Origin of the sequence: Paenibacillus sp. VTT E-133280 (assembly GCF_002264385.1) — a bacterium.
GTDB classification, from domain to species: Bacteria; Bacillota; Bacilli; order Paenibacillales; family Paenibacillaceae; genus Paenibacillus_AQ; species Paenibacillus_AQ nitricinens.
The window spans coordinates 1-57503 of the sequence record NZ_NFUX01000042.1 but is presented as its reverse complement, the minus strand read 5'-3'; the positions used below and the strand labels follow the sequence as shown (position 1 = coordinate 57503).

70 protein-coding genes and 1 other annotated feature (1 of these 71 running past the window's edge) are annotated in these 57503 nt (G+C 44.8%); all 70 genes read right to left on the bottom strand.

All coding sequences use genetic code 11. From position 1 onward, the window contains the following. Window positions 1–755, bottom strand: the 5' portion of a protein-coding gene (gene sat, locus CA600_RS18320; protein WP_094871879.1) for a sulfate adenylyltransferase. Its footprint begins 415 nt before the window's first position; only the first 755 of its 1170 coding nucleotides appear in the window; it begins with the start codon at window positions 753–755; its stop codon lies beyond the left edge, outside the window. A gap of 37 nt (window positions 756–792) precedes the next feature. Continuing rightward, window positions 793–1485: a phosphoadenylyl-sulfate reductase gene (locus CA600_RS18315; protein WP_094871877.1), complete on the bottom strand. Its 693-nt coding sequence runs from the start codon at window positions 1483–1485 to the stop codon at window positions 793–795. Window positions 1486–1719: 234 nt separating this feature from the next. Next, window positions 1720–2112, bottom strand: a complete 393-nt coding sequence (gene rpsI, locus CA600_RS18310) for a 30S ribosomal protein S9 (RefSeq protein ID WP_025706574.1) — start codon at window positions 2110–2112, stop codon at window positions 1720–1722. Window positions 2113–2132: 20 nt separating this feature from the next. Further along, complete coding sequence (gene rplM, locus CA600_RS18305; protein WP_036680589.1) at window positions 2133–2570, bottom strand: 50S ribosomal protein L13; 438 nt, start codon at window positions 2568–2570, stop codon at window positions 2133–2135. A 216-nt stretch (window positions 2571–2786) separates the two neighbouring features. Next, on the bottom strand, window positions 2787–3581 hold the full coding sequence (truA, locus tag CA600_RS18300) for a tRNA pseudouridine(38-40) synthase TruA (protein ID WP_094871876.1): 795 nt from the start codon (window positions 3579–3581) through the stop codon (window positions 2787–2789). A 299-nt stretch (window positions 3582–3880) separates the two neighbouring features. Beyond that, window positions 3881–4246, bottom strand: coding sequence for a 50S ribosomal protein L17 (rplQ, locus tag CA600_RS18295; RefSeq protein WP_019908254.1), 366 nt, complete (start codon window positions 4244–4246; stop codon window positions 3881–3883). A 34-nt stretch (window positions 4247–4280) separates the two neighbouring features. Continuing rightward, window positions 4281–5225 carry a DNA-directed RNA polymerase subunit alpha gene (locus CA600_RS18290; protein ID WP_036680585.1) on the bottom strand — a complete coding sequence of 315 codons (945 nt, stop codon included), beginning with the start codon at window positions 5223–5225 and terminating at the stop codon, window positions 4281–4283. Between the two features lie 130 nt (window positions 5226–5355). After that, window positions 5356–5751 carry a 30S ribosomal protein S11 gene (gene rpsK, locus CA600_RS18285; protein ID WP_019908251.1) on the bottom strand — a complete coding sequence of 132 codons (396 nt, stop codon included), beginning with the start codon at window positions 5749–5751 and terminating at the stop codon, window positions 5356–5358. Window positions 5752–5770: 19 nt separating this feature from the next. Next, a complete protein-coding gene (gene rpsM / locus CA600_RS18280; RefSeq protein ID WP_036680583.1) occupies window positions 5771–6139 on the bottom strand; it encodes a 30S ribosomal protein S13 in 369 nt (122 codons plus the stop codon). A 19-nt stretch (window positions 6140–6158) separates the two neighbouring features. Beyond that, on the bottom strand, window positions 6159–6272 hold the full coding sequence (rpmJ, locus tag CA600_RS18275; protein WP_003322638.1) for a 50S ribosomal protein L36: 114 nt from the start codon (window positions 6270–6272) through the stop codon (window positions 6159–6161). 53 nt (window positions 6273–6325) lie between these two features. Continuing rightward, complete coding sequence (gene infA, locus CA600_RS18270) at window positions 6326–6541, bottom strand: translation initiation factor IF-1 (RefSeq protein ID WP_036652996.1); 216 nt, start codon at window positions 6539–6541, stop codon at window positions 6326–6328. Between the two features lie 2 nt (window positions 6542–6543). Beyond that, window positions 6544–6852 carry a KOW domain-containing RNA-binding protein gene (locus CA600_RS18265; protein ID WP_042131215.1) on the bottom strand — a complete coding sequence of 103 codons (309 nt, stop codon included), beginning with the start codon at window positions 6850–6852 and terminating at the stop codon, window positions 6544–6546. An 11-nt stretch (window positions 6853–6863) separates the two neighbouring features. Beyond that, complete coding sequence (gene map, locus CA600_RS18260) at window positions 6864–7616, bottom strand: type I methionyl aminopeptidase (RefSeq protein WP_042192159.1); 753 nt, start codon at window positions 7614–7616, stop codon at window positions 6864–6866. A gap of 4 nt (window positions 7617–7620) precedes the next feature. Beyond that, a complete protein-coding gene (locus CA600_RS18255) occupies window positions 7621–8265 on the bottom strand; it encodes an adenylate kinase (protein WP_094871874.1) in 645 nt (214 codons plus the stop codon). A 96-nt stretch (window positions 8266–8361) separates the two neighbouring features. After that, on the bottom strand, window positions 8362–9660 hold the full coding sequence (gene secY / locus CA600_RS18250) for a preprotein translocase subunit SecY (protein ID WP_042131218.1): 1299 nt from the start codon (window positions 9658–9660) through the stop codon (window positions 8362–8364). Next, entirely contained in the window at window positions 9660–10100 is a 441-nt protein-coding gene (rplO, locus tag CA600_RS18245; protein ID WP_036680569.1) for a 50S ribosomal protein L15, read from the bottom strand. Before rplO ends, secY begins: the two co-directional genes overlap by 1 nt. A 40-nt stretch (window positions 10101–10140) precedes the next feature. After that, a complete protein-coding gene (rpmD, locus tag CA600_RS18240; RefSeq protein WP_036680567.1) occupies window positions 10141–10326 on the bottom strand; it encodes a 50S ribosomal protein L30 in 186 nt (61 codons plus the stop codon). Between the two features lie 14 nt (window positions 10327–10340). After that, a complete protein-coding gene (rpsE, locus tag CA600_RS18235) occupies window positions 10341–10838 on the bottom strand; it encodes a 30S ribosomal protein S5 (protein WP_036652980.1) in 498 nt (165 codons plus the stop codon). 27 nt (window positions 10839–10865) lie between these two features. Further along, the gene (rplR, locus tag CA600_RS18230) at window positions 10866–11234 is read right to left on the bottom strand and encodes a 50S ribosomal protein L18 (RefSeq protein WP_094871873.1); all 369 of its coding nucleotides are present in this window, start codon (window positions 11232–11234) and stop codon (window positions 10866–10868) included. A gap of 84 nt (window positions 11235–11318) precedes the next feature. Continuing rightward, complete coding sequence (gene rplF / locus CA600_RS18225) at window positions 11319–11861, bottom strand: 50S ribosomal protein L6 (protein WP_036680562.1); 543 nt, start codon at window positions 11859–11861, stop codon at window positions 11319–11321. A gap of 30 nt (window positions 11862–11891) precedes the next feature. Then, a complete protein-coding gene (gene rpsH / locus CA600_RS18220; protein WP_036680560.1) occupies window positions 11892–12290 on the bottom strand; it encodes a 30S ribosomal protein S8 in 399 nt (132 codons plus the stop codon). 32 nt (window positions 12291–12322) lie between these two features. Then, the gene (locus CA600_RS18215) at window positions 12323–12508 is read right to left on the bottom strand and encodes a type Z 30S ribosomal protein S14 (protein WP_013312154.1); all 186 of its coding nucleotides are present in this window, start codon (window positions 12506–12508) and stop codon (window positions 12323–12325) included. A 49-nt stretch (window positions 12509–12557) separates the two neighbouring features. Continuing rightward, complete coding sequence (gene rplE, locus CA600_RS18210) at window positions 12558–13100, bottom strand: 50S ribosomal protein L5 (RefSeq protein ID WP_042131222.1); 543 nt, start codon at window positions 13098–13100, stop codon at window positions 12558–12560. A 31-nt stretch (window positions 13101–13131) separates the two neighbouring features. After that, window positions 13132–13485 (bottom strand): 50S ribosomal protein L24, encoded by a 354-nt coding sequence (gene rplX, locus CA600_RS18205; RefSeq protein WP_076286851.1) that lies wholly within the window; start codon window positions 13483–13485, stop codon window positions 13132–13134. A gap of 49 nt (window positions 13486–13534) precedes the next feature. Next, window positions 13535–13903, bottom strand: coding sequence for a 50S ribosomal protein L14 (gene rplN / locus CA600_RS18200; RefSeq protein WP_036680556.1), 369 nt, complete (start codon window positions 13901–13903; stop codon window positions 13535–13537). Between the two features lie 38 nt (window positions 13904–13941). Continuing rightward, window positions 13942–14208, bottom strand: a complete 267-nt coding sequence (gene rpsQ / locus CA600_RS18195) for a 30S ribosomal protein S17 (RefSeq protein WP_042131223.1) — start codon at window positions 14206–14208, stop codon at window positions 13942–13944. Window positions 14209–14251: 43 nt separating this feature from the next. Beyond that, complete coding sequence (gene rpmC, locus CA600_RS18190) at window positions 14252–14449, bottom strand: 50S ribosomal protein L29 (protein ID WP_019908232.1); 198 nt, start codon at window positions 14447–14449, stop codon at window positions 14252–14254. Further along, window positions 14439–14873 (bottom strand): 50S ribosomal protein L16, encoded by a 435-nt coding sequence (gene rplP, locus CA600_RS18185; protein ID WP_042131224.1) that lies wholly within the window; start codon window positions 14871–14873, stop codon window positions 14439–14441. The genes rpmC and rplP overlap by 11 nt, the downstream gene beginning before the upstream one ends. A gap of 2 nt (window positions 14874–14875) precedes the next feature. Further along, window positions 14876–15541: a 30S ribosomal protein S3 gene (gene rpsC, locus CA600_RS18180; RefSeq protein ID WP_042192169.1), complete on the bottom strand. Its 666-nt coding sequence runs from the start codon at window positions 15539–15541 to the stop codon at window positions 14876–14878. A gap of 13 nt (window positions 15542–15554) precedes the next feature. Beyond that, window positions 15555–15887, bottom strand: coding sequence for a 50S ribosomal protein L22 (rplV, locus tag CA600_RS18175; RefSeq protein ID WP_036680546.1), 333 nt, complete (start codon window positions 15885–15887; stop codon window positions 15555–15557). Between the two features lie 33 nt (window positions 15888–15920). Then, the gene (gene rpsS / locus CA600_RS18170) at window positions 15921–16199 is read right to left on the bottom strand and encodes a 30S ribosomal protein S19 (protein ID WP_036652940.1); all 279 of its coding nucleotides are present in this window, start codon (window positions 16197–16199) and stop codon (window positions 15921–15923) included. 72 nt (window positions 16200–16271) lie between these two features. Then, window positions 16272–17102 (bottom strand): 50S ribosomal protein L2, encoded by an 831-nt coding sequence (gene rplB, locus CA600_RS18165; RefSeq protein ID WP_042192171.1) that lies wholly within the window; start codon window positions 17100–17102, stop codon window positions 16272–16274. 27 nt (window positions 17103–17129) lie between these two features. Next, on the bottom strand, window positions 17130–17423 hold the full coding sequence (rplW, locus tag CA600_RS18160; RefSeq protein ID WP_036680537.1) for a 50S ribosomal protein L23: 294 nt from the start codon (window positions 17421–17423) through the stop codon (window positions 17130–17132). Further along, on the bottom strand, window positions 17423–18046 hold the full coding sequence (gene rplD, locus CA600_RS18155) for a 50S ribosomal protein L4 (protein WP_042192174.1): 624 nt from the start codon (window positions 18044–18046) through the stop codon (window positions 17423–17425). The genes rplW and rplD overlap by 1 nt, the downstream gene beginning before the upstream one ends. 25 nt (window positions 18047–18071) lie before the next feature. Continuing rightward, window positions 18072–18695, bottom strand: a complete 624-nt coding sequence (rplC, locus tag CA600_RS18150; protein WP_094871872.1) for a 50S ribosomal protein L3 — start codon at window positions 18693–18695, stop codon at window positions 18072–18074. Between the two features lie 41 nt (window positions 18696–18736). Continuing rightward, on the bottom strand, window positions 18737–19045 hold the full coding sequence (gene rpsJ, locus CA600_RS18145) for a 30S ribosomal protein S10 (protein WP_017692074.1): 309 nt from the start codon (window positions 19043–19045) through the stop codon (window positions 18737–18739). A 226-nt stretch (window positions 19046–19271) separates the two neighbouring features. After that, on the bottom strand, window positions 19272–20618 hold the full coding sequence (locus tag CA600_RS31570; RefSeq protein ID WP_094871871.1) for a globin-coupled sensor protein: 1347 nt from the start codon (window positions 20616–20618) through the stop codon (window positions 19272–19274). A 314-nt stretch (window positions 20619–20932) separates the two neighbouring features. Beyond that, window positions 20933–22123 carry an elongation factor Tu gene (gene tuf, locus CA600_RS18135; protein ID WP_042192178.1) on the bottom strand — a complete coding sequence of 397 codons (1191 nt, stop codon included), beginning with the start codon at window positions 22121–22123 and terminating at the stop codon, window positions 20933–20935. A gap of 109 nt (window positions 22124–22232) precedes the next feature. Continuing rightward, window positions 22233–24311, bottom strand: a complete 2079-nt coding sequence (gene fusA, locus CA600_RS18130) for an elongation factor G (RefSeq protein ID WP_094871870.1) — start codon at window positions 24309–24311, stop codon at window positions 22233–22235. Window positions 24312–24358: 47 nt separating this feature from the next. Further along, the gene (gene rpsG / locus CA600_RS18125; protein WP_036680520.1) at window positions 24359–24829 is read right to left on the bottom strand and encodes a 30S ribosomal protein S7; all 471 of its coding nucleotides are present in this window, start codon (window positions 24827–24829) and stop codon (window positions 24359–24361) included. Window positions 24830–24873: 44 nt separating this feature from the next. Beyond that, window positions 24874–25293, bottom strand: coding sequence for a 30S ribosomal protein S12 (gene rpsL / locus CA600_RS18120; protein WP_036680518.1), 420 nt, complete (start codon window positions 25291–25293; stop codon window positions 24874–24876). A 133-nt stretch (window positions 25294–25426) separates the two neighbouring features. Beyond that, window positions 25427–25678 (bottom strand): ribosomal L7Ae/L30e/S12e/Gadd45 family protein, encoded by a 252-nt coding sequence (locus CA600_RS18115; RefSeq protein WP_042131229.1) that lies wholly within the window; start codon window positions 25676–25678, stop codon window positions 25427–25429. A 179-nt stretch (window positions 25679–25857) separates the two neighbouring features. Further along, window positions 25858–29469, bottom strand: coding sequence for a DNA-directed RNA polymerase subunit beta' (rpoC, locus tag CA600_RS18110; RefSeq protein ID WP_094871869.1), 3612 nt, complete (start codon window positions 29467–29469; stop codon window positions 25858–25860). A 115-nt stretch (window positions 29470–29584) separates the two neighbouring features. Beyond that, the gene (gene rpoB, locus CA600_RS18105) at window positions 29585–33130 is read right to left on the bottom strand and encodes a DNA-directed RNA polymerase subunit beta (protein WP_094871867.1); all 3546 of its coding nucleotides are present in this window, start codon (window positions 33128–33130) and stop codon (window positions 29585–29587) included. 423 nt (window positions 33131–33553) lie between these two features. Beyond that, on the bottom strand, window positions 33554–34153 hold the full coding sequence (locus tag CA600_RS18100; RefSeq protein WP_094871866.1) for a class I SAM-dependent methyltransferase: 600 nt from the start codon (window positions 34151–34153) through the stop codon (window positions 33554–33556). 209 nt (window positions 34154–34362) lie between these two features. Beyond that, window positions 34363–34722 (bottom strand): 50S ribosomal protein L7/L12, encoded by a 360-nt coding sequence (gene rplL, locus CA600_RS18095; protein ID WP_036680508.1) that lies wholly within the window; start codon window positions 34720–34722, stop codon window positions 34363–34365. A gap of 66 nt (window positions 34723–34788) precedes the next feature. Beyond that, a complete protein-coding gene (gene rplJ / locus CA600_RS18090) occupies window positions 34789–35292 on the bottom strand; it encodes a 50S ribosomal protein L10 (protein WP_042192187.1) in 504 nt (167 codons plus the stop codon). A gap of 64 nt (window positions 35293–35356) precedes the next feature. Next, window positions 35357–35509: a sequence feature (ribosomal protein L10 leader region), on the bottom strand. A 67-nt stretch (window positions 35510–35576) separates the two neighbouring features. Beyond that, on the bottom strand, window positions 35577–36269 hold the full coding sequence (rplA, locus tag CA600_RS18085) for a 50S ribosomal protein L1 (RefSeq protein ID WP_036680504.1): 693 nt from the start codon (window positions 36267–36269) through the stop codon (window positions 35577–35579). 82 nt (window positions 36270–36351) lie between these two features. Then, window positions 36352–36777, bottom strand: coding sequence for a 50S ribosomal protein L11 (gene rplK / locus CA600_RS18080; RefSeq protein WP_042131235.1), 426 nt, complete (start codon window positions 36775–36777; stop codon window positions 36352–36354). 75 nt (window positions 36778–36852) lie between these two features. Next, window positions 36853–37386 carry a transcription termination/antitermination protein NusG gene (gene nusG / locus CA600_RS18075; RefSeq protein ID WP_036680499.1) on the bottom strand — a complete coding sequence of 178 codons (534 nt, stop codon included), beginning with the start codon at window positions 37384–37386 and terminating at the stop codon, window positions 36853–36855. A gap of 21 nt (window positions 37387–37407) precedes the next feature. After that, entirely contained in the window at window positions 37408–37599 is a 192-nt protein-coding gene (secE, locus tag CA600_RS18070; RefSeq protein WP_036680497.1) for a preprotein translocase subunit SecE, read from the bottom strand. 20 nt (window positions 37600–37619) lie between these two features. Further along, a complete protein-coding gene (gene rpmG, locus CA600_RS18065; RefSeq protein WP_076099620.1) occupies window positions 37620–37769 on the bottom strand; it encodes a 50S ribosomal protein L33 in 150 nt (49 codons plus the stop codon). 391 nt (window positions 37770–38160) lie between these two features. Next, a complete protein-coding gene (sigH, locus tag CA600_RS18060; RefSeq protein WP_036680496.1) occupies window positions 38161–38805 on the bottom strand; it encodes an RNA polymerase sporulation sigma factor SigH in 645 nt (214 codons plus the stop codon). 158 nt (window positions 38806–38963) lie between these two features. After that, the gene (locus CA600_RS18055) at window positions 38964–39485 is read right to left on the bottom strand and encodes an NYN domain-containing protein (RefSeq protein ID WP_094871865.1); all 522 of its coding nucleotides are present in this window, start codon (window positions 39483–39485) and stop codon (window positions 38964–38966) included. A 2-nt stretch (window positions 39486–39487) separates the two neighbouring features. Then, the gene (gene rlmB, locus CA600_RS18050; protein ID WP_042131237.1) at window positions 39488–40252 is read right to left on the bottom strand and encodes a 23S rRNA (guanosine(2251)-2'-O)-methyltransferase RlmB; all 765 of its coding nucleotides are present in this window, start codon (window positions 40250–40252) and stop codon (window positions 39488–39490) included. Window positions 40253–40289: 37 nt separating this feature from the next. Further along, the gene (locus CA600_RS18045) at window positions 40290–40724 is read right to left on the bottom strand and encodes a Mini-ribonuclease 3 (RefSeq protein WP_094871864.1); all 435 of its coding nucleotides are present in this window, start codon (window positions 40722–40724) and stop codon (window positions 40290–40292) included. After that, entirely contained in the window at window positions 40721–42130 is a 1410-nt protein-coding gene (cysS, locus tag CA600_RS18040) for a cysteine--tRNA ligase (RefSeq protein ID WP_076286855.1), read from the bottom strand. Before cysS ends, CA600_RS18045 begins: the two co-directional genes overlap by 4 nt. Window positions 42131–42179: 49 nt before the next feature. Further along, on the bottom strand, window positions 42180–42872 hold the full coding sequence (cysE, locus tag CA600_RS18035) for a serine O-acetyltransferase (RefSeq protein WP_094871863.1): 693 nt from the start codon (window positions 42870–42872) through the stop codon (window positions 42180–42182). A gap of 511 nt (window positions 42873–43383) precedes the next feature. Continuing rightward, window positions 43384–44847, bottom strand: a complete 1464-nt coding sequence (gene gltX, locus CA600_RS18030) for a glutamate--tRNA ligase (protein ID WP_094871861.1) — start codon at window positions 44845–44847, stop codon at window positions 43384–43386. A 53-nt stretch (window positions 44848–44900) separates the two neighbouring features. Next, complete coding sequence (gene ispF / locus CA600_RS18025; protein ID WP_042192203.1) at window positions 44901–45389, bottom strand: 2-C-methyl-D-erythritol 2,4-cyclodiphosphate synthase; 489 nt, start codon at window positions 45387–45389, stop codon at window positions 44901–44903. Continuing rightward, complete coding sequence (gene ispD / locus CA600_RS18020) at window positions 45386–46084, bottom strand: 2-C-methyl-D-erythritol 4-phosphate cytidylyltransferase (protein WP_094871860.1); 699 nt, start codon at window positions 46082–46084, stop codon at window positions 45386–45388. The genes ispF and ispD overlap by 4 nt, the downstream gene beginning before the upstream one ends. A gap of 95 nt (window positions 46085–46179) precedes the next feature. Next, window positions 46180–47268 carry a PIN/TRAM domain-containing protein gene (locus tag CA600_RS18015; protein ID WP_042131244.1) on the bottom strand — a complete coding sequence of 363 codons (1089 nt, stop codon included), beginning with the start codon at window positions 47266–47268 and terminating at the stop codon, window positions 46180–46182. Window positions 47269–47447: 179 nt separating this feature from the next. Further along, window positions 47448–48185 carry a CDP-diacylglycerol--serine O-phosphatidyltransferase gene (pssA, locus tag CA600_RS18010; protein ID WP_042192208.1) on the bottom strand — a complete coding sequence of 246 codons (738 nt, stop codon included), beginning with the start codon at window positions 48183–48185 and terminating at the stop codon, window positions 47448–47450. Window positions 48186–48249: 64 nt separating this feature from the next. Then, window positions 48250–49326 (bottom strand): DNA integrity scanning diadenylate cyclase DisA, encoded by a 1077-nt coding sequence (gene disA / locus CA600_RS18005; protein ID WP_042131246.1) that lies wholly within the window; start codon window positions 49324–49326, stop codon window positions 48250–48252. Between the two features lie 14 nt (window positions 49327–49340). Next, window positions 49341–50708, bottom strand: a complete 1368-nt coding sequence (gene radA / locus CA600_RS18000) for a DNA repair protein RadA (protein WP_060625849.1) — start codon at window positions 50706–50708, stop codon at window positions 49341–49343. A gap of 193 nt (window positions 50709–50901) precedes the next feature. Further along, window positions 50902–53370, bottom strand: a complete 2469-nt coding sequence (gene clpC, locus CA600_RS17995; RefSeq protein ID WP_042131248.1) for an ATP-dependent protease ATP-binding subunit ClpC — start codon at window positions 53368–53370, stop codon at window positions 50902–50904. 35 nt (window positions 53371–53405) lie between these two features. Further along, window positions 53406–54470, bottom strand: a complete 1065-nt coding sequence (locus tag CA600_RS17990; RefSeq protein ID WP_042131249.1) for a protein arginine kinase — start codon at window positions 54468–54470, stop codon at window positions 53406–53408. Window positions 54471–54498: 28 nt separating this feature from the next. After that, window positions 54499–55023, bottom strand: a complete 525-nt coding sequence (locus tag CA600_RS17985; RefSeq protein WP_042192214.1) for a UvrB/UvrC motif-containing protein — start codon at window positions 55021–55023, stop codon at window positions 54499–54501. A gap of 30 nt (window positions 55024–55053) precedes the next feature. After that, entirely contained in the window at window positions 55054–55515 is a 462-nt protein-coding gene (locus CA600_RS17980; protein ID WP_042131251.1) for a CtsR family transcriptional regulator, read from the bottom strand. A 386-nt stretch (window positions 55516–55901) separates the two neighbouring features. Beyond that, window positions 55902–57074 carry a GNAT family N-acetyltransferase gene (locus CA600_RS17975; protein WP_094871858.1) on the bottom strand — a complete coding sequence of 391 codons (1173 nt, stop codon included), beginning with the start codon at window positions 57072–57074 and terminating at the stop codon, window positions 55902–55904. Window positions 57075–57503 lie beyond the last annotated feature (429 nt).

Here is a 57503-nt window from a genome sequence, read left to right as displayed (position 1 = left end):
TCCTCAGGATAATAGTTCTCCAAAAGCGCCAGATAGCTCTTCATCCGCACATTTGCCGGTACATCATCTGACTTCGTCTCACCAACAAGTGGATTTAGGAATAGAGCGTCTACAACCTCCATAGCGCACTTTTGAATGTACTCGTGAGCTCGGTGGACTGGATTACGTGTTTGGAAGCCTACAACCGTTCTCCAGCCCTTTTCAGCAAATATCTTCCTCGTATCCGCAGGATCAAAATAAAATTCACCGAACTTCTCTGGCTGTGGGCGGTTCAAGACTGTAATCGGTCCTCCAACATAAGTTACAGGACGCGCCAACAGCTTACTCACACCTGGATGTTCAGGGTCTGTTGTTTTGAAGACATTTTGTGCTTCAATCGTTTGATCTACAGTATAAATACTCTCAATATCCAATAAACCGTAAATCTCACCATCATCCTCACCGATTAGAGAAACTTTATCCCCAATGGATAAACCGGCAGCCACAACATCTTCTACAGCCAGTGTTATTGGAATGCTCCACACTGTGCCATCCGCTAATCGCATGTTTGTTACTACTGAATGATAGTCTTGCTCATTTAAAAAGCCAGTGAGGGGCGAAAATGCACCAACAGCTATAAGATCCAAATCAGATAAGGTCCAGGTATTCAAGGCAATTGTCTTGCTGTCACGTGCGAGATTCAGCAATTCTTCTCTTTCAGTACCCTCTGCTACACGGTTAACCAAAGTTCCGCCATGCGGACGTATTGAAGTCATCTTAGTCTCTCCTTCTATGTTCCCTCAGGGATATGTCTTACTTGTGCAATCCGCACTCTGTCTTCTCTGATCCAGACCAACGTCCAGCACGCGGATCTTCACCTGGCATAACCTGACGTGTACATTGCTCACAGCCGATACTTGGATAGTTACGGTCATGTAGAGGATTATAGATTACGTCATTTTCACGAATATAGTTCCATACATCTTCTGTCGTCCAATCCGCAATCGGATTAAACTTCACTAACCCAAATTTATAATCATACTCGACCTTTTTAGCATTAGCACGGGTAGGCGCTTGATCACGGCGAATTCCAGTAATCCAAGCCTCGTATTGAGATAATATACGAGTCAGTGGTTCAACTTTACGAATTCCACAACATTGGTTAGGGTCAACTGTCCATAACGCATCACCGTATTGAAGTGCTTGCTCCTGCGTTGTGAGCTGTGGAGACACACGTACAAACTCTAATCCGTATTTGTCTGCCATCAAATCTCTGGTTTCGTAGGTTTCCTTAAAATGATAATCTGTATCGAGATAAAAGACATCAGTAGATGGACTAACTTTGTGAAGCATATCAACAAGCACTACATCTTCGGCACCAAAGCTGCAGGCAAAAGTAATATTAGGAAAGGTTTCTACAGCCCAGCGGATAATTTCTTCGGGTGAAGCACTCTCTAATTCTTCGGCCTTTATTCTGATCAAATCTTCCTTCTCGAGCAAGTTCATTAAGGTATTCCTCCATCCAAAATATTAATCGTATGAATAAATGAGGTAAAAGAAGTAATAAAACCAACTATTTCTATATGAAATAGTATATAACTTTTACTGAGGAAGTCAATGAATTTCAACCTTCAAAATCAGTAAATAGATGCTAAAAAAGCCCATTTCTTGTTTGAAAGGGGCTGGAAAGAAAATAAAACCCTCGACCATATAGGCCAAGGGTTGAATTCTTGATAAATATTAACGTTTCGAGAACTGAGGCGCACGACGTGCAGCCTTCAAGCCGTATTTCTTACGTTCCTTCATACGAGGATCACGAGTTAGGAAGCCGGCTTTCTTAAGTGCACCGCGATATTCAGGGTCAACTTTAAGCAATGCACGGGAGATACCGTGACGAATTGCTCCAGCTTGACCGGAAATGCCGCCACCATGTGCAAGAACGATTACATCGTAGTTGCCTAGTGTTTCAGTCAGGTTCAAAGGTTGTTTTACGATCATTTTCAGTGTTTCCACACCAAAATATTCGTCCATCTCACGTTTGTTAATGACAATGCGTCCTTCACCCGGTACAAGGCGAACACGTGCTACCGAATGTTTACGACGACCTGTCCCATAGTATTGTACTTGTGCCATGAAACTGTCCTCCTCTATTCTTATCCGCGAAGTTCGTAAACTTCAGGTTTTTGTGCTGCATGTGGATGCTCGGCGCCTGCATATACTTTCAATCTCAGCTTCATGTGGTCCCCTTGACGAGTCTTAGGAATCATACCATGAACAGCGAATTCAATTACGCGTTCTGGTTTAGTGTTAAGCAGAGTTTCAGCATTAGTAACTTTCAAGCCACCTGGGTGCATCGAGTGACGGTAGTATTTCTTGTTTTGCAATTTCTTACCGGTCAAGTGAATTTTCTCAGCGTTGATTACGATAACGAAATCTCCTGTATCAACGTGTGGAGTGAATTGCGGTTTGTGTTTGCCACGGATCAAAGCAGCGGCTTCGCTGGCCAAACGACCAAGTGTTTTGCCTTCGGCATCAATAATGTGCCAATTGCGTTCAACTTCGTTCGGCTTCGCCATATAGGTGGTACGCATGAATGTTTCCTCCTTGTTCTCGTACGAAAATCTTCTGTTTCGTATATCTTGTTTCTCATTGAATTACAATTATGTGAGTTAAGCAAAGCATTTTTTGGCATTTCCTTGATCGGGGCTGTGGGATAGCCATCAAGAAAACACAACTTTTATATTACAGTATAAACATAACAAGTGCAAGTGATTTTTAGACATTCAGCCTATTATTTAGGAAGAAATTTATAGAAAAAAAGATTCACTTTCAGACTCGTCATATTCTACACTCCACAAAGCCAACCCCTTGGCCATAGCTGTCGGTCCAGCAGCAGAACGATCACATGCCGCCAATATCTCAGCAACATGATCAGCATCTATTTTACCTTCCCCCACATGGATCAAAGTCCCCATAATAATACGAACCATATGCTGAAGAAATCCACTACCTGTTATATAAGTTTGGATCACTCCCTGATCTAATGAAGAGGGTCGGCACATACTGCAGTCTACTTCCATATGAGCTTCAAAGACCGTTCGTATATGAGAGGCTTTAGTAGACCTCCGTGAAGCAAACGAGGTGAAGTCATGTGTCCCTACAATATGCGTTAAGCCTTGCTGCATCGCAGGAATGTCCAACCTCACCGGATGGTGAAGCTGCCAGCGCCGCTGAAACGGATCTGGAAACCTGTTGCCGTTAATCGTGTATCGGTAAGTTTTACGCTTAGCTCCTCTACGAGAGTGAAACGACAGCGGTACTTCCCTAGCCTCAGTAACCACGATATCTTGTGGCAGCCGGGCATTAAGCGCCAGACACCAACGTTCAAGTGGGATTCGAGAGGAGGTCGTAAAGTTAAAAGGCTGACCGTAGGCGTGTACTCCGGCATCTGTGCGGCCAGAAGCAGTAATCTTTAGCTCCTCACCTGTCAGATGGAGTATCGCTTGCTCCAGCCGATCTTGAATCGTATTGCCCTGAGGCTGGGTCTGAAAGCCATCATAATTTGTTCCGTCATAATTGACCTTCATCAATAGATTACGCATTCCGTTCTCCTTTTTAAACCGTTCAGCAGAAACGTCGATCGAAGCACTGTCTGATCTTATTCAAGAGGAAGAAATGGCTTTGCCGTCCCTAGAAGGACGGCATCCATTACACTTCACTCCATTACTTCAAAAAAAAGAGCCCCTGCGGGAGCTCCTTCAATTGAACCAAGGTGATTCCCACGGTTATTGGTACAGCAGAGTCTTGCGCCTCTGCAGCACAATAACGCTGATATTTCCCCCATCTTTACTCCAAAGAGGGCCGGATGAAAGGGAATCATCGGAAATCATTACTTGTGATACTACGCGCGGTCTACCAATTCAAGATAGACCATAGGCGCAGCGTCGCCACGGCGAGGTCCGAGTTTCAGGATACGAGTGTATCCACCTGGACGCTCAGTGTAACGAGGAGCGATGTCAGAGAACAATTTTTGAATTGCATCTTGTTCACCATCAACAGTCTCGCGGCGAACAAATGCAGCTACTTGACGACGAGCATGAAGATCACCTTTTTTAGCTTTAGTGATCAACTTTTCAGCGATGGAACGAACTTCCTTCGCCTTAGCTTCCGTTGTTTGGATGCGCTCGTATAAAAACAGATCCGTTACCATGTCGCGAAATAACGCTTTACGCGCACTGGAATCACGGCCCAATTTTTGGTATGCCATTGTGTTTTCCCTCCTTTACTGTAACAATCTGTAGCTATTCTTCTGTACGGAGTCCCAAACCAAGTTCCTCAAGCTTCTCCTGAACTTCTTCCAAAGATTTACGACCAAGGTTACGCACCTTCATCATATCTTCTTCAGTCTTCGTGGTAAGCTCTTGTACGGTATTAATACCAGCACGTTTGAGGCAGTTGTAGGAGCGGACAGAAAGATCAAGCTCTTCGATTGTCATCTCTAGCACTTTTTCTTTTTTGTCTTCTTCTTTTTCAACCATAATTTCGGCGTCTTTCGCTTCGTCCGTAAGACCTACGAACAGTACGAGGTGCTCGTTCAAAATTTTGGCTCCGAGGCTTACAGCCTCTTCCGGTCTAATACTGCCATCTGTCCAAATTTCAAGCGTCAATTTGTCGTAGTTGGTCACTTGACCAACACGTGTATTGTCTATGCCGTAGTTAACGCGTGAAATAGGAGTGTAGATGGAGTCAACCGGGATAACGCCAATTGGCTGATCGTCGCGTTTGTTCCGGTCCGCTTGGACGTAGCCGCGACCACGGCCTGCAAAAATACGCATGTGAAGTCTCGCACCAGGTCCCAGCGTTGCAATGTGAAGATCCGGGTTGAGGATCTCAACATCGCTGTCCGCACGGATATCACCTGCGGTAACGATGCCTTCCCCTTCGGCATCAATCTCAAACACTTTTTCCTCGTCTGAATGAATCTTCAGGGACAAGGCTTTAAGGTTAAGAATGATCTCCGTCACATCTTCCATTACGCCTGGAACGGTCGAGAACTCATGCAGAACGCCGTCAATTTGGACCGAAGTCACTGCGGCTCCTGGAAGCGAAGAAAGCAATATCCGGCGAAGTGAATTCCCCAGAGTCGTGCCATACCCACGTTCCAACGGTTCAACTACGAATTTCCCATAGGTACCTTCATCATTAGCTTCTACGGTCTCAATCTTCGGCTTTTCGATTTCTATCACGAGTTTACCCCTCCTTCAACGTCGCTCCTATATGAAACTGTCACCCCATCAGGTGCATCATGTAGTATGCCTAAACACCTATTATTAGCAGATGCGTCAGAATTATACCACATTTACAATACTGATTTCACTATACGCGACGACGTTTCGGCGGACGGCATCCATTGTGAGGAACCGGAGTTACGTCTTTAATAAGGTTAACTTCAAGCCCTGCAGCTTGAAGGGAACGGATGGCTGCTTCGCGGCCCGCGCCCGGTCCTTTAACCATAACCTCAACCGATTTCATGCCGTGCTCCATAGCTGCTTTAGCTGCTGATTCAGCTGCCATTTGCGCTGCGAATGGAGTCGACTTACGGGAACCTTTAAATCCTTGGCCGCCGGAGCTTGCCCAGGAAATTGCATTTCCGTGAGGATCTGTGATGGTAACGATGGTGTTATTGAACGTGGAACGAATATGTGCCACGCCGGATTCGATATTTTTACGGTCGCGACGTTTGGTACGTACGACTTTTTTCGGTTTAGCCATTGTCTCTTATCCCCCCTTATTATTTCTTCTTGTTTGCTACCGTACGACGCGGGCCTTTCCGGGTACGGGCATTGGTTTTAGTACGTTGACCGCGAACAGGCAATCCACGACGGTGACGAACACCGCGGTAACAGCCGATCTCAGTAAGACGTTTAATATTCAAGGAAATTTCACGACGCAGGTCACCTTCAACCTTAACCGTTTTGTCGATCGTTTCACGCAGTTTGCTGACTTCATCTTCCGTCAAATCACGGACACGTGTATTAGCGCTAATGCCTGTTTCATTAAGAATTTTCTGAGAAGTCGTTTTACCGATTCCGAAAATATAAGTCAAGGCGATCTCAACGCGTTTGTCACGTGGTAAGTCCACTCCAGCTATACGAGCCATTTTACGCTACACCCCCTTCTTAACCTTGTTTTTGTTTGTGTTTCGGATTTTCGCAAATCACCATAACAGTCCCTTTGCGGCGGATTACTTTACATTTCTCGCAAATGGGCTTTACAGAAGGTCTTACCTTCATGTTAATTACCTCCTCAAAGTTTTGCGAAGCAAAACTTTTTTCGTAGTTCCCATCTATTTACGGTAAGTTATACGACCTTTTGATAAATCATAAGGCGATAACTGCACGACCACTTTGTCTCCGGTCAAAATACGGATAAAGTGCATCCGCAATTTACCGGATACATGGGCAAGTATTTGATGACCGTTCTCAAGCTCAACCTTAAACGTTGCATTTGGCAACGGTTCAAGGACAGTACCTTCTACTTCAATGACATCTTCCTTAGCCACAGTTAGTCTCCTTTCTCATCAGCACTTATTCCGGTGGGTCCAGCATACTTCATGACTGCGTAACGCAGCTTTCCGTTTGTTACCCGCCCAGTTTCTTCCAAACTGTTCACAACCTCACTGCTGATGAAGGGTATGAGCTCAAGATGAAGAATATTCTTCTTCTTTGGCCCATCAAACTTACGTTTGTCTCCATCTGCAATGTATACAAATCTGCTATCAACAACTGCGATAACAACGGCTGCCTCTCCGGCATCTTTACCTTTGAGAATTCTCACTAATTGACCAACCTGCGGGCTGCTCACAGTATTCAAGTGGAGATCACCTACGCATTCAGTTTTGTGAAAATTTCCATGCCGTCCGGAGTAACTGCTACTGTATGCTCAAAGTGAGCACATAGTGAGCCATCCACCGTAACGACAGTCCAGTTATCTTCCAGCGTTCTGACATGTCTCTTTCCTACGTTTACCATCGGCTCAATCGCGAGTACCATACCCGGTTTCAGACGTGGTCCGCGGTCCGCTATGCCATAATTCGGAATTTGCGGTTCTTCATGCAGTTTTGCCCCAATACCATGACCAACATACTCACGTACGACTGAGAAACCAGCCTCTTCGATGTATTGCTGGATAGCATGGGAGATTGTAAACAAGCGCACATCCGGCTTAACTAACGCCAGTCCCGCGTACAAGGAGCCTTCCGTAACGTCCAGCAAACGCTGAGCCTCTTCGGAAATGCTGCCCACACCGTAGGTCCAGGCGGAATCACCGTGATAACCGCGGTACTCTGCACCGATATCCAGCGTTACAATATCGCCTTCGATCAGTTTGCGTTTACCTGGAAATCCATGCACTAATTGTTCGTTGACTGAAGCGCAAATGCTGGCAGGAAAACCGTTGTAGCCTTTGAAAGACGGCACAGCACCTTGACTGCGAATGTATTGATCGGCGATTCTGTCGAGATCGCCCGTTGTAATGCCAGGCTCAATGGCCTCAGCAATAAGACGGTGACTCTCGGCAACAATTCGACCAGCTTCCCTCATAAAGGCAAGTTCCTGTTCGGATTTACAAATGATCATTACATTAACCCCGCAATAAAGATACGATTTCAGAAGAAACGACATTGATTTCGTTTTCCCCATTTACCTGACGCAAAAGACCTTTATTATCATAAAACGCAAGCAGCGGCGCTGTCTTATTATCATACTCATCCAGACGCTTGCCTACACTATCTTCATTGTCATCCGGACGTTGATACAATTCACCGCCATCAATGTCGCAAATGCCATCTTGCTTCGGCGGGTTGAAGATTAAATGGTAGGATGCTCCGCAAACTGTGCAGATACGACGTCCAGTAAGACGCGCCATCAACAGTCCACGGTCAACATTCAAGTTGATGACATGATCCAAAGAAGTATTCAAACGGCTTAGAATTTCATCCAGCGCTTCCGCTTGCGAAAGAGTTCTTGGAAAACCATCCAATAGAAAACCTTTTTCGCAATCGGACTGCTGCAGCCGTTCTTCAACTATACCAATGGTCACATCATCTGGTACAAGCAAACCTTGATCAATAAATGATTTAGCCTTCAATCCTACTGGAGTCTCTTGTTTGATTGCCAAACGGAAAGCATCTCCTGTCGAAATATGCGGAATGCCAAATTCTTTAATGATCTCTGCCGCTTGTGTTCCCTTGCCTGCCCCAGGAGGGCCCATGAATAAAATGTTCACGATTTCTCTCTCCCCCCAAAAGTTCGCCACCAAGCAAGAAACAGCACAATAGGTGCCGGGAAGAATAAAAACTTACGCTTCACCGGAACCTATCGCCTATTTATTGATGAAGCCTTTGTAATGGCGTTTGATCAATTGGCTCTCGATCTGCTTCATAGTATCCAATGCCACACCGATTACGATCAGCAGTGATGTACCGCCAATTCGAACTTCTTTAGGCAATCCGGATAAAGCACCGAAGAACATCGGCAATACAGAGATCAAAGCCAGGAACAATGCGCCAGACATAGTCAGACGAGACATTACTCTAGTCAAATATTTCTCAGTAGCTTTACCAGGACGGATACCTGGAATGTAACCACCATTCTTCTTCATGTTATCAGCCATCTGCTGAGGATTCATCTGCACGAACGTATAGAAGAACGTGAAACCGATGATCATCACTACATACAGAAGCATACCAAGTGGTGCATCAGTTGCCAAGTACTTGGCAATCCATTGAGCCCAGGCATGTGTTGACCAGAAACTGGAGAGAACAACTGGGAACTGAAGCAGTGATACGGCGAAGATAACCGGAATTACACCTGCCGCATTAATTTTCAGCGGAATGTGCGTATTCTGTCCACCGTACATTTTGTTGCCGACTACGCGTTTAGCGTATTGAACAGGAATCTTCCGAATACCTTGCTGTACGAAGATAACTGCTGTAATAATCGCTACAATCACAATCAGCACAATAACGACTTTAAGAATATTCAGGAACACTTGATCCGGCTGAATAAAGCTTGAGTTAGCCGTACTCGTGATATATCCCGGGATAGCGGCGACGATTCCCGCAAAAATCAGGATCGAAATCCCGTTCCCGATTCCCTTTTCGGTAATCTGTTCACCAAGCCACATCAGGAAAGAAGTACCAGCCGTCAAGATAATGGCAACCAGTAAGTAGTCAGCAAATGTCGCATTCGGCATCATTTGAGTTCCATAAATCCGGTTAAACCCTATCGACGTAGCAAAACCTTGGATCAGGGCCAAAATCACAGTACCATAACGAGTGATTTGCGCTAGTTGTTTTTTACCGTGCTCCCCTTGTTTAGCCCATTCAGCAAACTTAGGAACAACATCCATCGACAGCAATTGCACGATGATGGATGCTGTAATGTACGGATAAATACTGATCGCAAATATCGAGAAGTTTTTGAGCGCTCCGCCCGAGAAGGTGTTCAAAAGTCCCATCAAAGCGTCACCGCTTTGATTTGCTGTTTCCAGTACATCTTTGTTCACACCAGGAACCGGTACAAACGAACCGATACGGTAGATAATCAGAATGAACAAGGTAAACAGGATCTTTTTGCGCAAATCTTCCACATGCCAGATATTCTTAAGCGTCTTGAACATTAGATCACCTCGGTTTTACCGCCGGCAGCCTCGATTTTCTCTACCGCAGATTGAGAGAACTTATTTGCTTGTACAGTCAATTTAACGGTTAACTCACCATTGCCGAGAATCTTAATGCCGCTTTTGGAATTCTTGACAACACCAGTTTCAAGCAACAACTGCGGAGTCACTTCTGTTCCTTCTGCAAAGCTATTCAGATCTTCAAGGTTCACAATCGCATACTCTTTACGGGTAGGATTGACGAAACCACGTTTAGGCAGACGACGATAGAGCGGATTTTGTCCACCCTCGAAGCCCGGACGAACACCACCGCCAGAACGTGAGTTTTGACCTTTGTGACCGCGACCGGAAGTTTTACCATTTCCGCTACTTGGTCCACGACCAACGCGATTGCGTTCTTTTCGGGAACCAGGAGCTGGAGCAAGTTCATGTAACTTCATCGTTTGCACCTCCTTATGTTTGTTAATTTATGCGAGGCGATTAGCCTTCAATTTCAGTTACAGATAGCAAGTGACTCACTTTGTTGATCATTCCGCGAATTGCAGGACTGTCATTGTGAACCACTGTCGTGTTGAGTTTACGCAGGCCGAGCGTCTTAACAGTAACACGTTGTGTTTCTGGACGTCCGATTACACTACGTACGAGGGTAATTTGCAATTTTGCCATTGACGTTCCCCTCCTTAACCGCGCAATTCTTCGACAGATTTGCCGCGAAGTTTCGCGACCTCTTCAATGCGTTTCAGACGGGATAGTCCCTCTAAAGTTGCATTGACCATATTCATGGAATTCGAAGAACCCAGTGATTTTGTCAAAATGTCGCCAACGCCTGCCAATTCCAATACTGCACGAACTGGACCGCCAGCGATAACGCCAGTACCCTCTGATGCTGGTTTCAGCAACACACGTCCTGCGCCGAAGTGGCCAGTAACGAGATGGGGAATCGAAGTTCCTACGATTGGAATGTGAATCAGGTTTTTCTTGGCGTCTTCAATGCCTTTACGGATGGCATCCGGAACTTCGCCGGCTTTACCGATACCAGCACCGACGTAGCCATTGCCATCGCCCACAACAACGAGTGCACTAAAGCTGAAACGGCGTCCGCCTTTTACAACTTTTGCTACACGGTTAATGTGTACAACTCTTTCTGTCAGTTCTAAACTGTTCGGATCTACACGCAAGTCGTTAACCTCCTTTTAAGAATTATTCTAGAATTCAAGACCAGCTTCACGAGCTGCGTCAGCCAAAGCTTGAATCCGTCCATGGTACAAGTAACCTCCGCGGTCGAATACGACCACTGCATAACCTTTTTCTTTAGCACGCTCAGCGATCAATTGACCAACTTTTGCTGCAGCTTCAACGCTACCGCCATTACCGATGTTAGCAACTAGATCTTTATCAAGTGTAGAAGCGGATACGATAGTAACCCCTTTAACATCATCGATCAATTGAGCGTAGATGTGTTTCGAAGAACGGAACACGTTCAAACGTGGGCGCTCAGTAGTTCCCTGAATCTTCTTACGAACACGCAGGTGTCTTTTGAGACGAGCCTTGTTTTTATCTTCTTTTGTAATCATGACTTCCCTTTCACTCCCTTCAGTTTGCCGTAAACAGCTTCACTTTAAGATGCACGGGGTATCTTACAATTAAGTTCGAACTGGTTATTTCTTCTTACCAGCTTTACCTTCTTTGCGGATGATACGCTCGCCTTCATATTTGATACCTTTACCTTTATACGGTTCTGGCTCACGAACGGAACGAATTTTAGCAGCGTATGCGCCAACGCGTTCTTTATCGATACCTTTAACGATGATCTTCGTGTTCGCAGGAACTTCGAACTCGATACCAGCTTCCGGTGTAATTTCAACCGGGTGGGAATAACCAACGTTCAGAACGATTTTATCTCCGGATTTGCTTGCACGATATCCGACCCCAACCAGCTCCAGAGATTTCGAGAAACCTTCAGTCACACCAGCTACCATGTTGTTGACAACGGAGCGGGTTGTGCCGTGAAGTGAACGATGCAATTTGTTATCCGACGGACGAACAACGGTAATTTCGTTATTTTCAACTGTAACCTTCATGTCTTTATGAAGCTCACGAGTCAAAGAACCTTTTGGACCTTTTACTGTAATAACGGCGTTGTCCAAAGTGACATCTACACCGCTAGGTACTGCGATTGGTTTACGACCAATACGAGACATGTGTTGCACCTCCTTATCTTGTGACGTTTATTACCAAATGTAGCAGACAACTTCTCCGCCAGATTTTGATTGACGAGCTTCTTTGTCGGTCATAACTCCCTTAGATGTGGAGATAATCGCGATTCCTAAACCACCAAGTACACGAGGCACTTCATTGCTCTTCGTGTATACGCGAAGGCCTGGTTTACTGATTCTTTTCAAACCAGAAATAACACGCTCTTGGTTAGGGCCGTATTTCAAGAAGATACGGATAATCCCTTGTTTGCTATCTTCAACGAATTCCGCATCGCGGATGAAACCTTCACGCTTCAAAATGTCAGCGATTTGTTTCTTCATAGTAGAAGCAGGCATTTCTACCGTTTCGTGACGCACAATGTTAGCGTTACGAATACGAGTAAGCATATCTGCAATAGGATCAGACATAGTCATGTGTGTAAACCTCCTTCCCGTTTATAAACTTCTTACCAACTTGCTTTTTTCACGCCAGGGATCTGGCCTTTATAAGCTAATTCACGGAAACAAATTCTGCAAATTTTGAACTTTTGCAATACCGAATGTGGACGACCACAACGTTCGCAACGTGTATATGCACGTACTTTAAACTTGGGCGTACGTTGTTGTTTAACTTTCATCGAAGTTTTTGCCACTTAGCCTGACACCTCCTAAACATTTTCGGAGAAAATGGATTAACCGACTTTATTTTGCGAAAGGCATTCCCAGCTGACCCAGCAGCTCGCGGGATTCCTCGTCCGTCTTAGCAGTCGTTACAATAACGATGTCCATACCGCGGACTTTATCCACTTTGTCATATTCGATCTCGGGGAAGATCAATTGTTCTTTAAGACCAAGTGTGTAGTTACCACGGCCGTCAAAGGCTTTAGTGGAAACACCACGGAAGTCACGTACGCGTGGAAGCGTTACGTTGAACAATTTGTCCAAGAAGTAATACATACGCTCGCCGCGCAGTGTTACTTTAACCCCAATCGGCATATTTTCGCGTAGTTTAAAACCAGCGATGGATTTTTTAGCTTTAGTGATTACTGGTTTTTGACCAGCGATCAACTGCATGTCATTAACTGCAGCATCAAGTACTTTGGAGTTTTGAACAGCGTCACCCACACCCATGTTGATGACAACCTTCTCGATCTTAGGCACTTGCATAACAGTTGTATAGTTAAACTTCTGCATCAAAGCAGGTGTTATTTCGTTGAGATAACGTTCTTTCATTCTTGCTGCCATGAAGATTTAACCTCCTTTCTTAAGGGCTAGATTAGTCGATAATCTCTCCGGATCTTTTAGCAATCCGAACTTTTTTACCGTTGTCCAATACTTTGTAACCGATACGTGTTACTTTGCCGGACTTCGGATCGATGTGCATTACGTTGGACACATGAATCGAAGCTTCCTGCTCAATAATTCCACCCTGTGGATTCAGCTGGTTCGGCTTTTGGTGTTTTTTCACCATATTGACGCCTTCTACCAGAACGCGGTTTTCACGAGGATAAGCAGCGATGACACGGCCTTTTTTGCCTTTGTCTTTACCACTAATCACAAGCACCACATCATCTTTCTTCACGTGCAGTTTATTGTTATGGGATTCCAGAACTTTTTTCACTCTAGGCATTTATTACACCTCCTATAACTAACCTTCAACTTATTGGTGCTCGTGTTTATTAGATTACTTCCGGTGCCAAGGAAACGATCTTCATGTAGTCTTTATCGCGAAGTTCGCGAGCAACTGGTCCAAAGATACGTGTTCCACGAGGGCTTCTGTCGTCTTTAACAACAACAGCTGCATTTTCGTCGAATGCGATGTAAGATCCATCTTTACGACGAACGGAACGTTTCGTACGAACAACTACCGCTCTAACAACATCACCTTTTTTGACAACGCCGCCTGGTGTTGCTTGTTTAACGGAACAAACGATCAAATCACCGATTGCTGCTGTACGGCGTCCAGTACCACCCAGTACGCGGATACACATCAGTTCCTTCGCACCAGAGTTGTCAGCCACATGCAAGCGTGTAAATGGTTGAATCATTATAATTTCCTCCTTCCGGAAAAACTCTTTTGATTATCTTAGATGATAACCGCTTTTTCAACCACTTCAACTAGTCTCCAACGTTTGTCCTTGGACAACGGACGAGTTTCCATGACTTTTACGGTATCGCCAATTTTCGCAACGTTTTCCTCATCATGTGCTTTGAATTTCTTCGTAGACTTGATGCGTTTGTGGTACAAGTTATGTTTCTTATAGGTTTCAACAGCGACTACGATGGTTTTATCCATTTTATCACTGACCACTTTACCGATTAGCACTTTACGTGCATTACGTTCTTCGCTCATTAGTTAGCCTCCTTCCTGAATACGGATCTGAGATCCGTCTCACTTAACTAATCCCAAGCACTCTTTGATGGATTACGGTTTTAGCACGAGCTATTTCCTTGCGCACGTCACGAATCCGAGTCGGGTTGTCCAGTTGGCCAGTTGCCAATTGGAAACGGAGATTAAAAAGTTCCTCTTTGAATCCAGCGATCTTTTGTTCAATCTCAGCAGTGGTTAAGTTGCGAAGTTCATTAGCTTTCATTTGCTTCACCACCCAATTCTTCACGTTTCACAAACTTAGTCTTAACAGGCAGCTTGTGAGCGGCAAGACGCATCGCTTCACGAGCGATTTCTTCCGACACGCCTCCGAGTTCGAACATAATCTTGCCCGGTTTAACTACGGCTACCCATTTCTCAACGTTACCTTTACCACTACCCATACGAACCTCGAGAGGCTTTTGAGTAATAGGCTTATCTGGGAAAATCTTGATCCAAACTTGACCGCCACGTTTGATATAACGTGTCATTGCGATACGAGCAGCTTCGATCTGACGGTTAGTGATCCAAGATGGTTCCATTGCAACCAGGCCGAATTCGCCGAAGTTCAATTCAGTACCACCTTTTGCCATACCCTTCATGTGTCCGCGTTGTTGCTTGCGGTGTTTTACGCGTTTTGGTACCAACATGATTAGTTGCCTCCTTCCTGAGCAGCTTGTTTCTTAGCTGGGGGAAGAACTTCTCCACGGTAGATCCATACTTTTACGCCGATAAGACCGTAAGTTGTATGTGCTTCAGCCGTTCCGTAATCGATATCGGCACGAAGCGTATGAAGTGGAACTGTTCCTTCGCTATAACCTTCTGAACGAGCAATCTCAGCTCCGCCAAGACGTCCGCCTACTTGAGTTTTAATCCCTTTTGCGCCAGAACGCATAGTTCTTTGAATCGCTTGTTTGAGTGCACGACGGAACGATACACGGCGTTCCAATTGTTGAGCAATGCTCTCAGCTACAAGAATTGCATCCAATTCAGGGTGCTTGATTTCATTGATGTTGATGTGTACTTTTTTGCCACCAGCGATTGCTGTAACTGCGCTGCGAAGTACTTCTACTTCTGCTCCGCCTTTACCAATAACCATACCTGGTTTAGCAGTATGAATTGTAACGTTCACGCGGTTAGCCGCTCTTTCGATCTCGATATGGGAAACAGCGGAATCCTTCAATTTGCCTTTAAGGTATTCCCGGATTTTGACGTCTTCCATCAGAAGAGTACCGAAATCTTTTCCTGCATACCATTTAGATTCCCAATCGCGAATGATCCCGATCCGGAGTCCGATTGGATTTACCTTTTGACCCACGTGTTATCCCTCCTTATTTCTCAGATACCACCAGTGTAATGTGGCTCGTGCGTTTATTGATCCGACTTGCGCGGCCCATGGCGCGCGGACGGAAACGTTTCATAGTAGGTCCTTGGTTAACGAAAACCTCGCTAACGAACAAACTGTTCACGTCCAAAGAATAGTTATGCTCAGCATTCGCAATTGCCGAATTAAGCAACTTCTCAACGACCGGAGAAGCGGATTTCGGAGTGTGGCGAAGAATAGCAATTGCTTCCCCCACTTGCTTACCACGAATCAAGTCAACAACCAGTTTCGCTTTACGAGCGGAAATCCGCACCGATCTTGCATGTGCTTTTGCTTCCATTGTTTAACCTCCTTTCAAACAGAGACCTTATTATTATCTTCTTGTTTTCTTATCGTCACCCGCGTGGCCTTTGTAAGTACGTGTTGGCGCGAACTCGCCCAACTTGTGACCTACCATATCTTCTGTTACGTATACAGGCACGTGTTTACGGCCGTCATATACACCAAACGTATGTCCGATAAACTGAGGGAAAATGGTTGAGCGACGGGACCAAGTTTTAACTACAACCTTTTTTTCAGCCTCGTTCAGTTCCTCAACTTTTTTAAGCAGGTAGCCATCGATAAACGGCCCCTTCTTTAAACTGCGACCCATGTGTGAATCCTCCCTTCATCCGGTTCTTCAAACCGCGAATCGACGCTTCGCGCTTTATTAACTTGAAGCGTCTTATTTCGTGCGGCGGCGAACGATATATTTATCAGATGCCTTGTTTTTCTTACGCGTTTTGTAACCAAGGGTTGGTTTACCCCATGGAGACATAGGCGATTTACGTCCGATTGGAGCGCGGCCTTCACCACCACCGTGTGGGTGATCGTTCGGGTTCATTACTACACCGCGTACTTCAGGGCGACGGCCAAGCCAGCGACTACGTCCAGCTTTACCGATTTTGATCAATTCATGATCTTCGTTACCTACAGATCCGATAGTTGCACGGCATACGCTAAGGATCTTACGAACCTCACCGGATGACAAACGAACGGAACAGTACTTTTCTTCTTTACCAAGCAATTGAGCTTCTGTACCAGCAGCACGAACCAATTGTCCGCCTTTACCTGGCTTCAACTCAATGTTGTGGATAACTGTACCGACTGGGATATTCTCCAGTGCAAGACTGTTACCAATTTTGATGTCGGCTGTTGGGCCAGACTCTACTTTATCCCCAACTTTTAAGCCTTTAGGAGCGATGATATAACGTTTCTCTCCATCAGCATAGTGGATCAAAGCAATATTAGATGTACGGTTCGGGTCATACTCGATTGTAGCAACGCTACCTGGTATGCCGTCTTTAGTCCGTTTGAAGTCGATAATACGGTATTTACGTTTGTGTCCGCCGCCATGGTGACGAACCGTAATTTTACCTTGGTTGTTGCGTCCCGCATGTTTGAACAGCGGAGAAAGCAACGATTTCTCTGGCTGGTTTGTTGTGATTTCTTCAAACGTAGACACAGACATGTGGCGTCTTGCCGGAGAGGTCGGTTTGTACTTTTTGATTGGCACTATAGTTTCCTCCTTACTTTAAGAGTATTATTCTACCGCTTCAAAAAATTCAAGCGGTTTGCTGTCCGGGCTAAGCTTAACGATGGCTTTTTTCCACTCTGGAGTGTAACCAGAATATTTACCATAACGTTTCAGTTTGCCAGGTACGCGCATTGTGTTCACATTAGTTACTTTTACTTTGAAAATAGCCTCGACAGCTTTTTTGATTTCGGTTTTGTTAGCACGGATATCCACTTCAAAAGCGTATTTCATTTCGCTCATGTAGTCGGAAGTACGTTCCGTAATCACCGGACGTTTGATAATATCACGAGGATCTTTCATTACGCGAACACCTCCTCTACCTTCAGAACTGCTTCTTTAGTGATGATCAGTTTGTCGTACGTTAGTACGTCAAGAACATTAATGCCGTCAGCCGCTACGAATTTCACCCCAGGGATGTTACGAGCGGAAAGTGCTACGTTATCATCATAGCTAGTAGCTACGATCAAAGCTTTGCGTTCCACTTTCAGGTTGTTCAAGATTGCTGCGAATTCTTTCGTCTTCGGAGCATTCATTGTTAAGCTATCCAATACGATAATGTCATTCTCGAGTACTTTCGAGGACAAAGCGGATTTGATCGCCAAACGACGAACCTTCTTAGGCAATTTCCAAGAATAGCTGCGTGGTGTTGGTCCGAAGACAACGCCGCCGCCTTTCCATTGTGGAGAACGAATGGATCCTTGACGAGCGCGACCTGTACCTTTTTGTTTCCAAGGCTTACGTCCACCGCCACGAACTTCAGAACGTCCTTTTACTTTGTGTGTACCACGACGAAGGGAAGCTCTTTGCATAAGCGCAGCTTCATGTAGAACGTGCTCATTCGGTTCAATACCGAATACTGTATCACTCAGTTCTACTTCACCAACTTCGTTGCCACTAATATTAAAAAGTGTTACTTTTGGCATTTCATGTTCCTCCTTTCTTAGGTAATTATTTCTTAACGGTTTGTTTAACTTTCACGAAGCTGTTTTTAGGACCTGGGATAGCGCCTTTAACCAGCAATACGTTACGTTCAACGTCAACCTTGATGATTTCAAGCTTTTGAACCGTGATAGTCGTGTGACCCATATGTCCTGGAAGGCGTTTGCCCTTCGGAACACGGTTAGCTTGGATAGAACCCATGGAACCTGGTCTTCTGTGGTAACGCGATCCGTGTGCCATTGGTCCGCGGCTTTGTCCCCAACGTTTGATGTTACCTTGGAAACCTTTACCTTTGGATGTACCAGTTACGTCAACAAATTCGCCCTCAGCAAAGATATCAGCCTTCAGCTCTTGTCCAACCTCGAGAGTCCCGAGATCAACACCGCGAATTTCGCGAACGTAGCGCTTAGGTGTTGCATTTGCCTTTTTGGCGTGACCCTGTTCAGGCTTATTGGAGCGACTTTCTTTTTTATCAGAAAAGCCCAATTGCACTGCTTCATATCCGTCGATATTCAGGTCTTTCTTTTGCAGTACTACACAAGGTCCTGCTTCGATAACAGTAACTGGAATTACGTTACCTTCTGGAGTAAACACTTGAGTCATACCGAGTTTTTTTCCTAAGATACCTTTCAATGTTGACACCTCTTTTCTTTTCCTAAGTTACTAATAAAGAATTACAATTTGATTTCGATATCTACACCGGACGGTAGATCCAAGCGCATCAAGGCATCCACAGTTTGTGGTGTTGGGTTCACAATATCGATCAAACGTTTGTGAGTCCGTTGTTCAAACTGTTCACGGGAATCCTTGTACTTGTGTACCGCACGGAGAATAGTAATGATTTGCTTCTCAGTTGGCAACGGAATCGGTCCAGATACACCAGCACCCGAACGTTTTGCAGTTTCAACGATTTTCTCTGCGGATTGATCAAGAATTCTGTGGTCGTATGCTTTCAAGCGAATACGAATTTTTTGCTTTGCCATTTTAGTCCCTCCTTCTATCGCCCAATTTATTATCGGACATACTCCGTGAAAATTTTCTGACGTCGACCTCATGGCAAAGGGGCCGGGTGTGTCAGTAACCTCTCACATCATCGCAACGTCTCAGAACAACATTTATTATTATATATAATAGGCGGCAGTATTGCAAGCTTAAATAACAAAACAACGCATATTTTTTTCATGCGCTGCTTTATTACTATTATATAGGTTAAAGATTCTCAGTGGCAGACTTAAAAACTTCAGCTGACTCGGCAGTCTGTGCTGTTGCTGACCCAATTCCCTCTATAGTCTGAATCAATGTTCTTATTTCTTCTTCTACTATAACAATTTCTTGTGTGCTACTTCTCATCGCCTCAACAATTTCAGAAAATAAAAGACTTGTCTCAACGGATTGATGTTTCCCGCTTCTGGTTAGCTCTTGTACCTTACGTATCTCCTCAACGACCTGTTGTGTGAGAATTCCTGATTTGTACGTCAGCTCTACGATCTGAATTACAGTATTCTTCGTATCCTCTGCCAATCGACTAACTTCTTGAGCAACTACACTAAACCCTCTACCATGCACTCCGGCTCTAGCCGCTTCTATCGTTGCATTAAGTGAAAGAATTTTAGTTTGATCTGCAATATCTTTTACCGAGTTTACGATTTTTTGAATTTGTTTAGAGGAATTACTTAATTCGTGGACTGAATGTTCCATTTCACTAGTACTTTGATAAATAAGATTAATCTGTTCTGTTAAGCTATCCAAATGCTTATGTCCATCTGTAGCCAACCCCTGCGACTCTACAGCGGATGTAGCTGTATGTTGGAATGTTCTACTCACTTCATTGCTACTGGCTACTAGCTGCTTCACAGCAGCATTTGTGTCGATACTAAAATCTATTAATTCGCTGCTGAATTCAGCAATTTTCTGCTTTAACTCATTTTTAACCAAAAGGTATTGTTGTTCCTTCTCTTTGACGTTTTCCTTCTCATATTCCTCTAGGACAAGTTGTTGTTCAAGGTTAAGCAGCTTAGTTACGGTCTTAACTACATGTAGACGTGAATGGTCATCCTGTGTCTCATTATAAATAACTTGTATAAAAACGTTCTGAAGATTTTGAAAAGCGGATAAGTACCATTTAGGCTCAAGTCCTACTCTTTTGTGAATATTAGCAATCTTCATTCGCTTTGCTATGTATTCTTTATCAACATTGCCATCAAAAATTTCAATGATATGCTCGCGGAGTGTTGTTTTCAACCTCTCAATACTACTATGCTCCAGTATAATGGCTTCGAGTTTATCCACTCCTAATACCGAATTATAAAATTGATCAATGATATAGTCTATATTCTTTTCAACGCTAGGCTTAACCCTACGTAATAATTTCAAATCTGATTCAGTTAGATCAATCATTCTCATTTGCTCATTGAGTTCGTCATAACCCTCAAGAGTATGAAAAAAATCTTCAGTACGCTTAGTCTGGTGTTCATGTTCTAGATTAGGGGTGTGAGAATCCTCATTATTATTACGTGATGTTATAGCATGCATGAATGAAAAAGGACATTTTCCCATGTTATCACTCTCCCCTTAATTACTATTTTTTTACAATATTACCTCCCTTTCATTTTACTCTATGATTATTAAAATTGTAAACAATTTATCGTTGAATTTTGTAGAATTTTGTAGAATCATTCGAAATAATATACTTATTTTAGCTTATATTGTCGAATATTAGATGATTTATCCTCAAATGAAACGAAAAATCAATTAATAGTCTATCGAACAAAATAAGAAATTAAGTAATATTACAACAAAAAGCCCCGGATTCTCCGCAAGAAGAATCCGGGGCACTATGATTCAGAGTCTACCCGCAGATAGAAACGAATTTATTTTTGGATGGAAGCTACGCTACCTGCTCCAACTGTACGTCCACCTTCGCGAATGGAGAATTTAGTACCTTCTTCAATAGCGATAGGGGAGATCAAAGCAACAGTTACAGTGATGTTGTCACCAGGCATAACCATTTCAGTACCTTCTGGCAAGTTGATGATGCCAGTTACGTCAGTTGTACGGAAGTAGAACTGTGGACGGTAACCAGTGAAGAATGGTTTGTGACGTCCGCCTTCTTCTTTAGTCAAAACGTAGATTTGAGCAGTGAACTCAGTGTGTGGTTTAACAGAGTTCGGTTTAGCCAATACTTGGCCACGCTCGATCATAGTACGGTCTACACCACGAAGCAAAGCTCCGATGTTGTCGCCCGCTTGAGCGGAATCCAGCAATTTACGGAACATTTCTACGCCCGTAACTACGGATTTCTTAGTTTCTTCGTGAATACCAACGATTTCGATTTCTTCTCCGACTTTAACTGTTCCGCGTTCTACGCGACCAGTTGCCACAGTACCGCGACCAGTGATGGAGAATACATCTTCGACAGGCATCAAGAATGGTTTGTCAGTTTGACGCTCTGGAAGTGGAATGTACTCGTCGATTGTTTCGAACATTTCAACAATCTTCTTAGCATATTCGCCTTCTGGGTTTTGAAGAGCTTCACGAGCAGAACCACGAATGATTGGAGTATCGTCGCCTGGGAAGTCATACTCGCTAAGCAAGTCACGAACTTCCATTTCAACCAATTCCAACAACTCTTCGTCTTCAACCATGTCGCATTTGTTCAAGAAAACAACGATGTATGGAACACCTACTTGACGGGACAACAGGATGTGCTCGCGAGTTTGTGGCATAGGGCCATCAGCTGCGGATACAACCAGGATAGCTCCGTCCATTTGCGCTGCGCCTGTGATCATGTTTTTAACATAGTCGGCGTGACCAGGGCAGTCTACGTGAGCGTAGTGACGGTTAGGAGTTTCATATTCAACGTGGGAAGTGGAGATTGTGATACCACGTTCGCGCTCTTCAGGAGCTTTGTCGATTTGATCGAATGCGATAGCTGCGCCACCGTAAGTTTTGGACAATACAGTAGTGATTGCAGCAGTCAGAGTCGTTTTACCATGGTCGACGTGACCAATAGTACCGATGTTAACGTGCGGTTTGTTACGTTCAAACTTTGCCTTTGCCATTTGAACAGTTCCTCCTTAATGTGGGGTTCCTTATATTTGAGCCGCCCGTATATATGCTTATCTTAGATGACTGAGTGATTATACTCGGACGGCAAGTTAAAACTAGTAATTATTCTCCGCCTTTGTTCTTAGCAGCGATCTCTTCCGCAATGGATTTCGGAACTTCTTCATAGTGAGAAAGCTCCATTGAGAATACGCCACGTCCTTGAGTACCAGAACGAAGAGTTGTAGAGTATCCGAACATTTCGGAAAGAGGCACCTTAGCACGGATAATTTGCGCTCCACCACGGGAATCCATACCTTCGATACGGCCACGGCGGGAGTTCAGCATACCCATAACATCACCCATATATTCCTCAGGAACAGTTACTTCTACTTTCATGATTGGCTCAAGCAGGACAGGCTTACACTTGTCTTTAGCTGCTTTAAGCGCCATCGAGCCGGCAATTTTAAATGCCATTTCGTTGGAATCGACATCATGGTAAGAACCATCAACGATGGTAGCTTTAACGTCTACAAGCGGGAAGCCTGCAAGTACGCCGTTTTTCATTTGTTCTTCGATACCCGCAAGTGCAGGAGCGATGTACTCTCTAGGAACCGAGCCACCGACAACTTTACTTTCGAATTTGCTACCAGTACCTGGCTCGAGGGGTTCAAATTCAACCCATACGTGACCGTATTGACCACGACCACCAGATTGGCGTACAAATTTACCTTCGACGCGAGCAGGTGCCTTGAACGTTTCGCGGTAAGCAACCTGTGGTTTACCCACATTGGTTTCTACTTTGAACTCACGACGCATACGGTCGATGATGATGTCCAAGTGAAGTTCACCCATACCAGCCAGGATAGTTTGGCCTGTTTCTTCATCAGTATGAGCACGAAGAGTGGGATCCTCTTCAGTCAACTTACCGAGAGCAACGCCCAATTTATCTTGGTCAGCTTTTGTTTTTGGTTCAACAGCGATTTCGATAACTGGATCAGGAAAGTTCATTGATTCCAAAATTACTGGATGCTTCTCATCACACAGTGTATCACCTGTACTGGTGTCTTTCAAACCAACTGCTGCAGCGATGTCACCAGAATACACGATGGAAATCTCTTGACGGCTGTTAGCATGCATTTGAAGGATACGACCAATACGTTCACGCTTGTTCTTAGTAGCATTAACTACGTAAGATCCGGACTCTAGAATACCAGAGTATACACGGAAGAACGTAAGTTTACCTACATAAGGGTCAGTCATGATTTTAAATGCCAAAGCTGCAAACGGTTCTTCATCCGAAGAATGACGAACTGCTTCAGTTCCATCATCAAGATGTCCAGTGATAGCTGGAACGTCAAGAGGAGATGGCAAGTAATCAATAACCGCATCCAGCATAAGCTGAATCCCTTTGTTACGGTAGGAGGATCCAACAATTACAGGGAACAATTTAACTTCAACTACGCCTTTGCGCAGTGCAGCTTTAATTTCCGGAACTGTAATTTCTTCGCCTTCCAGGTACTTCATAGTCAGATCTTCATCAAGTTCAGCAACTTTCTCGATCAACTCGAGACGCAGCTCCTCAACTTTGGCCAAATATTCTTCCGGAATATCCGTTACTTCGATGTTTTGGCCTAGATCATCTCTGAACATGTGTGCTTTTTGCTCAACAAGGTCGATAATACCAGTGAAATCACTTTCTGCGCCAATTGGCAATTGAATAGCAACTGCATTGGCTTGAAGGCGATCACGCATAGTTTCGATTACGTTAAGGAAGTCTGCACCGATAATGTCCATTTTGTTCACATATGCAATACGGGGTACGTTATAACGGTCAGCCTGTCTCCATACGGTTTCAGACTGAGGCTCAACGCCCTCTTTTGCACTAAATACACCTACTGCCCCATCCAATACACGCAGGGAACGTTCAACTTCAACAGTGAAGTCAACGTGTCCTGGGGTATCAATGATATTGATGCGGTGACCTTTCCACGCAGCAGTCGTAGCAGCGGACGTAATCGTGATTCCGCGCTCTTGTTCTTGCTCCATCCAGTCCATTGTAGCAGCACCCTCGTGAACTTCACCGATTTTGTGCGTACGGCCTGTATAGAAAAGAATCCGCTCTGTGGTAGTTGTTTTACCAGCATCAATATGCGCCATGATCCCGATATTACGTGTATTTTTTAAGGAGAACTCTCTAGCCATGAAATGGATCTCCCTTCAAAATATAAGTTATTTGAATGACCTTAATCCTACCAACGGTAGTGAGCGAACGCTTTGTTTGCTTCAGCCATTTTGTGTGTATCTTCGCGTTTCTTAACAGAAGCGCCTGTGTTGTTGGAAGCGTCGATGATCTCAGCCGCCAAACGCTCTTCCATCGTCTTCTCACCGCGGTTGCGAGAGTAGTTTACGAGCCAACGTAATCCCAGAGCAGTACGTCTCTCTGGTTTAACCTCGATAGGTACTTGATAGTTAGCACCACCGACACGACGAGCTTTGACTTCCAAAACCGGCATGATGTTCTTGATGGCAGCTTCGAAAACTTCCATCGGATCTTTACCCGTACGTTCTTCAATCAATTTGAATGAATTGTACAGAATGCTTTGAGCGACACCTCTTTTACCACCCAGCATAATGCGGTTAATCAAACGAGTAACCAACTTGCTATTATACAACGGATCTGGCAATACGTCTCTCTTAGTAACTGGACCTTTGCGTGGCATGGATATCCCCCTTTCTTAAATGTTTATTATTCTAGAATTTTTTCTTATTTCTTAGCTTTAGGACGTTTAGCACCGTATTTAGAACGAGCTTGCATCCGGTTAGCTACACCTGCTGTATCCAATGCACCACGAACGATATGGTAACGAACCCCTGCAAGGTCCTTTACTTTACCTCCGCGAAGTAATACAACACTGTGCTCTTGTAAGTTATGTCCGATACCCGGGATATAAGCTGTTACCTCGAGACGGTTCGTCAAACGAACACGGGCATATTTACGAAGCGCTGAGTTTGGTTTACGTGGAGTCATAGTACCAACACGAGTGCACACACCGCGTTTTTGCGGAGCGCTCAAATTTGTAGCCTCACGCTTGAGGGCGTTATACCCTTTTTGAAGAGCGGGAGATTTAGATTTTTCGATTTTGGCTTGACGGCCTTTACGAACCAATTGGTTAATTGTTGGCATGTTGTTGCCACCCCCTTCCTGAAATGATAGCCGATTTAAGAACTCTAAGCCCACAGACCCAGGCGGTTCATAAAAAGACAAATGAAAAGTTCTTGCCGCTGGAGTTCACCCCAGTACAAAAACATTTCCGTAGCTATTGTTTTAAGACGGCTGCCATCGCAGCGCCAACTTCTATTCCGCAGGCCTTGCCCAAATTTAGCATTGTATCCACGTATGTGATCTTAACACCTTGTTTGTTACAAAGCATAACTATCCTGGAAGTAAGCCTTTGATCTCCGTCCTCTGCCACATAGACTTCTGCGGCTTGGCCCAACTCTACCGCCTTGACGGTTTGTTTGGTACCGATCTTGACCTGAGCATCCTGTAGTCCTCTATCATCAGTCATAATCATTACCTCCAATGAACAAGGATAACATGGCTACTCACGCACCTTAGACATTTTAGCATTATCAATAGATGGTGTCAAGAAATTCAGCAATAATATTTATCATTATTATACACAGCAGATATTCGTGTCACACCTATGAATAGGTATGACACGAGTTCACTACCATGATTGCTAATTTATTCAGCAGGAACCGGCTCTAAAGATTCAAGCGTGCTTTCTGCATTTGGATCACTTAACTTAACATTACGGTAACGATTCATACCAGTACCTGCAGGAATCAACTTACCGATAATAACATTTTCTTTGAGTCCAAGCAACTTATCTACTTTGCCTTTGATAGCAGCATCTGTTAAGACACGAGTTGTTTCTTGGAAAGATGCAGCGGATAAGAAGGAATCTGTCTCAAGAGATGCCTTGGTAATACCGAGCAAGACTGGTTTAGCAACTGCAGGCTCTTTACCAGACAAGATGGCTTCCTTGTTAGCAGCTTCATATTCATGAATATCCGCAAACGCACCTGGTAACAGACTTGTGTCACCTGCATCAATGATACGGATCTTCCGAAGCATTTGTTTGATCATAACTTCAATGTGCTTATCATTGATCTCAACGCCCTGGTTACGATATACACGCTGAACTTCTTGCAGAATGTAGTTTTGTACCCCACGGATCCCTTTGATTCGCAGCATTTCTTTAGGGTCAATCGAACCGTCTGTCAACTCATCGCCGGCTTCAATCTCTTGGCCTTCGCTGACACGTAGACGTGAACCATAAGTTATGGAATAAGTCTTGGATTCTGCTTCACCTTGAACCTCGATTTCACGACGATCCTTAGTTTCACGGATTTCCTTGATTACACCATCGATCTCACTGATTGTAGCCTGACCTTTAGGGTTACGGGCTTCAAACAACTCTTGAATACGCGGCAAACCTTGCGTGATGTCATCACCGGCAACACCGCCGGTATGGAACGTACGCATTGTAAGCTGGGTTCCTGGTTCACCGATAGATTGTGCAGCGATAATACCAACTGCTTCACCGATCTCAACGTGTTTACCAGTTGCCAAGTTACGACCGTAACATTTCTTACAAACACCATGACGAGCACGGCAGCTTAGTACAGAGCGGATTTGTAGCTTAGTTACACCAGCGTCTACGATTGCTTCCGCTTTATCGGAGTCAATCAAATCGTTGCGGTGAACAATGATTTCGCCTGTTTCTGGATGACGGACAGTCTCGAAGCAGTAACGACCTTCGATACGGTCATACAGATCCTCAATAACCTCTTTACCATCCTGAATACGACTAACTGTAAATCCTTTATCCGTTCCACAATCTTCCTCACGGACGATAACGTCCTGAGCTACGTCAACGAGACGACGAGTCAAGTAACCGGAGTCAGCAGTACGAAGTGCGGTATCGGCAAGACCTTTACGCGCTCCGTGAGTGGAAATAAAGTACTCCAAGACCGTAAGACCTTCACGGAAATTCGCTTTAATTGGCAATTCGAAAATCCGACCCGAAGGTGTTGCCATCAGACCACGCATACCACCCAGCTGAGTGATCTGCGATTTGTTACCCCGCGCTTTGGAGTCAACCATGAGCATGATAGAGTTGAAACGGTCCATCGATTTCAGCAGGATGTTCGTAAGATCATCCTTCGTTTTCGACCAGATCTCAATAACACGGTCGTACCGTTCGTCATTAGTGATCAGACCACGGCGATATTGGTTAGCAACCACATCTACCTTAGCTTCGGACTCTTTCAAGATCGTAACTTTCTCCTCAGGCACGATAACATCCGACACGGCAACGGTAACACCGGAACGTGTGGAATAAGTGAAGCCGAGTTGTTTAATTTTATCCAAAATCATAGAGGTTTTGGTTGTATGATAAGTTTCAAAACAACGTGCGATAATCAGACCCAGATATTCTTTACCTACAGCGCTGGCTTCAGGAGCGGATTCAATCAGCTCGCGAATATCTGCACCTTTTTCATAGATAAAGTATTTTTCTGGCGTGCCGTGCAGCAAGTTAGTCTTAGTCGCTTCATTGATATAAGGGAAACTACTTGGGTAAATTTCATTAAAGATAATCTTACCGATTGTAGTAATCAACATTGCGCCTTGTTGTTTTTCCGTAAAGCAAGTCTTACCCAGTGCTTTAACTGGAATAGCTACACGAGCATGAAGTCCTGCAGTTCCGCGTTGGTAAGCTGATACAGCTTCATTTACGGTACGCAGAATCATACCTGATCCTTTTTCTTCCTTGTTGTCCATGGTCAGGTAGAAAGTACCAAGGACCATATCCTGGGAAGGTGTTACAACCGGTTTTCCGTCTTTAGGGTTCAAGATATTACCGGATGCAAGCATGAGAATACGTGCTTCCGCTTGAGCTTCTGCTGACAGAGGAACGTGCACCGCCATTTGGTCACCGTCAAAGTCGGCGTTATAAGCCGTACATACGAGTGGGTGAAGACGAATAGCATGACCTTCCACCAAAATCGGTTCAAAAGCTTGGATACCGAGACGGTGAAGTGTTGGTGCGCGGTTTAGAAGTACTGGGTGCTCTCTGATTACTTCTTCAAGTACATCCCATACTTCAGGACTTACACGCTCAACTTTACGTTTTGCGCTCTTTATGTTGTGGGCTAGGCCCTTATTAACCAATTCCTTCATGACAAAAGGTTTGAACAATTCTAGCGCCATTTTCTTAGGAAGTCCGCACTGGTACATCTTGAGGTACGGTCCTACAACGATAACGGAACGACCAGAGTAGTCAACCCGTTTACCGAGCAAGTTCTGACGGAAACGTCCTTGTTTACCTTTCAGCATGTGGCTGAGAGATTTTAATGGACGGTTACCAGGACCCGTTACCGGACGTCCTCTACGGCCGTTATCGATGAGAGCATCGACAGCTTCCTGTAGCATCCGTTTCTCGTTCTGCACGATAATGTCAGGTGCACCAAGATCCAGCAGTCTCTTCAGACGGTTGTTCCGGTTAATAACACGACGATAGAGATCATTCAAGTCGGACGTAGCAAAACGGCCACCATCCAATTGAACCATCGGACGAAGCTCCGGAGGAATAACCGGAAGAACATCCATGATCATCCAATCAGGCTTGTTGCCGGAGTTACGGAATGCTTCAATGACTTCCAGACGTTTGATCGCCCGGTTACGGCGTTGGCCTTGGGCCGTACGCAGTTCTTCTTTGAGGAATTCCAGCTCTTTATCGATGTCGATATCTTGAAGAAGCTTTTTAACAGCTTCAGCACCCATGCCGGCTTGGAAACCGTAACCGTATTTTTCACGGTAGCTACGATATTCTTTCTCGGACAGAAGTTGTTTCTTTTCCAGTGGTGTTTCACCTGGGTCAGTTACAACATACGAAGCGAAGTAGATAATCTCTTCAAGTGATCTTGGAGACATATCTAGTGCCAAACCCATGCGGCTTGGGATACCTTTGAAGTACCAGATATGAGATACCGGAGCAGCCAATTCAATGTGACCCATACGTTCACGACGAACTTTAGCACGGGTAACTTCAACGCCACAACGGTCGCAGACTACGCCCTTATAACGGACACGTTTGTATTTACCGCAATGACATTCCCAGTCTTTTTGCGGTCCAAAGATACGCTCGCAGAAAAGACCCTCTTTTTCCGGTTTCAATGTACGATAGTTAATGGTTTCCGGTTTCTTAACTTCTCCGCGGGACCATGAACGAATCTTCTCCGGAGAAGCGAGTCCGATTTTCATAAATTCAAAATTGTTAACGTCCAACAAGGAGCAACCCTCCTTAACCTAATCCTGATTTAGTACCGCTTTGCCCTCCTCTGACTGTTACATCAAAAGAGGGCGCGGTCCTTTATAAAATGGAACTTTAAAGCTCCAAGCGTGATTATTCTGCTCCGACTTCTGCGCCTTCTAAATTGAGGCTCAGCTTGTCGCCTGACGTCTCGTCCTCATCGTCCAATTCTCTCATTTCAATTTCCTGCTCGTCACCGCTAAGAATCTTAACATCCATACCCAGGGACTGCAGTTCTTTGATCAATACCTTGAACGATTCAGGAACACCTGGTTCCGGTACATTTTCACCTTTGACAATGGATTCGTACGTCTTCACGCGACCAACCACGTCATCGGATTTTACGGTCAAAATTTCTTGCAATGTATATGCAGCACCGTAAGCTTCAAGCGCCCACACTTCCATCTCCCCGAAACGCTGTCCACCAAACTGAGCTTTACCACCCAGTGGCTGCTGCGTAACTAGTGAGTAAGGTCCTGTTGAACGGGCGTGAATCTTATCATCAACCATGTGCGCCAGTTTGATCATATGCATGACGCCGACAGTAACTTCACGTTCGAAGCGTTCACCTGTCCGACCATCGTACAATATAGTCTTACCATTACGCTGCATGCCAGCTTCTTCCATCGTATCAAATACGTCATACTCACGCGCTCCGTCGAATACCGGCGTTGCAATGTGAATTCCCAGACGCAATGCGGCCATACCAATATGGACCTCAAGCACCTGTCCGATATTCATACGAGAAGGAACGCCTAGAGGGTTAAGAACAACCTGTACTGGCGTACCGTCCGGAAGGAACGGCATATCTTCTTCTGGCAGGATACGAGCAACGACACCCTTGTTACCGTGACGTCCGGCCATTTTGTCACCTTCAGAAATCTTACGTTTCTGAGCGATGTACACACGAACCAATTGATTTACGCCAGGAGGCAGCTCATCGCCGTTCTCACGTGTAAACACTTTAACGTCAACGATAATACCATCACTACCGTGAGGAACGCGTAAAGAGGTATCCCGCACTTCACGAGCCTTCTCACCAAAGATAGCGTGTAGGAGACGCTCTTCTGCAGTCAATTCAGTTACACCCTTTGGAGTAACCTTACCAACTAGAATGTCACCAGCACTGATTTCCGCACCGATGCGGATAATTCCACGCTCATCAAGATTGCGCAGAGCTTCTTCGCCCACGTTTGGAATATCACGTGTGATTTCTTCAGGTCCCAGTTTAGTGTCACGAGCTTCGGATTCGTATTCCTCGATATGAATCGAAGTGTATACATCTTCCTTTACTAGTTTTTCACTTAACAGGATCGCATCCTCGTAGTTGTAACCTTCCCAAGTCATGAACGCAACGACTACGTTACGACCAAGAGCAAGTTCGCCCATTTCTGTAGAAGGACCGTCCGCCAGGATGTCACCCTTCTTAACAATATCCCCTCTTTTAGCTAGAGGACGCTGGTTAATACAGGTACCTTGGTTAGAACGCATAAATTTGTGTAATTTATATTTAACGATATCGCCTTTAACTTCTTTGCCTTCGACAGTCTCAACCCGGCGCAGCCAAATTTCATTAGCTGAAGAACGTTCGATAATACCGTCATACTTAGAAACAACACATACGCCAGAATCCTTAGCGGATTTATGTTCCATCCCTGTTCCGACCAACGGAGCTTTAGGAATTAGAAGCGGAACAGCTTGACGCTGCATGTTAGATCCCATCAGAGCGCGGTTGGAGTCATCGTTCTCAAGGAACGGAATGAGCGCCGTAGCGACGGATACGACCTGTTTAGGCGAAACATCCATGTAATCCACACGATTACTTGGCATTGTTGTAATGTTGTCAGAGTCTTTATTGTAACGAACGATTACCATGTCTTCCTTAAAGGAGCCATCTTCATCGATCAATACGTTAGCCTGAGCAACTACATAATTATCTTCCTCATCCGCAGTCAGATAATCGATTTGTTCAGTTACCTTACCAGTCTTTGGATCTACCCAACGATATGGAGCTTCAATAAAGCCATATTCGTTGATACGAGCAAAGGTGGACAAGGAGTTGATCAATCCAATGTTCGGACCTTCCGGTGTTTCAATTGGACACATCCGGCCGTAGTGACTGTGATGGACGTCACGAACTTCAAAGCCCGCGCGTTCACGTGTCAAACCACCAGGTCCGAGTGCAGACAGACGACGTTTATGCGTAAGTTCCGCAAGTGGGTTCGTCTGGTCCATAAACTGAGACAACTGGGAGCTACCGAAAAACTCTTTAATGGACGCGATAACCGGACGAATATTGATCAGAGCTTGAGGCGTAATAGCATTAGCATCCTGAATCGACATTCTTTCACGCACAACGCGCTCCATACGGGACAAACCGATACGGAACTGATTCTGCAGAAGTTCACCTACAGAACGTAGACGACGGTTACCCAGATGGTCAATATCATCGGTATTACCAATTCCGTGAAGCAAATTAATAAAGTAGCTGATCGAGGATATAATATCAGCTTGAGTAATGTGCTTAACAGACTTGTCGATGTTGCCGTTAGCGATCAGCTTAATAACCCGACCTTCTTCAATTGGCGAGAATACGTCAATTGTTTGAAGAGGAATATCTTCACTGTCCGTAACTCCGCCAGTAACACGGTAGTTTTTAAAGGCAACATTCTTTTCGAAATACGGAATCAATTCATCAAGCAGTCTACGATCGACCATTTGGCCGGATTCTGCCAGAATTTCTCCGGTAGAGTCATCAACCAAAGGTTGAGCAAGACGTTGATTGAAAAGACGGTTCTTAATGTGCAGCTTTTTATTGATTTTGTAACGGCCTACATTAGCTAGGTCGTAGCGTTTTGGATCAAAGAAACGCGCAACCAGCAAACTTCTGGCATTGTCTAGTGTCGGCGGTTCGCCCGGACGGAGTCGCTCATAAATCTCAATAAGCGCCTTCTCCGTGGAGTCCGTGTTGTCTTTATCCAGCGTATTGCGAATATATTCATCATTGCCAAGCAATTCCAGAATTTCGGCATCACTACCGAAACCGAGAGCACGCAAAAGTACGGTAACAGGAATTTTACGAGTCCGATCGATACGAACATACATAATATCCTTAGCGTCGGTCTCAAGTTCCAACCAGGCTCCGCGGTTCGGGATTACTGTGGCGGTGTAGGTTTTTTTGCCGTTCTTATCCACTTTTGTGCTGAAATAGACGCTTGGAGAGCGAACCAACTGGCTGACAATAACCCGTTCTGCACCGTTAATAATAAAAGTGCCGGTCTCCGTCATCAGCGGGAAATCTCCCATGAACACTTCCTGCTCTTTGACCTCACCGGTCTCCTTATTAATGAGCCGCACCTTTACACGCAGAGGAGCCGCATACGTCACGTCCCGCTCTTTAGCGTCGTCAACCGTATATTTCGGTTCACCCAGGCTGTAATCAATGAACTCTAGTACCAAATTACCTGTGAAATCCTGGATCGGCGAGATGTCCTGAAACATTTCCCGCAATCCTTCCTCCAAAAACCAATCATAAGATTTTTGTTGGATCTCGATCAGGTTCGGGACCTCGAGTACCTCGTTAATTCTCGCATAGCTCCGCCGAGTGCGTCGACCATACTGAACAAGATGTCCTGCCAACTTTACTCACCCCTCATGTCTACTCACTTAAAAATTGATTGCGAACCCTTGTTTGGAACCGTATAATGGAACCATACTACAAGGATTCAGTCATAAATAAAAGAAAAGCCCTTATCGAAATCTTCGAAAAAAGAGCGCACTTATCCATGACCAAAATACTCCTTATCCAGTAGATTTGCCCAAAACGTACATATTATACGTCACCAAGCAACAGTTTATGCGCTATTATCTATTACCGCGTAACACTCGCTACGCCAGAGCATAGAGAACCAATTCGCAAAAAACTTGCCGTACGGCTTGCGCTAGCCGGCGACAATATATCGCTTGACATTTTCAGCAAACTAAAGACATGGAGCCTATCTTAATACTGACATTTTATAATAATACCATTATCACTATCACATGTCAATAACCTATTGATTTTTATTTTTGAGCTTTAATAATACGATAACCTTTATCTTTGCCCACTTCTTCTACATTTGAGAACAAGCTTTCAAGTTTAGCTACCGCTGATGGAGCGCCCTGCTTCTTCTGAATAACAATCCACAGAAATCCACTCTCATTTAAATGCTCATAAGCTTCTTCAAAAATCTGATGCACTACAGCTTTTCCTGCACGTATCGGAGGATTGGTAAGAATCACATCGAACTTTTGTTGTTCATTCAATGCGCCGAGCACATCGCTTTCCATTACCGTAACATTCCGGATTCCATTGTGCTGGGCATTTTCACGCGCAAGTTCTACCGCACGACTATTAATATCAATCATCGTAACTTGCCCTTTGGGGGCTAGGTATGCTGCACTTATGCCTATCGGTCCATATCCGCAACCCACATCAAGCACTGCTGAACCGTCCGGAATATCCATAGCTTCAATGAGAACTCGACTACCGTAATCGATGTCTCCTTTAGAGAACACACCCGCATCACTTGTAAAACGAAAGCTTTTGCCTCTTAGAACGGTGTCGATGGTACGTCTGTCATGACGCACTTCCGGTTGCTGCGAATAATAATGTTGCGACATCTCTATCCTCCCTTTCCTTTATGTTAATAGTTTGTATTCACACAACCTACTAACTCTATCAAGCATAAACGCCTCTGATGTCCTTATAAGGACGGTAAGCTTTCAGCGAGAAATATAAAGATAAAGTATAGTATAAAACTTATACTTTCTTATATTTTTATAAAATAAACCCCTTGAACAAGTTCAAGGGGTTTTCAGTATAGAAGGAATTACTTCACTTCTACAGCTGCGCCTGCTTCTTCCAATTTTGCTTTAGTAGCTTCGGCTTCGTCTTTGCTTACTTTTTCTTTGATTGCTTTTGGTGCGTTGTCTACAAGGTCTTTAGCTTCTTTCAAGCCAAGGCCTGTGATTTCGCGAACGATTTTGATAACGTTGATTTTGGAAGCGCCAGCGCCTGTCAAAATTACGTCAAATTCGGATTGCTCTTCAGCTACTGCTGCTACCGCACCGCCAGCTGCTACTGGAGCTGCTGCTGTTACGCCAAATTCTTCTTCAATTGCTTTAACCAGGTCGTTCAGTTCCAATACGCTCATGCCTTTAATTGCTTCCAAGATTGCTTCTTTACTCATGATTGAACCTCCATTTATAATTTAAATTTGTTTGTGGTATTGATTTATGCTGCAAGAGTCAAAGGCTTACGCGCTTTGTTCTTCTTTTTCAGCAACAGCTTTAACTGCAAGCGCGAAGTTGCGCATTGGAGCTTGAAGTACGCTAAGCAGCATGGACAGCAAACCATCGCGGGATGGAAGCTCAGCCAGTGCTTTCAATTGGTCCGCGTCGATGACACGTCCTTCTACTACGCCGCCTTTCAATTTCAAAGCGTCGTTTTTCTTGGCGAAATCGTTCAAAATTTTAGCTGGAGCTACTGCATCAGTTGTGCTGAATGCGATAGCTGTTGGACCAGTCAAAACTTCATCCAACTCAGTCAACTCAGCCGCAGCAGTTGCGCGACGTAGCAATGTGTTCTTCAGGACTTGAAACTCAACGCCAGCTTCACGAAGTTGCTTACGCAGTTCAGTCACTTGGGAAACGTTCAATCCACGGTAGTCCGCTACAACAGTCGAAAGACTGTTTTGCAGTTTCGCAGTAACAACGTCAACCGCATCCTGTTTTGCTTGAATTACTTTTGCATTTGCCAATGTATACACCTCCTGAAAATTTATGTGTCGGCGTCCTTTCCAAGGAAAGCATCACCGCTCCTACGCAGGCATTAGAAAAGCCTCCGCAGAATCACGAAGGCTTGATAAAACGAAAGTTATACGAGCAAGCTCGTTACTTCTTGTTTCTATCACAACACCTCGGTAGGAAATTAAGCACTAAGGCACCTACTGTCTACGGTAAGCATATTCAAGGTTAAGATTGATACCTTAAGTTTCACAACTGTTATAGATTATCAAAATCGACTCAAAGAGTCAACCCTTATTTATCTGAAGACGGTTGTGTTCACACGAGCGCTAGGACCCATTGTGGAAGAAATCGAGATGCCTTTAAGGTATACACCTTTAGCAGCAGCTGGTTTCGCACGGTTCAAAGCGTCGATAAGAGCTTTAAGGTTATCGTTCAATTGTGCAGCATCAAAGGACACTTTGCCGATTGGCGCGTGAATTTGACCTGCTTTGTCAAGACGATATTCGATTTTACCGGCTTTGATTTCTTGCACAGCCTTGGAAACATCGAATGTAACTGTGCCAGCTTTAGGGTTAGGCATAAGACCTTTACCACCAAGCAGACGACCCAGTTTACCGACTTCACTCATCATATCAGGTGTAGCTACGCAGACATCAAATTCAAACCAGCCTTGTTGAATTTTGTTGATCATGTCTTGATCACCAACAAAATCCGCGCCAGCAGCTTCTGCCTCTTTCGCTTTTTCACCTTTTGCAAATACAAGCACGCGTTGTGTTTTACCAGTGCCGTGAGGCAGGACAACAACACCACGAACTGCTTGGTCTTGTTTACGCGGGTCTACACCCAGACGAACTGCTGCTTCAACGGTTTCGTCGAATTTTGCAGTCGCTGCCTTTTTCACAAGCTCTACAGCTTCTGAAGGCTCGTAAGTTGCTTCGCTGTTGATCAGCTTAGCAGCTTCTTGGTATTTCTTACCATGTTTAGCCATGAAAATGTTCCTCCTTTGTGGTGTTAGCGGAAATTCCTCCCACATACTTGCGGGTCACGAATGACCGATCCTTCGAAAACTACTAGTCTTCGATTGTGATGCCCATACTGCGAGCAGTACCTTCAACCATACGCATTGCAGCTTCTACAGATGCAGCGTTAAGGTCAGGCATTTTTGTTTCAGCAATTTCACGAACCGCAGCGCGGCCGATTTTTGCTACTTTTTTCTTGTTTGGTTCGCCGGATCCTTTTTCTACTTTAGCAGCGATGCGAAGCAGAACAGCAGCCGGAGGAGTTTTAGTGATGAACGTAAAGGAACGGTCTTCAAATACTGTAATTTCAACCGGAATGATCAAGCCAGCCTGGTCGGCAGTACGAGCATTAAATTCCTTACAGAATGCCATGATGTTGACACCTGCTTGACCTAACGCCGGACCTACTGGAGGCGCTGGATTCGCTTTCCCTGCAGGAATCTGCAGTTTCACCATTTTAATAACTTTTTTAGCCATGAGTGACACCTCCTTGCAAAAATAGTGGTCTTCGAACGCCATTGGCGCTCTCCCACAAGAAACCCTTAGCTTATGTTATATTTTCTCCACTTGAGTGAAATCCAACTCTAGCGGGGTTTCCCGTCCAAACATGTTCACATGCACTTTGATCTTGCTCTTGTCAGCCAAAATTTCTTCCACGGATCCCACAAAATTCGCAAACGGACCAACCATAATACGTACGGATTCCTTGATTTCGAAATCAATCTTCGCTTTAGGTTCAACCATGCCCATATGCTTCAGAATTTGTTCTACCTCTTCCGGAAGCAAAGCTGTTGGTTTAGACCCTGAGCCTGTCGAACCAACAAATCCAGTAACGCCCGGAGTATTGCGGACAACATACCAGGAATCATCAGTCTGAACCATTTCCACCAAAACATAACCCGGGTAAACTTTACGCATAACGGTTTTTTTCTTACCGTCTTTGTTTACAATTTCTTCTTCCATAGGAACAAGAACGCGGAATATTTTGTCTTCCATGCCCATGGACTCAACGCGCTTTTCCAAATTGGCTTTGACCTTATTCTCATACCCAGAATAGGTATGAACGACATACCATCTTTTTTCCATATCAAGCCACCTGGGACCTCTCTAAATAATCGCTTCAATCACAGCGGAAATACCGATGTCCAGAACCCAGAAGTAAATAGCGACAACTACAATTGTACCGAGAACGATCAATGTATAGTTGGTCAATTCTTTACGACTTGGCCAGCGAACTTTTTTGAGTTCACTCCAGCTCTCAGTGAAAAAGGAAAACATAGACTTGAAACTACGTTTCATGCCGACTACACCTCCACAGACTATCTGGTTTCGCGATGAGGAGTTTGCGAGTTACAATACTTGCAAAATTTCTTCATCTCCATGCGGTCGGGGTGATTTCGCTTGTTTTTGGTAGTCGCATAGTTTCTTTGTTTGCAACTTGTACAAGCCAAAGTGATAATTACCCGCATGATGTGCACCTCCCGAGACGTCCTTCTAACAATACAATTAGAAGACGTAAATATTGATCCTAAAAAAAGCCGCGAATTTAGGCCTACCTAAAACACTTTAGCATAATGTCAAGGTCTGTGTCAACGAAAGAATTCCGTTCTGCACTGGGTAATTTCGGGTGTTATAGTCATATGGCCGTACCCTGTCCTTGGGTCTATCTCTTCCTCACACTTCGCTGTCTTCCTTATCATTATGGGGCATTCCGACTGTGTATAAACCTACCCTCAACGGCAACAACTAAAATCGACTCAAATAGAATTTTATGGTGTTAGCTCCTAATTCTATCTAAGCAATTTCATGAGACTAAAAAAAAGAACTCGATGTACGAGCCCTCTTGTGTTCATTATATCATTAATTGTCACGCACTTCTAGATATCTTTCTAATTTCCGCTTTACTCGTTGTAAAGCGTTGTCAATAGATTTCACATGTCGCTTAAGATCTTCAGCAATTTCCTGATAAGATCGTCCGTCTAAATACAACATCAGAACCTTACGCTCTAGGTCACTTAAAATCTCTGCCATCTTATCTTCAAGTCCAATGAATTCTTCTTGATTGATAATTAGCTCTTCTGGATCTAGTACCTGAGTTCCACAAATGACATCCATAAGCGTCCGGTCGGAATCTTCATCATAAATGGGCTTGTCCAGAGAAACATAAGAATTAAGCGGAATATGCTTCTGACGAGTGGCCGTCTTAATAGCGGTTATAATCTGACGTGTTATGCAGAGCTCAGCAAAAGCCTTGAATGAAGAGAGCTTGTCACCTTTAAAGTCACGAATAGCCTTATAGAGACCAATCATTCCTTCTTGAACAATATCTTCACGATCTGCCCCGATCAAGAAATAAGAGCGGGCTTTAGCACGTACAAAATTACGGTATTTATTAATTAAGTGTTCCAATGCGCCACTGTCGCCACCACGGAAAGCCTCGACAATATCTTCATCACTTATGAAATCATACTCGGACAGCATTATTTCCTTGAGGTCGACACTCACCAAGAATCCCCCCGGCTGCAACGCAAGACACATCGTTACTTCGCGAAATATAGGATCAGTATATATTATGTTACCTTACACCGTCAACCGGATTTGTCCAAAATCAATCTGCAATAGCATAAAATGGAATAAAAATATCACCTAAATCTTCCCACTTGTCACTGCCTACGCCATTTTTCCAATTTACTACGCACATCAGGAGGCAGCTTATCTTCTAAGGAATGACGTGTAGAACTGATGCTACCAGGTTCAATAGCTTTTTTAACTTGCTTCTGGTTCTCCTCAATTTCCAGGTGTAGCTCCCTTGCAGAAATTCGCAATGCACCTTGAGCAAAAATAATATGCTGCTCTATAAGATCACTAGTAGCTACATAGATCTGCCGGCGCCGATTGCTAAATTCCCCAACCAGTCGCTCAATGCATTCATCTGCGGTTTCTTTTTCCTTGGTGAAATACACCTGAACCTTACCCTGGACAAATGACCTTCCTAACCCTGGAACACGGTATGCATCAAAAACTGCAATCACTCTTCGTCCTGAGTAAGCTTGGTAATCCGCCAGCAAATCCATTAAGCGGTCGCGTGCTTCCTGCATACCAATCTGGGACAGTGCCGCAAGTTCCGGCCAGCCACCGATCATATTGTACCCGTCCACAAGCAGCACATCGCGCCAGTCGGCCATAGTTATCCCTGCTGTTGCCGAAGGCGTACCACTTCATACATAATGACTCCTGCGGCGACAGAGGCATTTAATGAATTGATTTTTCCGGCCATCGGCAGCTTAAGTAATACATCACATTTTTCACGAATCAAGCGTCCCATTCCTTTATTCTCATTACCGATTACAACAGCTACCGGTCCTGTGAAAATATTGGATCCAAACAGATTCTGATCTGTATCCACATCCGTACCTACTACCCAGACTCCCTGCTCTTTCAGACGATCAATGGTCTGACCTAGGTTAGTGACCCGCGCAACCGGAACATATTCCACGGCACCTGCTGATGTTTTGGAGACGGTAGCAGTAATCTGAGCCGAACGGCGTTTAGGTACGATTACTCCATGCACTCCAGTACAATCTGCTGTCCGCAGAATGGATCCCAGGTTATGCGGATCTTCAATCTCATCCAGTAAAATCAAGAATGCAGGTTCTCCTTTGGCTTCAGCTGCAGCCAGCAGATCATCTACCTCGACATAGGCAAAAGGTGCCGCTTGAGCAACTACCCCCTGATGTTGAACTCCAGGCGCAAGTTGATCCAGCTTACGCTTGTCCACATGCTGAATGACAATCCCCGCTTTACGTGCTTCAGCGACGATTGGTGCGGTCAGATGCTTCTGGGCCGTTTCTGCAATCCATATTTTATTTAAGGTACGACCTGCACGAAGGGCCTCAAGCACTGAATGCTTCCCAGCCAATATTTCCTCTTCTGTCTTCAAATCTTCTTCCATGTTCACTTCTCCTATTCTCTATTTCGCAAAAGCCTTATCAAGGCTGTTTCAACATAAACTGTATGCCACTGTTCACAATTTCTTGTATTCTCTCCTGTTGACCTGTGTAGTATAAGTAACCTATCAGACACTCAAAAGCAGTAGCATGACGGTATTCAAGCACATCTGCATTCTTAGGAATACTTCCCGATTTAGCATTTCTCCCCTGACGGGCGACATCTTTTTCCTCTTCTGTGAGACTTGACTCCAAAAATCCAAGTATTGCACTCTGCGCCTTAGCGGATACAAGTCCTGTAGCAGAGCGATGCAAATGGTTTGGGCGCAAATTCGGAAGAGATACTAAATACTGGCGAACTGACACTTCGTAAATGGCATCTCCTACATAGGCAAGCACAATTGGCGAGAGGAGTCGCGCAGGTTTGGAAGGCTCGTAAGGAAACCACCCGTTCTGAAACTTGCGTTCCTCACTCATTTACGCCGCCACCGCATTCCTTGCGGAGTATCCTCAAGCAATATGCCCAAGCGCCCTAATTCATCACGAATCTCATCGGACCGGCTCCAATTCTTATTCTTACGCGCTTCAACCCGCTCCGCGATCAATCTTTCAACTTCTTCACTCGCGATCTCTTCTTCTTCATGCTCAGGTGTCAAACGCAGCACAGCATTCATTTCCCCAAAAGCTTGCAGCAGCGCAGCAAAATCAGCAGGGGCTGCTTCACTATTCGCAAGGGTATGGTTTGCAAGACTCACCCAATCAAACATAGCGGTAATCGCATCAGGGGTATTAAAGTCATCCTGCATTCTAGCATGAAAATTGGCCACAATAGCAGATAACTTATCATTAATCTCTAAGCTGACCTCACCCTGAGCACCTTCAGCAGCAAGTTCAAGACGATGCTTAACGTTACTTTCTGCAAGTGAGATACGTTCTACGCTCTTTTCAGCTGAAGTCATTGAATCCACCGAGAAGTTCAACGGATTACGATAATGGGTCGACAGCATGAAATAACGAATAGTCCCAGCTTTAAATTGCCCACGGATATCTTTCACAAGCCAACCGTTACCCAATGATTTCGACATTTTTTCATCACCGATGTTGATAAATCCATTGTGCATCCAGTAATTAGAGAGTGGCTTACCCGTCAGAGCTTCTGTCTGAGCGCATTCGCATTCATGATGCGGGAACTGCAAATCTTGTCCACCCCCGTGGATGTCCATCGTATCCCCCAAGAACTCTCTTGCCATGGCCGAGCATTCAATATGCCAGCCAGGGCGTCCATTTCCCCATGGGCTCTGCCAGTACACTTCACCTGGTTTTGCTGCTTTCCACAGCACAAAGTCCTCAGGTTTCTCTTTCCGTGAGTCTACCTCCACGCGAATACCAAACTGTAATTCATCCAGATTCTGACGGGACAGTTTACCGTAGTCTTCAAATTTGGAAGTGCGGTAGTATACATCGCCACCACTCTCGTAGGCATACCCTTTTTCCTCAAGCTCTTTAATGAATTCAATGATCAGCTCCATGCTTTCTGTTACCCGCGGATTCAATGTTGCCGGCTTTACTCCAAGCCCTTCAAGATCCTCACGATAAGCATTAATGAAAATCTCAGCAACCTCTGCTACGGAAGTGTTCATTTCTTCTGCTTTGCGTATCAGTTTATCATCTACATCTGTGAAGTTCGTAACATACCGTACCTCATTGCCGAGTTGCTCCAAATAATTCCGGACCATATCAAAGACAATAATAGGCCTAGCATTTCCGATATGCATATATCCGTAAACGGTTGGACCACATACATACATTTTCACCTTGCCCGACTCTTGAGGCACAAACTGCTCCTTACTGCGTGTCATTGTGTTGTAAATTTGTAAAGCCATCCTATTCCAACCCTTTCTTTTGTCCCGATTCCTTAAGTACCGGATATGCTTAAATTTCGTAATCACCAATGTACTGCTGAGTTTCGACTAGCCGCTGCGCGGTCTTTTGCTTATCTTCTCCGCCAAGCTTCTCTCTGATCTCTTCGATCTCTTTTTGCAGAAATCGAAGTGAATCTACAAGCGGGTCTGGCATCTTGGTATGATCCAAGCGATCGGATACACGTTCACCGTTACGTTTTACTACACGGCCCGGATTTCCTACTACCGTACTATTATTTGGGACTTCACGCAGTACAACCGCATTCGAACCTATATTTGAATTGTCACCGATACGAAACGATCCTAATACCTTCGCACCAGAACCAATAACTACATTGTTGCCAACTGTGGGATGGCGCTTACCTTTTTCTTTCCCTGTCCCCCCGAGTGTAACCCCTTGATAGATAATAACATCATCACCGATTTCACAGGTTTCTCCAATAACAATCCCCATACCATGGTCGATAAACAGCCTATTTCCGATGACAGCTCCGGGATGGATTTCAACACCGGTCATAAATCTACTAAACTGTGAGACCATACGGGCCATTGTATACCAGCGGCGTTTGAAAAAAGAATGGGCAATCCGGTGACCCCAAATGGCGTGCAACCCTGCATATGTGAAGACAACCTCGAACCAGCTGCGGGCTGCGGGATCGTTATCAAATACCGCCCGAATGTCCGACTTAATATGCTTAAACATCACGGTTCCTCTCTTCTTGACTCCCCCATCTCCTGTTTACAGGTACACAAGGAAGGTATTGTCTCCAATCCATCATTCTTATCATACATATGCTGTGGGTGTTTGCTTGGTTTGTTATATTAGAAAAGATACCCCGAAACAAAAAAAGCCCCTGCAGCATAAAGCTGCAGAGACGTTTAACCGCGGTTCCACTCTGCTTGAACGAATCAAACAGACTGCTGTTGTTACCATCGGCAGAGTTCCTTCGTTCCACTTGGCATCATTAACGGCGATGTACCCGGCGCGATCTAACGAGCCTTTAGGATCGTTCAACCGTGCAGCTCACAGGCGCATGTTCTGCCCCGGACAAATGAATAACTCCCAGCCCGAAAGGGTATCCCTTTCTCGGTTATTCTCTCTGGCAATTGCCTTTATGGACGTACTTCTCCTGATCACAGCTATTATCATATGGTTCTATCTTAGCGTAAAAGCTAAGGGACTGACAAGAGGCTTAATGATAAGTAATACTACCTTAAGCTCCTTTAATTTGTGATTTCAAACGTTCGATGACACGGTTTTGGCCGAGCAAAGCAATCGTTATATTAAGATCACGTCCGTGCGTTTGTCCGGTTAAAGCCACACGTATCGGCATAAAGAGCGCTTTGCCTTTGTGCCCTGTTTCTTTCTGCACTTCCTTGATCAGTACAGCCATATTACTAGCGCTGAAATCCTGACAAGCTTCAACCTTAGCTAGAAAAGCAGACAAAACTTCAGGCACTTGGCTTTCCGCCAGAACCTGCGCCGCTTCTGTTTCTAACTCCAAATGGCTGCGGAAGAATAGTTCAGATAGCTCTACGATATCGGAGGCAGAGGTCATCTGCTCTTGATACAGTGCTACAAGGCTTTCTGCCCATGCCTGCTGCTCATCATTCAGCTCAGCCGGTATTTTTCCCGCTTTTTGCAGATGTGGAATCGCTAATGCCGAGATCCGTTTAGGATCAGCATGCTTAATATAGTGATTATTTAGATGCGCCAGCTTGTGCTTATCGAATACAGCCGGACTTTTGGACAAACGGTCCGCATCAAAAATAGAAATAAGTTCTTCTTTACTGAAGATCTCCTCTTCTCCCTCTGGCGACCAGCCCAGTAGAGAAATGAAGTTAACCAAAGCCTCAGGCAAGTAACCCAATTCATCATATTGCTCAATAAATGTAATTACAGATTGATCCCGCTTGCTAAGTTTCTTATGGTTGTCACCGACAATCAGTGTCATATGACCAAATATTGGGGGGTTCCAACCAAGAGCCTCATAGATCATAAGCTGACGTGGTGTGTTGGAAATATGATCTTCCCCACGTAGTACATGGGTGATAGCCATCAAATAATCATCAACAGCTACCGCAAAGTTATAGGTCGGAATTCCGTCCTTCTTCACGATAACAAAATCACCCATTTCTTTCGTATCAAAAGAAATAGTACCTTTTACGATATCATCGAACGTGTACGTACGATCTTCTGGTACACGGAAGCGAATGCTAGCTACTCGTCCCTCAGCTTCAAAGGCAAGGCGTTGTTCTTCCGTCAAATCACGGTGTTTGCCGGAATATCGAGGGGTTTCTCCACGTGCAGTCTGTTCTTCACGTTCTGCTTCCAGTTCTTCCTCTGTGCAGTAGCAGCGGTAAGCCAAACCTTTATCCAGCAAATCCTGCCAATATACACGATATAGGTCAAGACGTTCAGTCTGGCGGTAAGGTCCGTACTCTCCGCCAACATCAACACTCTCATCCCAATCCATGCCTAGCCATTTCAAATACTTAAGCTGGCTCTCTTCGCCGCCTGCGACATTGCGCTTCACGTCTGTATCTTCAATTCTGATGATGAACTTACCGCCTTGATTACGGGCGAACAGATAGTTAAACAGCGCCGTTCTGGCGTTACCTATATGTAAATGTCCCGTAGGGCTCGGTGCATAACGCACCCGGACTTGATCCGTCATTATATTCCCTCCGCTTCATATGGTTAAAACTTAGATTTGCTACTTAGACCATCTCAAGATGATATCACATCTTGGAGTAGACAGACAATAGATTGTGCGGCAATTCCTTCGCCACGACCGGCAAAACCAAGCTGTTCAGTAGTCGTAGCTTTAACGTTCACCTTGGACGGGTCCGCGTGAAGCGCACGAGCGATAATCTCCGTCATTTGTGGAATGTACGGCGCCATCTTTGGTTTTTGGGCAATAATCGTTGAATCGATATTCCCAAGCTTATACCCTCGCTCGCTAGCAAGTGCCCACACTTGTTCTAATAATTTCAAGCTATCCGCGTCCTTAAACGCTGGATCTGTGTCCGGAAAATGTCTGCCAATATCACCAAGCCCTAGTGCGCCTAGAATCGCGTCACTTACTGCGTGCAGCAGCACATCAGCATCGGAATGTCCTACTAATCCTTTTTCATAAGGAATCGTAACGCCTCCAATAATACAAGGCCTTCCCTCAACCAGTTGATGTACATCAAATCCTTGTCCTACAGCGATCATGATTGTCCCTCTCCCCTGTTTCTTTCTGTGAATTCTGCAAAATCCAAATCATCTGGCGTCGTAATCTTAATATTTCTGTAGCTTCCCTCTACCACAGAAACCGGAATACTAGCACGCTCTGCCAAGCTGGAATCATCAGTACCTAGAAATCCATCCCGCTCCGCGGCCGCATAGGCATCCAGCAATTCAGAAAGACGAAAAGTCTGCGGGGTTTGAATCGCCCACAGACTTCGCCGATCCGGCGTAGACAGTACTCTACCTTCGTTATCTACCTGTTTGATCGTATCTTTGACGGGTACAGCAAGAACTGAAGCGCCGATCTGCTTCGCTCGCTCGTAACATGCCTCAATTTCATTCGGCTGCACAAACGGACGAACACCATCATGTACCATTACCCACTGTGTCGTAAGTTTCAACAATCCTTTATGTACGGAATGCTGACGCTCAGATCCACCAGCCACTATAGCCTTAACCTTGTCCAGCTTATAGAGCTGTATCCATTCCCGGCAACGATCAATATCTTCCTTACCGGTTACGAGCACGATTTCGGAAATCAAGTCATGCTGCTGAAATACTTCCAGCGTATGAACGATTACTGGTTTACCCTGTAGTAACAGATATTGCTTGCTCTCTACAGTCCCCATTCGCGTTCCTCTGCCTGCCGCCACAATGACGACGCCCACACTGTTTGACATTACTCAGGCTCCTGTCTTTCACGTATATTCCCATCATAACGTGTTTGGCGGGCATTTCCAACCCATAGGACATTTGCCGTGCACTTTATCTACGCCTATTGTGCTTTTTCCAGCAGCTTTGGCTTCGCAAATATCATCCGTCCAGCTGAAGTTTGAAGCACACTCGTGACGAGAACCTCCATCGTGGTTCCGATGTATTCCCGTCCGCCTTCCACAACGATCATTGTTCCATCGTCTAAATAGGCTACCCCTTGTCCATGCTCTTTACCATCCTTAATGACCTGAACTACGATTTCCTCACCAGGCAACACTACGGGCTTCACGGCATTCGCAAGATCATTAATATTCAGGACTGAGACTCCCTGTAATTCGCAAACCTTATTCAAGTTGAAGTCATTAGTAACTACTTTACCTCGCAGTACCTTCGCTAACTTCACCAGCTTACTATCCACCTCAGAGATTTCTTCAAAATCTCCCTCGTAGATTAACACCTTCACATCGAGCTCTTTTTGGATTTTATTGAGAATATCAAGTCCCCGCCGTCCGCGATTCCGTTTCAGTAGATCCGAAGAATCTGCGATATGCTGGAGTTCCTCAAGCACAAATTCCGGTATGACAATCGTTCCTTCAATAAATCCGGTTTTGCAAATATCAGCGATCCGACCATCAATAATAACGCTTGTATCGAGGATTTTATGTTCCTCCAGCCCACGACCTTCCGGCTCAGCCGCTTGCCCCCAGCGTCCAGTTGTCCAAAGTGCAGCTAGTTCCTCTTTTTTCTCCAGACCGATCCGCAGCCCCATATATCCAAAAGCTAACGTAACGGGTACCTGCAGCAACTGCCCAGCTTTTCCAAGCCAAATCATTGCAGGATATAACAGAAGAGATAGCAAAAGCCCCCCTGTAAGCCCAGCTGCACCTGCAGCTAATTCATTCATTGGTATACGCGAACAGTACAGAACCGCCTCCCGCAGTTTTGAACCTCCCCATTCCGCGCATAAAGACCCCGCAAACAAAAAAATAATGGCACCCAGCACCGTAAACAAAATGCTTCCCTCTACAGGTAAACTTTCACTCAGCTTTTCCATCCCCTTAGGGAATCCTCTTTCAAGCGCATGGTATAGCGAAAAACCAGACCAAGCACCACATATTAAAGCAAAAGACAATATCACTTTTTTCCACATAACCTAACGCACCTCCTTTTTATTCATCCTTAAATGATCAATACCTCACCAGTATGTTCCAATTTTCAAGACGATAAACTTGGGATAGCGCTGGAATTGCAAAAAGGCTTTGCCATCCCCTAAGGACGACAAAGCCTCTAGCTATAATTATATTAGTTCAACCTTACTACAAGACTGCCTTAACCGTTCTTCGAGTGATACACTTTATCTTCAGAACGTCTTCTACGACGGTGACGGCGTCTGGCTGTCAATCGATCAATGTTTTGTTTAAAACCATATAACGCGTAAATCCCAAGTAAGACGAAGATTAGCTTAGCAATTTGTTCAGGGAACACAACAGCAACAGCCACCGCAACAACAATGACTACTGGCGCTCCGACAACCACTTTTTTAGGTAATCCAACCTTCTTAAAATTAGGATATTTAACAGTGCTGACCATCAAATATGATAAAAGCAATGTAGCCACGATCATAAATGGAGCGGAAACATCTTTATTAAAAAGAGCTAATGTGGCAAGTACACCACCAGCAGCAGGAATTGGCAATCCGATGAAATAACCAGGAACTCCTGGATGAACATTAAAGCGAGCTAGGCGCAATGCACCAAACACCGGGAAAATTGCAGTTACTGTCCAGGCTAATGCAGAATTTAAATCATGCAGGCTTGAGACGTACATAATAACAGCAGGTGCTACTCCAAAAGAAACGACATCAGACAAAGAGTCCAGTTCCTTACCAAATTCACTCTCACATTTAAGTGCACGAGCAACTCGGCCATCTAATCCGTCTAACAGCATAGCAATAATAACCATGATAGCGGCCATGCTAACTTTACCGTCAAAAGCCATCATGATACCAAACATTCCGAGCATCAAGTTACCTATGGTAAAAAGACTCGGAATTGATTTTTGTATCATTTCTTCACCTCAATTTTCTCACATTGGCCTTAAACAGCTCCAATATTACGTGATTGTATGTTATTTACATTTGCCTGTCAATAAGAACTTGCTTCTGTAAACGTTTGAGCCCATCCTGAATATTACGAGCCCGCACCTCCCCAATTCCGTCCACTTCATCCAGTTCAGCTATGCTTGCAGACATCAAATTAGGCAGCATTTCAAACCGCTCCACCAGATTATGAATGATCACATTTGGAAGCCGCGGAATCTTATTAAGCAGGCGATATCCACGCGGAGTAACCACCTCTTCAGAAGAAATTGCCGTAGAAGAGTAGCCCAACAATCGAGCAATATGGTTGTCATCCATTAGGTCATCATCACTAATACGTTTGAGACCGGCAATAATTTCACGAATTTTATCTTCTTGCTCTTCCTTAGCATAGTCTCTGTATAGGAGCCATGCTTCTTCCTCTGTATTTCCAACCAGTTCTTCCATCTGCATGCTGATTAAGCGCCCTTCGTTGCCTAGTTCATTTATATATCGTTTAATCTCCATTTTTATGCGTAAAACCATCTCTACCCGCTGAATCACTCCGACCACTTCGGCCACGGTTACGATTCCCTCATACTCCGAAGCAGACAAATTCGTCAGTCCTTGTGTAAGAACCGCTTTGTACTTTTCGAGGGTCTGAATCGCTTGATTAGCTTTAGCCAAGATAGCTCCGATTTCTTTTAACGCATACCGAATGGAACCTTGATACAGGGTAATGATATTGCGGCGCTGTGAAATAGAAACCACCAGTTTACCTGTTTGCTTCGCTACGCGCTCGGCGGTCCGGTGACGAATGCCTGTCTCGATGGAAGAGATGGACGAATCCGGAATTAGCTGTGTATTTGCATACAAAATGCGTTTCAAATCCTCACTAAGAATAATGGCACCGTCCATTTTGGCAAGCTCATATAAATAATTGGGCGAAAAATCGCAGTTAATGGAGAATCCCCCATCCACTACCTCCATCACCTCAGGACTATATCCAACGACGATTAGTGCTCCCGTCTTAGCGCGCAGCACATTCTCAAGACCTTCCCGAAAGGGTGTCCCCGGTGCCGCCAGTCTGAGCAGATCATTCATATTCTCTAATTGGTTATATTCTTTCATAATCCCTGTGCCCCCTAATCTAACGCGACCGATAGTGCATCTGCTACGGTACTGACGCCAATAATCTGGATATCTTGCGGGTGCTTCCAGCCTTTCAAACTTTTCTCTGGCATGATCACCCGCCGGAAGCCTAGCTTCGCGGCCTCCTTCACACGCATTTCCGCGCGCGAAACACCTCTTACTTCACCTGTAAGTCCTACTTCACCGAAGAAAACATCGTAAGGTTTTGTTGAAATATCACGAAAGCTGGAAGCGATACTAATAGCTACTGCTAAATCAATTGCCGGTTCATCCAGCTTTACTCCTCCAGCTACATTAAGGTAAGCATCCTGATTTTGCAGGAACATGCCCATCCGCTTCTCCAGTACAGCGATAATGAGTGCCATCCGCTGGTGATCCATACCTGTGCACATCCGGCGAGGGGAGGGGAAATGAGTGGCAGCGACAAGAGCCTGAAGCTCAACAAGCACCGGTCTAGTCCCTTCCATACTGGCCACAACTGTAGATCCGGCTACGCCGAGTGGACGCTCCGACAAAAAGAGCTCTGATGGATTTTCTACTTCGGTTAGACCCACTTCACCCATTTCGAAAATGCCGATTTCATTCGTTGAACCGAAGCGGTTCTTTACAGCCCGCAGGAGTCTATACGTATGATGCCGCTCTCCCTCAAAATACAGCACACAATCCACCATATGTTCAAGCATCCGTGGGCCTGCAATAGCGCCTTCCTTAGTGACATGCCCAACGAGAACTGTAGCAATTCCCCGAATCTTAGCGATACGCATAAATCTTGTCGTACATTCCCGAACCTGGGTCACACTGCCTGGCGCACTAGTTACTTCTGGCATAAATACAGTCTGAATCGAATCGATAACAAGAAATTGCGGCTGAATTTGTTCAATCGCTTCTTCTATGCTTTCCATATTCGTCTCACATAGTACATATAGCTCAGCTGACAACGCCCCGAGGCGATCCGCACGCAGCTTAGTTTGCCTTACCGATTCTTCGCCCGAAATGTACAGTACTCGCAATCCCTGAGTTGTCAGAGCATGCGACGTCTGTAATAAGAGCGTAGATTTACCGATTCCTGGGTCTCCCCCTACTAGTACCAGCGATCCTGGCACGATCCCCCCACCGAGAACACGGTTAAGCTCACCTATACCTGTCAGTATGCGCGGTTCCTTGTCACTTTCTATACTTATGATCGATTGTGCCTTTTCTTTACTATGAAAAATAGGGGCATTCATTCCCTGTGTTTTGACTACGCTTTCTGTTTCCTCCACCATGGAGTTCCAAGCTTGGCACCCGGGACATTTTCCGAACCATTTTGGTGATTCGTATCCACAGTCGGTGCAGAAAAATTTAGTTTTTGGTTTAGCCATTTGTTCTCCTTACGGTTCCGAACTTTTAAATTGCGGATATTTTCTTCTAATGAAAGTTTACCATTTCTGCCCCTTTAACGAAAGGTCATTCGGAATTTGTACTAAATGTATATTTTTAAGTGATAAATTTATATTAAAAAAGCTTCCGCCCCTCTATAAACTGAGGAGCGGAAGCTTTTTTTATTCCATTTTTTTATTCGGATTCTACTTCTTTTTCAAGCAATGGCGCTACAGGAGCATCCACTTTATTCACTACAAGTTCTCCGCCAACTTCATCAATGTTGAGCGAATCACCCTTTTGGATATTTCCTCGGAGCAATTCCTCGGAAAGACGGTCTTCAATATGCTTCTGAATCGCACGACGCAATGGACGTGCACCAAAGGCTGGGTCGTAGCCTTCCTTAGCCAGGAAAGCCTTCGCCGCATCCGTGAGTACGAAATCAACATCATATTCACGCAGTCGCTTGCGCAGCTCATCAGACATCAACGTAACGATTTCAGCAATATGCTTCTCATCAAGGGAGTGGAAGACGATGATTTCGTCAATCCGGTTCAAGAACTCTGGACGGAAGCTCTTCTTCAGCTCTTCCATAACCTTGCCCTTCATATTACCGTATTCTGCTCCAGCATCTTGCACAGCTGTGAATCCAAGTGTCGAATTCTTCTTGATCGCTTGTGCGCCTACGTTAGAAGTCAGAATAATTAATGTATTACGGAAATCGACTACCCGTCCTTTAGAGTCAGTTAATCGACCATCTTCAAGTACTTGCAGCAAAATGTTGAATACTTCTGGGTGCGCTTTTTCAATTTCATCAAGCAGCACTACAGAATAAGGTTTACGGCGTACCTTCTCGGTTAATTGGCCGCCTTCTTCATAGCCAACATATCCAGGAGGAGCTCCGACTAAGCGGGACGTGGAGTGCTTCTCCATGTATTCCGACATATCAATACGGATGACCGCATTCTCATCGCCGAACATGGCTTCAGCCAATGCACGAGCCAACTCAGTTTTACCTACACCTGTAGGACCGAGGAAGATAAAGGAACCCATTGGGCGTTTCGGATCTTTAAGACCCGCACGCGCACGGCGCAGTGCCCGGCTAACTGCCTTAACAGCTTCGTCCTGACCGATCACTCGTTCATGCAGTAAAGCCTCCATGTTAAGTAGACGGTCGGTCTCCTCTTCCTTCAGCTTGCTTACAGGTATACCCGTCCAGCTAGCTACAACCTGTGCAATGTCTTCAGGTGTAACCTCTGAATCCGTGCGACCCTGTTTTTCTTTCCATTGATTCTTTGTCGTATCGAGTTCTTCACGGATTTTTTGCTCTGTATCACGCAAGGCCGCCGCTTTTTCAAACTCTTGACTCTGCACTGCGGAATCCTTCTCCTTGCGGATATCATCCAAGCGCATTTCAAGTTCCTTCAGATTTGGCGGGATGGTGTAAGAATGAAGCCTTACTTTAGATCCTGCTTCATCGATAAGGTCAATCGCTTTATCTGGCAAGAAACGGTCCGGGATGTAACGGTCGGACAACTTCACTGCTTCCACAATAGCTTCATCCGTAATCTTCACACGGTGATGCGCTTCATAACGGTCGCGAAGTCCGAAAAGAATTTGGACCGCTTCCTCAGGAGACGGCTGATCCACCGTGATCGGTTGGAAACGTCGCTCGAGTGCTGCATCTTTTTCAATATATTTACGATATTCGTCAAGCGTAGTCGCACCAATGCACTGAAGTTCTCCACGGGCTAACGCCGGTTTCAGAATGTTAGATGCGTCAATCGCACCTTCCGCGCCACCAGCACCGATTAGCGTATGAAGCTCATCGATAAAGAGCACGATATTACCTGCTTGGCGAATCTCATCCATAATTTTCTTGAGGCGGTCTTCAAACTCACCGCGATATTTTGTTCCAGCCACTACTGAGCCCATGTCGAGCGTCATGACGCGTTTGTCGCGAAGTGTTTCTGGGATTTCATTATTGATAATCTTTTGTGCAAGTCCTTCAGCGATAGCTGTTTTACCAACACCAGGTTCACCGATCAGTACCGGGTTATTCTTAGTCCGGCGACTCAGTACCTGAATAACACGTTCAATTTCCTTACTACGGCCGATAACTGGGTCTAGATTGCCTTCCTTAGCATAAGCGGTCAAATCGCGCGCAAGACCATCTAGGGTCGGTGTGCTGACGTTAGCCGGAGTCCCGCTATGACTAGAGGCAGCCTCGCTGCTTCCCAGGAGCTGAAGCACTTGTTGACGAGCTTTGTTCAAGCTGATGCCGAGGTTATTAAGCACACGAGCCGCGACACCTTCCCCTTCACGGATAAGTCCAAGCAAAATATGCTCAGTGCCAACATACGTATGACCCAATTTGCGGGCTTCGTCCATCGACAGCTCAATCACTTTTTTAGCGCGAGGAGTATAAGCAATGTTCGTAGGCTGTTCTTGACCTCTGCCAATCAATGTCTCCACTTCGTCCTGGATTTTTTCAAGACCTAGCCCTAAAGCTATTAATGCCTTAGCAGCAATGCCGTCTCCTTCACGAATAAGTCCGAGCAAAATATGTTCTGTACCAATATTGTTGTGTCCTAAACGAACAGCTTCTTCCTGCGCCAGCGCTAGCACTTTTTGTGCGCGTTCCGTAAATCTTCCAAACATCATATCTCCTGCACCTCCATGAATAGTAAATATCTATATTAATGTTGTGTTCCCAATGTCTCTCGGAGCAGTTTTGCCCGATACATATCTCGTTCAGTGGCGTTCAGCTCATCGCCGAACATCTTCTGCAGAAATCCTGGCTGTGTCTTAACGTTAAGTTCATTAAGCACTGAAATCGAAAGGCCTTCCAGAATGCCAAGGTCAACTCCAAGTCTCACATCAGACAGGCGTTGAGCAGATTCTTTAAGCTCCATAAGAGCTGCATAACATAAGATTCCGTAAGAACGCTTCACTCGGTCTGTTATTCTCAACGCGGAATCAACAAGCAACCGTTCACGTGCATTTCGCTCATGCTCTATAATCTGGGTAACTACACTGTGAAGGTTCTCTATAATTTCACTTTCCGTTTGACCGAGAGTGATCTGATTAGAAATTTGAAAGATGTTCCCTACTGCTTCGCTACCCTCACCGTAAATTCCTCTTACAGTCAATCCCACTTGGTTCACTGCAGACAATATGCGGTTGATCTGATGAGTCATTACAAGCGCTGGCAGATGCAGCATTACCGAGGCACGAAGCCCAGTACCCACATTGGTGGGGCAACTAGTCAAATATCCCCTTTTATCATCAAAAGCGTAATTGACAGCTGCCTCGAATATATCATCAATCGCCGTCGCACGTTCCCATGCTTCTCTGACCTGAAGACCAGGAAACAGACATTGGATTCGCAGATGGTCCTCTTCGTTAATCATGATGCTGACCGACTCATCTTCATTTAATAAGACAGCCGCACTGCGCGAATCATTAGCCAAGTTAGGACTGATTAGATGCTTCTCAACCAGTACCTTTTTGTCCAGTTCATTCACTTCATCAAGCTTTAGGAGTTGAAAAGATCCGAAATCTGCAGCTGCTTCCTCATGAAACACAGGAGCCAGTAGCTCTAACACTTCTTCCGATTGCTCTAAGGAAGCCAGCATTGGGAACGGAAGATGCTCTAGATTACGGGCAATACGCATACGACTGCTAATTACAATCTCGGAGTGACTACCTCCAGAACGCATCCAATCACTAAGCGCTTGTTCAGTAAATCGGAGACTTGACATGTCATATCCCCCCTATATATCAAAGACTTTACTCTTGTGCTATTTCTTTTTCAAGTTTACGAATCTGATCTCGCAGCTCCGCTGCTTTCTCGAATTCCTCTTGTGTAATACTTTGCTGTAATTCCTGCTTGAGTTCATCAATTTGGCGTCTAAATACAATCTGAGCTCCTGCACGTTTCGGAATCTTACCTACATGTGAAGTACTGCCATGCACTCGCTTAAAAAGCGGGTCCAGTGCACTGTTAAAATACTCATAACAGGAGCTACAGCCAAAACGGCCTAATTTGCTAAACTGGGAGTACGTCATCCCACAATTCTCACACTGCAGACTCTGCGTAGTCTTCGTTGCAGCCGACTTCTCCTTGCCGGCACCTTCAAGATCAAGCAGACCTGAGAGCAGACTGTGGATAGAGAATCCTCCAGCCGTTCCGGGAATGAGTTCACCCTTCTCCCGTGCACAGCTCTCGCAGATATGAAACTCTGTCTTCTCTCCATTCACGATCTTAGTGAAGTGGAGTGTTGCCGGCTTGACGCCACATTCCTGGCATTGCATAAGCGAAAGCCCCTCCCTTATGGTTGACAATTATTTGCCTAACAAAGAGATTAACATCGCCTTCATAATCTTGGCACGAATCTCATCCCGGTATGGAATCTTAACCGTTAGGCATTCCCGAGAAACAGCAGCGCGCATAAGGCACGCTTCACGCTTACTTAGAAAACCAGCTTCCTCCAGCTGATAAATCAGCCCTTCAGCAGCGTTCTGATCAATCCCGCCACCTATAGTATGGTTTAAATGGGCATGCAGTGCCACGTTTGGTGGTAATTCAAAACGTTGAATACGAATATATCCCCCGCCACCCCGCTTACTTTCCACCACATAACCTTTTTCCAGAGTAAAGCGTGTACTGATGACATAATTGATCTGTGACGGTACGCATGAGAACTGGTCCGCCAGGTCATTTCGCTGGATTTCCACCGTACCTTCGGGACTTTCATGCAAAATATTCTTCAGATATTGTTCGATAATATCAGAGATATTGCGCATCACTCATCCTCCAGTGCTTGAATCTTTATAATACCGATTGCAACTTGCATTCATAATGACAATGGTCTTTAATTGAACTTAAACATTTGTGGATAATCCCACGCGTTCAAAGGATCGGATCGCTGTCATTAAGCTTCGTTGACTTTGACTTTCTTTGACTTTTTAATATTATAACATATTCTGTGCTAATTCCAAGTGGATTCTCTTATTTTTCACTTTTTTCAGCGAATGTATTCGGAAATAAAGAACTCTCCCAACTTCTTTCGAAGGGGAGAGCCTAATTTTTGTCAAGAATAAACGTCTTCGTTGTCCTTATTAGGACGATAAGCGTTTATGCGAGAAATATAACGATAATGTATAGCGTTGAACTTATGCTTTCTTATATTTTAAAAATGATCAAATAAAGCTGTCTGTGCTTGTGGAATAATTTCTTCAAACCATTCCACTGCTGCTGCGTGGCCAGAGACACTTCCATAACGAGCCATCTCTGTTGGTCGTTTGTATCCAAGCATCAAGGCCGTCAATGTGCCTATATCACAGTTTAAGTCTGCTTCCGCCCGTTCCCCTTCCACTCGTGTCAAAGTAGCCGATCCCTCATTAGAGATGTTCCATGCCCACAATCCATCATTCCAAGGTGCATACTTATCTTCGATATATATAAGCTGCTTCTTTTGACTACTGTTTCCTCTGAAGGCGTATGTTTCAATGAATGACTTGACATTAACAATCCGCCCCATAAAATAAGGATAATTCTCTTGTTCTATACGTGGATCTGGCAGCAAGAAGGGTAACATGTCATCCGAAGGCACCAGCTTTAAGGATGCACCGGTCACCATCGAATCATGGTTCGCAAGAAATGTCCACAGCCCCTGCCGAGCTTGTTCATTCAAAAAAACAAATTCATCAATGACCAGTTCTCTGTTCTCTATCTTATACAGCACATATCCCTCTGGTTCACCACTCTTGGAGTAAAATACTGCACTCTTTCCTTCATCTTCTAGAACAGAGTTCTCCCACCAGTCCAAATCGCGCTTAAGTGTCCCGTTATAACTAACAGCGAATCGATTGTATAGGCTATCCAATACTTCGATATCTTTGATGTCCCGTTTAACCTTGCCCTCAACTTCAACCTTTTTGGGAAACTTCGCTACTGGAATAGAGTATTTCTTATATTCACAATAAACCTCCCAGCCAAATTTACGATAAAACGGAATCAGGAACGGGTGTAGAAAAGAGAGCGTTTGACCTGCCTCATTCATCGTATGCAGCGCATGAGACAAAAGATTTGCCACATGCCCTTGTCTGCGGTTCTCTGGCCATGTAGCTACTCCTGCTATACCACCCATAGGTACCACTCTGCCCTGTATGTAGACTTGGAGAGGAATAATCGTCAATTTAGCTTCCAATGTTCCATCCTCAAAAGCACCCCATACCTGTTCAGCCTTGAATCTTTCCTTTGCACTTGCCCTTTTTTCACTAGGAAGCTTGTACTGAAAAGCATATTCTGACAAGTTCATGCTCGCATCAAATTCTTCTGAACGTAACTGTCTTATTACCACAAACTCACCTCATCCTTTATAAAATTACTTTTAGGATAAGTATAACAAGAGCGTCAATTGTGCGCTAATCTATTGCATTATTTATAACTTTATTTTCAGTTATCCACAGCTCTATGCAGGTTTAAAAATAGTCTTGAAATCTTGTCCTATCCAAGTTAAAATAGTTATCCACTTATCAATAGCTCTATCCACATAATTCTCGCTATATCCACAGCAACCCGTGTATTACTTAGGTTTTTTGTTGACAGATCCATATAAATATGTATTTAATCCACACTATTTAGGGATTATTTTTCTCTCAATCATCTATCCACATGTGCGTAACTTTTCTGCAAATTCAAAAGTTTATCCACAAGTTTTCCACAGTCTACAATAAACGCAAAAAAGCCACTGTCGATTACTCAACAGTGGTCTAATTGTGCTTGGCAA

Bases quoted from the DNA above. Each gene is read 5' to 3' on its own strand.
- CA600_RS18315 (WP_094871877.1), bottom strand. From the start codon at position 1,485: ATGAACTTGCTCGAGAAGGAAGATTTGATCAGAATAAAGGCCGAAGAA.
- rpsI (WP_025706574.1), bottom strand. From the start codon at position 2,112: ATGGCACAAGTACAATACTATGGGACAGGTCGTCGTAAACATTCGGTA.
- rplM (WP_036680589.1), bottom strand. From the start codon at position 2,570: ATGCGTACCACCTATATGGCGAAGCCGAACGAAGTTGAACGCAATTGG.
- truA (WP_094871876.1), bottom strand. From the start codon at position 3,581: ATGCGTAATCTATTGATGAAGGTCAATTATGACGGAACAAATTATGAT.
- rplQ (WP_019908254.1), bottom strand. From the start codon at position 4,246: ATGGCATACCAAAAATTGGGCCGTGATTCCAGTGCGCGTAAAGCGTTA.
- rpsK (WP_019908251.1), bottom strand. From the start codon at position 5,751: ATGGCTAAACCGAAAAAAGTCGTACGTACCAAACGTCGCGACCGTAAA.
- rpsM (WP_036680583.1), bottom strand. From the start codon at position 6,139: ATGGCTCGTATAGCTGGAGTGGACTTACCACGTGACAAACGCGTTGAG.
- rpmJ (WP_003322638.1), bottom strand. From the start codon at position 6,272: ATGAAGGTAAGACCTTCTGTAAAGCCCATTTGCGAGAAATGTAAAGTA.
- map (WP_042192159.1), bottom strand. From the start codon at position 7,616: ATGATCATTTGTAAATCCGAACAGGAACTTGCCTTTATGAGGGAAGCT.
- secY (WP_042131218.1), bottom strand. From the start codon at position 9,660: ATGTTCAAGACGCTTAAGAATATCTGGCATGTGGAAGATTTGCGCAAA.
- rplO (WP_036680569.1), bottom strand. From the start codon at position 10,100: ATGAAGTTACATGAACTTGCTCCAGCTCCTGGTTCCCGAAAAGAACGC.
- rpmD (WP_036680567.1), bottom strand. From the start codon at position 10,326: ATGGCAAAATTGCAAATTACCCTCGTACGTAGTGTAATCGGACGTCCA.
- rplR (WP_094871873.1), bottom strand. From the start codon at position 11,234: ATGATTACAAAAGAAGATAAAAACAAGGCTCGTCTCAAAAGACACCTG.
- rplF (WP_036680562.1), bottom strand. From the start codon at position 11,861: ATGTCTCGTATTGGTCGTAAACCAATCGCAGTACCTAGCGGTGTAGAT.
- rpsH (WP_036680560.1), bottom strand. From the start codon at position 12,290: ATGACTATGTCTGATCCTATTGCAGATATGCTTACTCGTATTCGTAAC.
- rplE (WP_042131222.1), bottom strand. From the start codon at position 13,100: ATGGCAGCAAGAATGAAAGAACGTTATCTCAACGAAATAACACCTGCT.
- rplX (WP_076286851.1), bottom strand. From the start codon at position 13,485: ATGCCTAGAGTGAAAAAAGTTCTGGAATCCCATAACAATAAACTGCAC.
- rplN (WP_036680556.1), bottom strand. From the start codon at position 13,903: ATGATTCAACCATTTACACGCTTGCATGTGGCTGACAACTCTGGTGCG.
- rpsQ (WP_042131223.1), bottom strand. From the start codon at position 14,208: ATGAGCGAAGAACGTAATGCACGTAAAGTGCTAATCGGTAAAGTGGTC.
- rpmC (WP_019908232.1), bottom strand. From the start codon at position 14,449: ATGAAAGCTAATGAACTTCGCAACTTAACCACTGCTGAGATTGAACAA.
- rplP (WP_042131224.1), bottom strand. From the start codon at position 14,873: ATGTTGGTACCAAAACGCGTAAAACACCGCAAGCAACAACGCGGACAC.
- rplV (WP_036680546.1), bottom strand. From the start codon at position 15,887: ATGGAAGCAAAAGCACATGCAAGATCGGTGCGGATTTCCGCTCGTAAA.
- rpsS (WP_036652940.1), bottom strand. From the start codon at position 16,199: ATGGGTCGCAGTTTAAAGAAGGGGCCGTTTATCGATGGCTACCTGCTT.
- rplW (WP_036680537.1), bottom strand. From the start codon at position 17,423: ATGAAAGATCCTCGTGATATTATCAAACGTCCGGTGATTACGGAACGT.
- rplD (WP_042192174.1), bottom strand. From the start codon at position 18,046: ATGCCAAAAGTAACACTTTTTAATATTAGTGGCAACGAAGTTGGTGAA.
- rpsJ (WP_017692074.1), bottom strand. From the start codon at position 19,045: ATGGCAAAGCAAAAAATTCGTATTCGCTTGAAAGCATACGACCACAGA.
- CA600_RS31570 (WP_094871871.1), bottom strand. From the start codon at position 20,618: ATGGGAAAATGTCCTTTTTCATTCATGCATGCTATAACATCACGTAAT.
- tuf (WP_042192178.1), bottom strand. From the start codon at position 22,123: ATGGCAAAGGCAAAGTTTGAACGTAACAAACCGCACGTTAACATCGGT.
- fusA (WP_094871870.1), bottom strand. From the start codon at position 24,311: ATGGCTAGAGAGTTCTCCTTAAAAAATACACGTAATATCGGGATCATG.
- rpsG (WP_036680520.1), bottom strand. From the start codon at position 24,829: ATGCCACGCAAAGGTCCAGTTACTAAGAGAGACGTATTGCCAGATCCG.
- rpsL (WP_036680518.1), bottom strand. From the start codon at position 25,293: ATGCCAACAATTAACCAATTGGTTCGTAAAGGCCGTCAAGCCAAAATC.
- CA600_RS18115 (WP_042131229.1), bottom strand. From the start codon at position 25,678: ATGACTGATGATAGAGGACTACAGGATGCTCAGGTCAAGATCGGTACC.
- CA600_RS18100 (WP_094871866.1), bottom strand. From the start codon at position 34,153: ATGTCGCAACATTATTATTCGCAGCAACCGGAAGTGCGTCATGACAGA.
- rplL (WP_036680508.1), bottom strand. From the start codon at position 34,722: ATGAGTAAAGAAGCAATCTTGGAAGCAATTAAAGGCATGAGCGTATTG.
- rplA (WP_036680504.1), bottom strand. From the start codon at position 36,269: ATGGCTAAACATGGTAAGAAATACCAAGAAGCTGCTAAGCTGATCAAC.
- rplK (WP_042131235.1), bottom strand. From the start codon at position 36,777: ATGGCTAAAAAAGTTATTAAAATGGTGAAACTGCAGATTCCTGCAGGG.
- nusG (WP_036680499.1), bottom strand. From the start codon at position 37,386: ATGGAAAAAAGATGGTATGTCGTTCATACCTATTCTGGGTATGAGAAT.
- secE (WP_036680497.1), bottom strand. From the start codon at position 37,599: ATGAAACGTAGTTTCAAGTCTATGTTTTCCTTTTTCACTGAGAGCTGG.
- rpmG (WP_076099620.1), bottom strand. From the start codon at position 37,769: ATGCGGGTAATTATCACTTTGGCTTGTACAAGTTGCAAACAAAGAAAC.
- CA600_RS18055 (WP_094871865.1), bottom strand. From the start codon at position 39,485: ATGGCCGACTGGCGCGATGTGCTGCTTGTGGACGGGTACAATATGATC.
- rlmB (WP_042131237.1), bottom strand. From the start codon at position 40,252: ATGGAAGAAGATTTGAAGACAGAAGAGGAAATATTGGCTGGGAAGCAT.
- CA600_RS18045 (WP_094871864.1), bottom strand. From the start codon at position 40,724: ATGAGTGAGGAACGCAAGTTTCAGAACGGGTGGTTTCCTTACGAGCCT.
- cysS (WP_076286855.1), bottom strand. From the start codon at position 42,130: ATGGCTTTACAAATTTACAACACAATGACACGCAGTAAGGAGCAGTTT.
- cysE (WP_094871863.1), bottom strand. From the start codon at position 42,872: ATGTTTAAGCATATTAAGTCGGACATTCGGGCGGTATTTGATAACGAT.
- gltX (WP_094871861.1), bottom strand. From the start codon at position 44,847: ATGACGGATCAAGTCCGGGTGCGTTATGCACCGAGCCCTACGGGACAT.
- ispF (WP_042192203.1), bottom strand. From the start codon at position 45,389: ATGATCGCTGTAGGACAAGGATTTGATGTACATCAACTGGTTGAGGGA.
- ispD (WP_094871860.1), bottom strand. From the start codon at position 46,084: ATGTCAAACAGTGTGGGCGTCGTCATTGTGGCGGCAGGCAGAGGAACG.
- CA600_RS18015 (WP_042131244.1), bottom strand. From the start codon at position 47,268: ATGTGGAAAAAAGTGATATTGTCTTTTGCTTTAATATGTGGTGCTTGG.
- pssA (WP_042192208.1), bottom strand. From the start codon at position 48,185: ATGATACAAAAATCAATTCCGAGTCTTTTTACCATAGGTAACTTGATG.
- disA (WP_042131246.1), bottom strand. From the start codon at position 49,326: ATGAAAGAATATAACCAATTAGAGAATATGAATGATCTGCTCAGACTG.
- radA (WP_060625849.1), bottom strand. From the start codon at position 50,708: ATGGCTAAACCAAAAACTAAATTTTTCTGCACCGACTGTGGATACGAA.
- clpC (WP_042131248.1), bottom strand. From the start codon at position 53,370: ATGATGTTTGGAAGATTTACGGAACGCGCACAAAAAGTGCTAGCGCTG.
- CA600_RS17990 (WP_042131249.1), bottom strand. From the start codon at position 54,470: ATGTCAAGTCTCCGATTTACTGAACAAGCGCTTAGTGATTGGATGCGT.
- CA600_RS17985 (WP_042192214.1), bottom strand. From the start codon at position 55,023: ATGCAATGCCAGGAATGTGGCGTCAAGCCGGCAACACTCCACTTCACT.
- CA600_RS17980 (WP_042131251.1), bottom strand. From the start codon at position 55,515: ATGCGCAATATCTCTGATATTATCGAACAATATCTGAAGAATATTTTG.